The following is a 57,671-nucleotide window of genomic DNA, read 5'->3' as shown; positions in this document are numbered from 1 at the left end:
CTCGGCCCGGTCGACCCAGGCGCCCTGCCAGTAGTGCTGTTCGGCGGTCATGCGCTCCCCTTGAGCAGTTCGGCGGCGGCGATGGCGCAGCTGCGGTTCCGGCTGAGTCCGGCCCGCCCGTGCACGGTGAACCAGGGCGTGGGCAGTCCGCAGCCGCACTCCTCGGGCGCGTGCTGCGACACCAGGTCGCCCATCAGCACGGACTGCGCCGGGACGGAGGTGATGTACGGCGTGACGAACTGGGCGTAGCCGCGCTCCCCGTACGGCAGCGGGGCCAGCGTGCGGACGTCGCGCACCAGCATCCGGGACCAGGTGGGCACGTGCAGGTGGTGCCGGGCGCACTCGAGGTAGAGCACGGAGTGCTCGACGGCGCCGAAGCCGTCCCGGATCCGCTCGTCCGGGATGCCCAGCTGCTCGTGGATCCGCCGGTACAGCTCCGGCCGGGCGACCTGCCGGTCCGCGTGGCCCTTCCAGCCGCCGCCGAACAGCACCAGCGACTCCGGGTTCAACCGGACCGGGGGCAGGCCGAGTTCACGCATCCGGTCGAGGGTGAAGGAGAGGAACGCGGGGAAGCCCAGGATGCGCACCGGCGCGCCCTCCTCGGCGAACCGCAGCAGTGCGCGGACGCAGCCGAAGGGGTCGAACTCGTGGCCGCTGCCGGTGTTCTTCAGCGCGTACTCGGCCGAGCGCACCGGGGCGAAGTGGCACAGGTACTCGTCGGTGAAGGAGGTGCCGAGGTTGAGGCCGGGGTGCGGCTGGTAGTTGGAGAGCAGGTAGTTCACCGGCTCGTCCGAGCCGATCCAGCCGTTGGCGTCCAGGATGCGGGCGACCATGCGCTGCCCCGAGCGCAGCGTCCAGGTGTCGAAGAACATCTGCGACTTCTGCCCGGTGGTGCCCGAGGAGGTGACGTTCAGCTGCACCTCCTCGCGGGGTATCGAGAGCAGTTCGTGCGCCTTGAAGAAGTTGGCGTGGATGAACGGCAGTTGGTCCAGTTCGGTGATGGACTCCAGCGGCCGTCCGGCCCTGGGCGCCGACGCCGACAGCCGCTGGTGGAACGGGGAGCGGGCGTCGTGCCAGGCGTTGGACTCGTTCATCGCCCGGACGAAGAGGGCGTCGGCCTCCTCGCCCACGGTGTAGGGCTCGACGATGTCCAACAGCTGCTGGACGTGGGCCAGCGCGGCGGGATCGGGTACCTGGAGCGGCTCCAGGTACCTGGCCGCCAGCGGCGGCACGGGCGGCGCCGATCGGGCGGCCGTGGTGGTGTCGGTTGACTGGTTCACTGGAAAACCCCATGGGTGTCGAGGTACTGCTGCTTCCACAGCTCGATGTACTGCTCGGTGAAGGGCTGGAAGGCCGCGTCGATGGCCAGGCCGCGGAAGTCCAGCGGCTGCAGGGTGCGGGCCATCACCACGTGGTCGCGGAAGCCGTCGCCGTGCCTGCGCATCGCCGGGTACGCCGCCGCCGGGAGGAAGCCGTGGGCGAGCAGCAGCCGCAGATCGTCGTAGCGGTCCATCGGCAGCAGCGTCTCGATGTAGGAGGCGCCGTACTCGGCCAGCCGCTCGATCAGCGGCCCCAGGTCGTCGCCCACGGCGGTCAGGCCGGGGGAGGCGCCGATCAGCGTGCAGTAGCCGTCCGAGGCGTTCAGCTGGGCGTACACCTCGTGGGCCCCGTCCTGGGAGCTGAGCAGCACGTTCGGCGTGTGGAAGGGGTAGAAGCGCCGGTCCGGATCGGGTACCGCCTCGGCCATCCGGCGCAGCACGAACCGGGGTGCGTCGATGACCTCCACCTCGAGCCCGGCCGCCCCGCGCCTGCCGCGGACCTCGCCGAGCGGCTGGTCCACGATCTCCGGGAGCGGCAGGTCCGCGCCGCCCGGAGCGCCGTCCAGCGCGCCCTTCAGCGCCCGGACCAGGCCGCCCAGCGCGGCCGGCACCCGGGGGACGGGCAGCCGGCGCTCCAGGACGCCCTCGCGGTAACGGGCCACCAGCACCATCGTCTCGTGCCGGTCGGCCTTGCGCAGGTTGGGGAACATGCCCAGCGGATGGAAGCCGCTGCGCAGGCATATCCGTTGCGGCGCGGTGGAGTTGGTGCGGGCGGTGCTGTAGACCGAGTCGGCCGGGCGGTCCCCGCTGAGCATCAGGTCGCTGAGCTGCCGGACGGCCTGGTGGGCCAGTCCGGAGCCGCGTGCGTCCGGGTGGACGACCAGGCCCTGGAGCTTGCCCAGCCCCTCGGCCGGGTCCAGCGTGCCCAGGATGGAGCCCACGATCCGCCCGCTGCCGGGCTGCCGGGCGACGAGCCAGGTGGTGAGCGGGGACGTTATTTCGTGTGCCATCACTTCCGGGTCGGTGCCGAGCGGCAGCGCATAGCTGCGGCCGTACACCTGCCGGTAGAGCGTGAGCAGACCGTCCACGTCGTCGAGCTGGGCGGTGGTTAAAGCGAAAGGCACAGTACCTCCCCGAGGAGCTGGTGCGCCCTGGATCGCAGGGCGCACGGTGAGGCCGATTTCTCACGGTCACGCGGCGGAATCCCGGGTAGGGCGCCGCCTCACGGCGGTCCGCGCGTGGCAGCTGCCGTGCCGCAGTCGCCACGCCGGGGGACGGTGCCTCCGACGCGGCAGCGGGCAGGAAGAGAGAGGTCAACGGCTCAGCTGTGAGCCGCCGATGAGATCAGCGTAGCGCGTGGACGCCGAAGCTGATCATGCCTCACTTCGCTGACCAGCGTGGACATCCGGGCGATGCGACCAGGATCACAGTTCGGACGCGATCGGAGCGGGCCGACCGGTAAACGGGGTCTTTCCGGAACGCCTACGAAGGAAAGAATCCGGATGTGACGTCAGTGGACATGCCAATCGCGGGACGGTCGACTCCGCAGCCGCCGGTGCGGGGCGTGCCCCGGGGCCTTGGGGGCCGGAAATACGTGCAGGGTGCACGTGCTCGGGGCGGCCTCGGGGCCGTAATCCGGGATGCGCAGGCGCTCGCGCCCGATATGCCTGGTTTTCGATGGGTGCGTACCGCATTCGCCGGGGTTCCTTAAGCGGCAAATCGGTCATACAGGGCACTCTGCTGGTGATGGTGCTCACAGGCCCCGAGGCGTCCACGGCCGGGGGTAGTAGACCTCCCCGCAGGGGTGCCGCCGCCCGGTGCGGCCGTCGGCGCCCGGCGCCGCCCCGGTGCCGATCCGACGCCGGGGTGATCGGCATCGCCGCAGCTCAGGGCGGCATACCGGACAGATGCGATATTTCCGATTCCCGATGTTTTGCACCAGTGCGAGCCGGGTACGCGAGGCCGCCCGGCGTGGGCCGTGGTGGCTCGTCCTACGATCGGGGGTCGTATCAGGGGGTCTTGGAGTTCGTCCCGGGGCCCGCTAACAATGGCTGAGTCGAACGACGCCGCGGCGCTCCCGCCGCAGGTCATCCGCCCGGCACCCACCCCTCTGCGGTGGTGCCCCGTGTCCCGCCCCGCACCGTGCGGCCCTGTCTGCCGCACGGAACACCCCTGGGCGAGGGCACCGCCTACACCCTGAGGTCTGACTCTCCCATGAAGCTGCTCAACACCCGCCTGCGCACCTCCGCCGCGCTGCTCCTGTCCGCCGCCAGCATCGTCTCCATCGGCGCGGCCATCGCCCCCTCCACCGCCTCGGCCACCACCCCCCAGGCCATCGCCGCCCAGATCGTCCCCGCCTCCCAGCTGGCCTCCTTCGACCAGATCATCTCCCACGAGAGCGGCTGGAACGTCACCGCCACCAACGCCTCCTCCGGCGCCTACGGCCTGGGCCAGGCCCTGCCCGGCTCCAAGATGGCCTCCGCCGGCGCCGACTGGCAGACCAGCGCCACCACCCAGATCAAGTGGGCCCTGGGCTACATGGACAGCCGCTACGGCAGCCCCAACGCCGCCTGGTCCTTCTGGCAGGCCCACAACTGGTACTGAGCAACCCCCACTCACACCAGCACCACCCCGCACCACCCCACGGCGCGCCCGGTCACACGACCGCGGCGCGCCGCCGCACACCCGCACCACGGCTGCCGACAGACCCGGGCAATCGGGCCATCTCCGCCGAGCGGACCGGCTCCCACCTGCGGCGGAGCCCCGCAAAACATGGTGTCGCGGTGTCGGCGCGGTCGGTTACCCTACGGCTGCCGGACGCGCGAACCGCCGGGCCGGCCGTTGGAGGGGAACACGTGTCAAGCCTTTCGTTGGTGGCGCCTGCCGTGATCGCGGCCGCCGCCGTCGCCCGCTCGCTGGGGAAACGCAGTCCGAGCAGTACCGCCGCCCGGGGGCCGCGGCCGGTGCCGATCGACCCCGGCCACGGCGACCCGGAGCTGGTCGCGCTCCGCACGGCCGTGGCCGGGGCGGACTGGCCCGCCGTGGAGGCCGTGCTGAAGCCCTGCCGGGAGCGCGCCGACCACGCCCGGCTGACCTGGCTGATCAGCGGCGTCGAGGACATCGGCGGCGACTTCCTGCTGAACCTCCCCGAGCGGCTGCCGGACAACCCGCTCGCCCTCAGCGTCGCCGGGGCCCGGCATGTCGCCTGGGCCTGGGAGGCGCGCACCGGCGCCCGCGCCGCCCGGGTCACCCAGGAGCAGTTCCACACCTTCCACGAGCGGCTGCGGACCGCCGAGGAACACCTCTACGCCGCCGTCGAGCTGGACCCCGAATCGGCCTCGCCGTGGTGCTTCCTGACCACCGCCTCGCGCGGCCTGGAGCACGGCCACGCCGTCACCCGGCGGCGGTTCGACGCCGGGGTCCGCCGCGCCCCGCACCACACCGCGCTGCACGCGGCGATGCTGCAGCAGCTGTGCGCCAAGTGGGGCGGCTCGCACGAGCAGATGCACGGCTTCGCCCGGCAGGCGGTCGAACAGGCCCCGCCCGGCAGCACCCTCGGCGTGCTGACCGCGTACGCGCACATCGAGCACTGGTTCGAGCTGCCCAAGGCCGAGCGCCCCGGCTACCTGCGCGGCGGCAGCGTCGTCGCCGAGCTGAAGCAGGCCGCCGCCGTCTCGGTGCTGCACCCGGCGTACGCGCCCACCGAATCCCCGTACGGCGCGCTCAACGCCTTCGCCATGGTGTTCTGGCTCGCGGGCGAACGGGCCCTGGCCCGGGACCTGTTCCAGCGCATCGGCGACCACCCGACCCGCTTCCCGTGGGCCTACGTCGGCAGCCCCGGTCAGGTGTTCGCCACGGCGCGGCAGGAATGCAAGAAGAGGAAGTAGGAGCCACTCCCGTGACCACACCCCAGCCGGGCCACACGTTCCAGGTCGATCTGCGCGGCCTGGTCGACCTGCTGTCCCACCACCTCTACTCCTCGCCCCGGGTCTACCTGCGGGAGCTGATGCAGAACGCCGTGGACGCCATCACCGCGCGGCGGCTGCTCGACCCCGACGCCCCCGCGCGGATCACCATCCGCACCGGTGCGGGCGGCGGCATCGTCGTCGAGGACTCCGGCGTCGGGCTCACCGAGTCCGACGTGCACACCTTCCTCGCCACCATCGGGCGCTCCTCCAAGCGCAACGCGGACGGCGGGCTCGACCTGTCCGCCGCGCGCGCCGACTTCATCGGCCAGTTCGGCATCGGCCTGCTCGCCTGCTTCGTGGTCGCGGACGAGATCACCGTGGTGTCGCGCAGCGCCCGCGAACCGGGTGCGCCCGCCGTCGAGTGGCACGGCCGCAGCGACGGCACGTACAGCATCCGCACCCTGCCCGCCGGAACGGTCGCGCAACCCGGCACCACGGTGACGCTCACCCCACGCGCCGACGGCAGCGAGTGGCTGGAGCCGTCCCGGGTGGTGCAGCTGGCCCGTCACTTCGGCTCGCTGCTGCGCTACCGGGTCGAGGTCGTCGACCGGCACGGCGACACCATCCAGGTGAACGACACCCCGCCGGTGTGGGAGCGCCCGTACGGTTCGCCCTTCGCCCGCCGCGAGGCCCTGGCCGCGTACGGCAGGTCCGTCTTCGACTTCACCCCGCTGGACACCATCGACCTGGACATCCCCCTGGTCGGTCTCAAGGGCGTGGCCTTCGTGCTGCCGACGCCCGCGCACCCGACCAAGCGCTCCGGCAACCGCGTGCACCTCAAGGGCATGCTGCTGTCCGACCAGGCCACCGAACTCGTCCCGGACTGGGCCTTCTTCGTCTCCTGCGTGGTGGACACCACCGGCCTGCGCCCCACCGCCTCGCGCGAGGCGCTGTACGAGGACGAGACACTGGCCGCCGTCCGCGACGCCATCGGCGACCGGGTACGCCAGTGGCTGACCGGCCTGGCCGCCTCGGACCTGGCGCTGCTGCGGCGCTTCCTGGACGTGCACCACCTGGCCGTGAAGGCGCTGGCCCGCTACGACGACCAGCTGCTCGCGCTGCTGCTGCCGTGGCTGCCCTTCGAGACCACGGACGGCACCGTCAGCCTGGACGAGTTCACCCGCGCCCACCCGGTGGTGCTGGTCACCCGGACCGTCGAGGAGTTCCGCCAGGTCGCGCCGATCGCCGCCGCCGCCGGGCTGGGCGTGGTCAACGGCGGCTACGTGTACGACCGGGAGCTGGTGCACCAGCTGCCGCAGATCCGGCCCGGCATCAGCGTCGCCGACCTGGACCCGGAGACCGTCAGCGCGCACCTGGACAGTGTGGACCCGGCCGCCGAACTGGCCGCCGCCCCCTTCCTGGCGCGCGCCAGGGCGGTCGCCGACCGGTTCGACACCGACGTGGTGCTGCGCTCCTTCCAGCCGGTCGGCGTGCCCGCGATGCTGGTCGACAACCGGGAGGCCCGGCACGAGCGCCGACGCGCCGAACTCTCCTCCCAGGCAGACGAGTTGTGGGCGGGCATTCTCGGCTCGCTGAGCTCCTCCGCGCCCCGCGCGCAGCTGATCCTGAACCACCTCAACCCGCTCATCCGCAGGCTCGCGGAGCTGGCCGGGACCGCCGACCCGCACCTGTCGGAGACGGCCATCGAAGCGCTCTACGGCCAGGCGCTGCTGCTCTCCCGGCGACCGCTGCGGCCCACCGACCACGCACTGCTCAACCGCTCCTTCCTGGGCCTGCTCGACTTCGCAACCCAGGCCGCCGACACCGGACACGGGAAGGCCCAGCCATGACTGCACCCAGTACGAGGGACGAGTTCTTCCAGGCCCTGCGGGAGAACCGGGAGCGGCCCCGGGGGCGCGCCACCGTGGCGATCGCCGAGGAACTGGTCGAGGCCGCCGAGGCGTTCGGCGATCCCGAGGTCACCGTCTCGGCCCTGGTGGAGCTGATGCGCGGCTACCACGGCAGCGGCGAGGTGGTGAAGTACCCGGTCGCGTTCGCCCGGCTGCTGGGGCTGTGGGACGAGCACCCGAAGGCCTTCGACGAGTCCGAAGTGCACCGGCTGTTCTGGTACTTCAAGTGGGTCGGCTCCGGGCTGCTCTCCACCCCGGACGTGCCGCTGGCGTCGATCCGCGGCTGGATCGCCGAGATGCGCCGCCGCTACCGGGCGCAGGGCCACGACCTGCAGCCGGTCCACGCCCAGGAGTACGCCCTGGCCCGGCACCTGGGCGAGGGCGAGCAACTGGCGTACGAGCTGTGGGCCACCCGTGGCCGCACCCAGCTCAGCGACTGCGCCGCCTGCGAGGCCCGGACCCGCGCCGCCCACCACATCCGGCACGGGGACGACCGGCAGGCGCTGGCCGAGCTGCAGCCCACCTTCGACGGCCAGGTCGGCTGCGACGAGGAGCCGCACAACAGCCAGGCCCTGGCGCTGTTGCCGCTGCTGCGGCTCGGACGGCTGGACGAGGCGCGCGCCGCGCACCTCACCGGCTACCGCAAGGTGCGCGGCCAGGAGGCGGAACTCAGCTCGGTCGGCCGGCACCTGGAGTTCTGCGCGCTCACCGGCAACGAGGCCCGCGGCCTCGAACTGCTGGCGCAGAACCGGGGGTTGTTCGACTTCACCGCCGCGCCGTCCAGCCGGCTCGACTTCCTCACCGGAGTCCAGCTGCTGCTGGCGCGGCTGGTCGGGACCGGCCACGGCCACCTGCCGTGCGCCGGGCCGCTGGGAACGGCGTGGACGGTCGCCGCGCTGCACGACACCGTGGCCGGGCAGGCCGACGCGCTGGCGGCGCGCTTCGACGCCCGCAACGGCAACGGCACGGTCTCCGGACGCCGCCGGGAGCGGCTCGCCGTCCGACCGCTGCACGCCCAGCTCAACCTCGGTGTGCAGACCTCGGCCCTGGCCGACCGGCCGGCCGCCGTCCGCGCCGGGCAGTCGGCGCCGCCGGTCGCCGAGGCGCCGCAGGACTTCGCCGAACTCGTCGCCGAGGTGCGCCGCCTGGACCGGGACGGCGACCCCCGCGCACGTGCCCTGTGGGACGCGCTGCTGAAGCGGGCCGAGGCCGAGGACGTCGCCGTGGACGAGCTGCTCCGCGCCGAGATCGCGTCCGAACTGGCCCAGCGCGCCGCCAAGGCCGACGACTGGGACGCCTGCGCCGCGCGCCTGCGCGAGGCCGTGGACCACTACACCCGGGCCGGGCGGACCGCCCGCAGGATCGGGGCAGCGTCGAAACTCGCCTGGTGCGAGGCCACCCGGGACGACCTCCCGCCCGCCGCCGCGATCGCGGCGGTGGAGGCGGCCTGGCCGGTCCTGGAGGGCCTGTTGGCCGAGATCCAGGCCCTGATCGCGGCCGACTTCGCCACCGAGGAGGAGCGGACCGAGGCCCTGGTCCGGCGGCTCGTGGTGCGGCAGAGTCGGATTCTGACGGCGCGTCAGGCCCAGTTCCGGGCCGGGGGAGCGGATCGGCAGGCGCACTGGGTGAAGGTGTTCACCGCGGAGGCGCAGGCGTTGATCGCCGAGGGCCGCTGCACCGACCGGGCCGTCCAGGTCTCGCTGGCCCACGAGGTGCTGGCTGAGTTCCAGTCCGCCCACGGCGAACCCGTCGAGGGCGAGGCGTCCGCCCGCCGGGCCATCGAGATCTTCACCGAGCGGGGATGGGAGTGGCGGCTGCCGCGCGGCCGCCTGCTGCTCGCGCTGGCGCTCAGCACCCAGGGCCGCCACCCCGAGGCCCTGGCCGAGCTGGAGCAGGGCCTGGCCCAGGCCCCCTCGTACCTCGAGCCGGGCGAGCTGACACCGCTGCACCGGATGCTCGGCAGCACCGCCATGCGCGCGGAGCAGTACCCGACCGCGGTGCGGGCCTTCTCGGAGGCGGCGGCGCGGCTGGACCGCGAGGGCGAGCGGTTGCAGGCGCGGGAGACGCGCTGGCACCTGAGCCGGGTGCTGCTGGCACAGGGCTCGGTGGCGGACGCGGTGGCCGTGCTGGAGACCCTGCTCGACCCCACGCCGACGCCCGCGCCCACGCCCGCGCCGGCCGCCGTGGACGGCACCGGGGGCGCGACCTCCGACGGTCCCCAAGTGCCTTCCGCTGCCGAGCAGTTGACCGCCCAGATCCGGGTCGACCTGGCCAACGCCCTGCTGACGCTGGGGGAGCCGCGCGACGCCGCCCGGGAGTTCCTGCACCTGGCCGAGGCCGTCAGCCGCTGGCCCGAGAAGGGCGCGCTGACCTCCGCCGCCGCCGGGGCGGCCGGCGCGCTGGCCCAGGCGGGCAACTGGGAGGGCGCGCGGGCGGCGCTGGAGCGGGCGCTGGCCTCCAACGCGGAGGCGCCGTGCCTGCCCGACCTCACCGACACGCTGCGCACCCTCGCCCTGCAGGCCGTCGAGGCCCGGGGAGCCGAGGCGGCCGAGGAGGCGCTCGGCTACCTGGACCGCGCCGACCGGCTGCGCGAGGAGTTCCCGCAGGCGGCGCGCGAGCAGTTCGTCAGCGTGGACGTCGACGTGGCGCAGTGCTGCACCGCCCGGGGCCAGGTCCACGCCACCACCGGCCGCCCGGAGCAGGCGCTGGCCGCGTTCGAGCAGGCCATCGCCTGCTACGACGAGGGCGGCTACCCGGCGGTGCGGCCGCGCTTCGAGGCGGTCCGGATGGCGGCGCTGGTCGAGGGCCGGGGCCTGGACCGCGCCCCGGCGGCCCGGGAGCGGCTGGACAAGGCCGCCGCCGAGGCGGACGCCGCGGGCCTCGCCGACGCGGCGGCCACGCTGCGCCGGGTCCGCGACGGCCTCCGCTAGCCCCCGTCCGCCGCAGGAGAGCCCCCTGCGGCGGGCCGGGCGCTCCGGCGCCGGGCGGCCCCTCCCGGCCCGGGTCTGCCAGGATGGCTCCGGCCGAGCCGCAGTGTGGCGTCCGGACCTGCCTGACCTGGCGGTCTGCCCGGCCGGAGTCCCGGGCCCCCGGTGGGGCCGCCCGATTGATCACGATGGCCGAAAGCTACTATGGGGTCATCGCCTAGCTCGAAAGATGAACTTGTGACTGTCAATGACGACGTGTTCACGAACTGGATGCAGCGCGAGGAGATCGCGGAGTCGATGATCCCGATCATCGGGCGACTGCACCGGGAGAGGGACGTCACGGTCCTGCTGCACAGCCGTTCCCTGGTGAACAAGTCGGTGGTCAGCATCCTGAAGACCCACCGGTTCGCCCGCCAGATCGACGGCGAGGAGCTCTCGGTCACCGAGACGCTGCCGTTCCTGCAGGCTCTCACCGCGATCGACCTGGGCCCCTCCCAGATCGACATCGGCATGCTCGCCGCCACGTACAAGACCGACGACCGCGGACTGTCGGTGGCGGAGTTCACCGCCGAGGCCGTGTCCGGCGCCACCGGCCCGAACAAGCAGGAGCGCCGCGAGTCGCGCGATGTCGTCCTCTACGGTTTCGGCCGGATCGGACGGCTGCTCGCCCGCCTGCTCATCGAGAAGGCCGGCTCCGGCAACGGTCTGCGGCTGCGTGCCATCGTCGTCCGCAACAGCGGCAGCGAGGACCTGGTCAAGCGCGCCTCGCTGCTGCGGCGCGACTCGATCCACGGCCAGTTCCAGGGCACGATCACCGTTGACGAGGCGAACAGCAGGATCGTCGCCAACGGCCACGAGATCACCGTGATCTACTCCGACGACCCGACGTCGGTGGACTACACGGCGTACGGCATCAACGACGCCATCCTGATCGACAACACCGGCCGGTGGCGCGACCGCGAGGGCCTGTCCAAGCACCTGCGCCCCGGTATCGCCAAGGTGGTGCTGACCGCGCCGGGCAAGGGCGACGTCCCCAACATCGTGCACGGCGTCAACCACGACACGATCAAGCCGGACGAGCAGATCCTCTCCTGCGCCTCCTGCACGACCAACGCGATCGTGCCGCCGCTGAAGGCGATGGCGGAGGAGTACGGCGTCCTGCGCGGCCACGTGGAGACCGTCCACTCGTTCACCAACGACCAGAACCTGCTGGACAACTACCACAGCTCCGACCGGCGCGGCCGTTCGGCGCCGCTGAACATGGTCATCACCGAGACCGGCGCCGCCTCGGCCGTCGCCAAGGCGCTGCCGGAGCTGAAGGCGCCGATCACCGGCAGCTCGATCCGCGTGCCGGTGCCGGACGTCTCGATCGCCATCCTGAACCTGCAGCTGGCCCGCGAGACCAGCCGCGAGGAGGTCCTGGACTACCTCCGCAACGTGTCGCTGACCTCGCCGCTCAAGCGCCAGATCGACTTCATCAGCGCGCCGGACGCGGTCTCCAGCGACTTCATCGGCTCGCGCCACGCCTCCATCGTGGACGCCGGGGCGACCAAGGTCGACGGCGACAACGCCATCCTCTACCTCTGGTACGACAACGAGTTCGGCTACTCCTGCCAGGTGGTCCGGGTCGTGCAGCACGTCTCCGGGGTGGAGTACCCGACCTACCCGGCCCCGGCGGTCTGACCGGCACGGTTCGATCCGCACCAGGTGATCCGGGCGGCCCCCGCCGTCGCTCCCGACCGGAGGGAGCGGCGGCGGGGGTTCCGTCACTCCCGGCGGGCCAGCAGCCGGTAGGCGTTGGACAGCCCCGCCCGGCCGGCGAAGCGGGCGATCAGATGGTCGAGCAGGGTGGCCAGCAGCAGCACCGGCGCGGCGGCCAGGAACAGCGCCCCGCGCAGGGCCCGCCGCCAGCCGGCCGGCGGGCCGCCCGGCAGCCAGGGGGCGTCCTCGCGCGGCGCGACCGCGTCGAACAGCAGCCAGCAGGCGGCCAGCAGGTCGACCGGGTCGTGCGGGGAGCCGTGCTGCTCCAGCACCACGGTGAAGCCCAGCTCGCCCAGCCGCTCGCGCAGATTGGCGACCGGCACCAGGTTCAGGTGCTGCGGTTGCAGCCACGGCAGCCACCAGCGTCCCAGCAGCCGGGCGTAGCGGCACTGCGGGTCGGGCACGTCGATGAGCAGCAGCCCGCCGGGGCGCAGCGCCTGCCGGGCGGCGGTCAGCTCGCGCTGCGGCTCGGTGCTGTGCTCCAGGTAGTGGAACATGCTCACCACGTCGTACTGCCCTGCGAGTTCGGCCGCCCGGCCGGGCAGCGTGCCGCGGAAGCCGTGCACCAGGCGGCCGTGGCGCTGGGCCAGTTCCACGCCCTCGCTGAGGTCCAGGCCGTCGAAGGCGGTGTCCGGGAAGAGTTCGCGGGCGGTCTCGCAGAAGTGCCCGTGGCCGGTGCCGACGTCCAGCCAGCGGCCGGGGGCGGCGGCGTACGGCAGCACGGACCGGGCGCGGCTGCGGTACGTCCCGGTGCGGGTGCCGAAGAAGCCGCCGAGGCGCTGCTCGCCGAGGCCGTCGTAGAAGTCGCGGTAGTAGAAGTCCAGGCCGGGGCCGGAGAGCCGGGGGTTCTGGAAGATGTGGCCGCAGTCCTCGCAGGCGTCCAGGGCGAACCGTCCGGGCTTGTGCTGCAGCAGGTCGCTGGTGCGCAGCCGGGCCCCCAGCCGGGCGGAGCCGCACCAGGGCAGTCGCTGCGCCGGGGTTCGAAGAAGCGGTCGGTGCCGTCGGCCAGCTCGGCCGCGTAGTCGGGGCGCAGCGCGGCGATCCGGTCGCGGAGCGCCTCGGCCCGGCGGGCGGTGCGGGTGCGGCGCGGCTGGTCGTCCGGGCGGTGGGTGGGTGCGTCGGTGCCGGTGGTCATCGGCTCTCCCTCGCTGGGCTCGGATCGAGCAGGCGTTCGAGGTGGGTGGCTGCGGCGGCGGCCCCGCCGGCTGCCCGGAACGAGTCGCCGACGCGCCGCGCCGCGGCCCGGTAGGCGGGGTCGCCGAGCACCGCGTCCAGGGCCTCGCCGAGCCGGGCGGCGCTGGTCCGACCGAAGCGGACGCGGACCCCCGCACCCGCCACGGTCACCTGCCCGGCCACCACCGGCTGGTCGTCGCGGATCGGTGCCACCACGAGCGGCACGCCGTGCCACAGGGCCTCGCAGACGGTGTTGTGGCCCGCGTGGCAGACCACGGCCGCGCTGCGGGCCAGCAGCGGCAGCTGCGGCACGGACGGGGCGACCAGGACGTCCCGGTCGGGCGCGGGGCCGCCCAGCACCCCGCCCGGGTCGACCAGCACCGCCTGCACCCGGTCGGCGCGCTCCCGCACCGCCTCCTGGCAGGCCGTCAGAAAGGCTGCGCCCGCATCGGTGTTGGCCGTGCCCAGGCTCACCAGCACCAGCGCGCGGTCCGGGTCCAGCCACTCCCAGGGGAAGGAGGGGGCCGTGGGCCGCGCGGCCAGGGACGGGCCGACGAAGCGGATCGGACGGCGTCCGGCGGCTTCGGGGCTCCCGCCGCCGCCCGGGCGGGCCAGTTCCGGGGTGGTGAAGGCCAGGGTCAGCAGCGGGGAGAAGCGCGGATCGGCCGTGCCCTCCGGGGCGCCGATGCGCTTGCGCAGATCACCCAGGAGGCCGTCGATCCAGGCGTCCACCAGCGGCATGCCGTCCAGCGCGCCGCTGAACTCCGCCGAGGTGGTCGCCGAGGTGGCCCACGGCAGGCCCAGCCGCTCGGCGACCAGCGCCCCCGCGACCGCCTGCTGGTCTGCGACCACCAGATCGGGGCGGAAGCGCTCCACCGCCGCCGCCACGCCGGGCGCCATCGCCTCGGCCAGCGGCACCAGGAACTCCTCCCACAGGAACTTCAGCGCGGCCGGGCCGCGCAGCTCCGGCGGCCGGTGCAGCGGCTCGCCGGGCGCCTGCCCGGGGACGACCGCGCAGCGGAACACCTCGGCGTCCGCGCCCGCCAGCCCGCCGACCAGCTCCGGCAGCCCGGCCCAGGCCGTGGCATGCCCACGGGCGGCCAGCTCGGCCGCCACCCCCACCGCCGGGTTCACATGCCCGACCAGCGGCGGGACGACGAACAGGAACCGGCTCACCGGGCACCCCCGGCGACCCGCACGGCCCCGCCGCTCACCGGCAGCGGCCGGCGCAGCCCGGCGGCCGGACCGCGCAGCCCGGCGCCGTTCTCCAGCAGCCAGCACAGCGCCAGCTCGCGCACCACCTCCGGCGCCTCCACCAGGACGGAGTGCTCCTGCCCCGGGACGAGGGTGCTGCGGCACGCGGGCAGCAGCCCCTCCAGCCAGTCCGCCTGCTCGGCGAGGTCCGACTCGGTGCCGTAGACCGCCAGGACCGGGCAGTCGATCGCGCCGATCCCGGCCTCGGAGAGCACCCGGCTGGCCGGGAGGTCGCGCGCCAGCGAGGTCTCCGCCAGCAGCCTGCCGGCGGCCCGGGCCAGCCGCGCCTTGTGCGCCCCCTGCTGCTCCGCGACCCAGGCCAGGGACTCCTCCCGGGCCAGCTGCGCCTCGGTCCAGCCGAGCAGCCGCTCCATCTTGGCGGCCCAGGCCGGGGTGGCCGGTTCCGACTCGATGGCCAGGATGCTCAGCACCTGCTCCGGGCGGCGCTGCGCCAGACCGAACGCCACCGTGCCGCCGAAGGAGTTGCCCAGCAGGTGCACCGGGCCGGTGAGGTACAGCCGGTCCAGCAGGGCCTCCAGATCGTCCAGGAAGTGGTCGAGCCGGTAGCCGGTGGGCGGCCGTGCGGTGCGGCCGTGGCCCCGCTGGTCGTACATCACCACCTCCACCCCGGCCGCCGCCAGCACCGGCCCGAGGGTGAAGTAGTAGCTGGCCAGGCTGTCGGTCAGCAGGCCGTGCACCAGCACGGCGGTGGCGGCCGGGGGAGCGCCGTCCAGCGGGGCCAGCCGCTGGACGTGGCAGCGCAGCCCGTCGAGGTCGAGGAGGGCCACGGTCAGCTCCGATCGGCGGTCTGCAGCCGGTCCACGACATAGCCGACCAACCGGCCCACGGTCAGTTCGATGATCTCGTCCAGCTCCATGCCGGCGATGAACTCGGCGAAGTTGATCCGGTCGCCCCAGCGCTCCTGGAGCAGCCCGGCCAAGGTGACCAGGTCGATGCTCTCCAGCTCCAGATCCTGGGTGAAGCGGGACTCGGGGGTGACGTCGACGTCGCCCAGGCCGTACTCCTCCAGGACGGTGGCCAGCATGCCGGTGATCTCGGCGAGGACCTCCCTCTCGGCGGGGCTCGGCGTCTCGGCAGGCGGGAGCTGCTCCATGGTCGGCTCGCTGGTGGTCACGTGGCTCCAGTCCCTTCGGTGTGCTCGGTACTGTCGGTGTGCTCGGCGCTGTCGGTGTGCTCGGCGTGCTCGGTGTGGTGCGTGGTCCAGGCCACGACGAAGCCGTGGTCCGGCAGGTCCGGGGGGTTGCCGACCCGGGCGCAGTGCACCCGGTGGGTGCGCGGGCCGTCCGGGCCGTCGACCGTGACCTGCACCTGGTCGGCCTCGGCGGCGGTGACCCGGAAGGCGCGCGGCCGACCGCCGAGCCCGGTGCCCTCGGCCTTCGCCGCCGCCTCCTTGGCGGCCCAGAAGCGGGCGAACCAGACCGCCTCGGAGTCCGAGGCGGCGCTGCGGGCGGCGAGCAGCTCGCGCTCCGCCGGGCCCAGCGCCACCGCTGCCGTCTCGGCCGGACGGTCGACGGCCTCCTCGATGTCGATGCCGACCCCGGGCCCGCCGTCCGCGCGGGACGGCCGGACCAGCGCCACCGCCGCCCCGGCCCGGTGCGCCAGCGAGACGTCGAGCCGGGGCAGCGTCCGGCCGTGCCGCCCGCGCACCCAGGGCCTGCCGTCCGCATCGTTGAGCACCTCGATCTCGGCCGGGTAGACGGGCCCCTCGCCCTGCTCCCACAGCCACCGCCGCACGGCGTCCTTGACCGCGATCCGGCCCAGCAGCCACGCCCGGCGGCGGCGCGGCGGCTGCTGCTCGTAGCGGTCGCGCTCGGCCGAGCCCAGGTGGTTGCGCATGATCAGGTCGCGGGAGGCGAGGTCGGGCCAGCGTTCGTGCAGCAGCACCCAGCCGCCCGGCTGCGGGACGGAGAGGGTGTTGCGTTCGACGGCGCGCTCCACCGGCCGGGTCTCCGGACGGCTGTCGAAACGCCGGTCCTGCCAGCCGTGGATCTCCGCCCAGACCGCTTGGCCGCACCGCAGTTGGACATCCGCCTCGAGCACGGTGTCGGTGAGCCGGACGATACGGACATGGCAGTGGACGGCGCTGCCGGGCCGGGGCGGCGGGCCGAAGAAGCGGAGCTGCCGCATGCCGACCGGAAAGACCACGGTGCGTTCGGTATGGGTGGCCATGATCCAGTAGCCGAGCAGCTGGCCGACGTTGTCCAGCAGTGCCCCGGGCGCGGACGGCGCGGTGATCACCCCCCGGACGTGCGCCGCACCGATGGCGGTCAGCTCGGTCAGGCCCTGGAACGCCGGGCCGTGGAACATCCACCGCTGCTGGTAGAGGTCGGCGGCGGTGTGCTCCGGCACCCGCTCGGCGTCCCGGTCCACCGGCCAGGCCGAAGGCGGCTGTTGATGACGTTCCGTCAGTTCGACTGTGCCGGAGGCGAAGTCGCCGAATGAGGCGGCCAGGCGGCCGTCCGCCTCCGGCTGCAGGGTGAGCTGTACCTCCAGCGGCGTCGCGGCCGGAACCCAGCGCCCGAACCGCACGGCGCTCATGCCGGTGGCCGTACGGCCGGGCGCGAACTGCTCGGCGGCATCCAGCAGGTGCTGCACGATGGTGGTGGCCGGGACCACCGGCCAGCGGTCGCCGAGATCGGGCCAGCCCGGGCGCTGCTGGAAGAAGCAGTGGTCCAGCAGGTACGGCATGGCATCGACGGAGACCAGCAGCGGACGGGTGTGCGGCCCGGGCGCCGCGCGCGGTGCGGGCGCGGGCTGCGTTACGGCGTCGGGGGGTTGAGCCGGAAGCGGCCGACGCGCCCCCGACTTCCGCCCCGCGCCGATGAGTTCGGCCGCCGCCCGGCCCGTCTCGCGCAGCAGCGCGTCCAATTCGGCTGCCAACGGGGAGCTGTCGGCCAGCTCGGTCAGCTCGGTCGGCTCGGAGGTGCGCGCCGCTACTGTGTGACGTGGCCTCAGTTCCCTTTGCAGCGCGGCGACGGTCTCGGCGGGCAGGGACACCAGGGGGGAGCCCAGGTCCAGCTGCAGGGTGGCGTGCGAGCGCTCCTGCGACGGCTCGGCCCCGTGCTCGGTCCCGTGCTCAGTCCCGTGCTCCGGCGGGGCCGGTCGGGCGATGGGAACGCTGCCCGGCCCGGCGGGGAGCAGGGCGGCCCGGTCGGGTTCGGCGCCGTCCGCCCAGAGCGCCGCCGCCACCCGGCGCAGCTGCGCCAGGCCGTCGCGGTGCGGGGAGTTGGCCGCGACCGCCAGATGGTCCCGCCGCCCCAGCGTGTCACCGACCAGGGAGGCCAGCTGACCCGTGCCGACCTGGACGAACGCCCGGAAACCGGCCCGGTACAACTCCTCCACCAGTGGCCGGAACCGCACCGGCTCCAGCAGATGGCGGACGAACAGGGCCCGGATCTCGGCCTCGGCCTGCGGAAAGGGCGCCGCGGTCGTCCCCGACCAGACCGGCACCTGCGGCCGGTGCAGGTCGAAACGCTCGGCGGCCTGCCGGATCGGCGCCAGATAGGGCTCCAGCATGGGGGTGTGGAAGCCGGACTGGAACGGCAGCACCTGCCCCAGCACGCCGCGCGCGCGGAACCAGCGCACCAGCTCGGCGACCGGCTCTTGGGGGCCGCACACGATCGACTGCTGCGGCGCGTTGTCGTGCGACAGCACCACGTCCGCCATGCCGTCCACCGTGGCCAGGGCCTCGCCGACCCGCGCGGCGGAGACCCCGAGCGCGGCGAAGGCCAGACCGGGCACGCGCAGCGCGTCCGGATCGAAGGACTCCAGGAAGGTGTCCACGGAGGCGCCGGAGTACAGCCCGCCCGTGATCATGGCGGTCCACTCGCCGACGCTGTGCCCGGCGACGCCGTCGGGGCGCACGCCCATCCGGCGCAGCGCCGCGTCCAGCAGTCGGCCCACCGCCACCACGCCCGCGCCGTGCCGCCCGATGTCGCCCACCCGGGCGCCCGGCTCGGAGCCGGACGGAGCCGTGCCGGGGCGGGGCAGCCCGAAGTGGTCGGCGACGTCGTCCACCCGGGGGGTGAACTCGCCCTCCAGGCCCGGGAAGAGGAAGGCGATCCGGCCCTGTCCGGCACTGCGCTGGGCGGCGCCGAGCAGTGGCTCCGGTGCGAACCAGACGTCGTTGCGTCCGCGCCAGGCCCGGCCCCGGTCGACCGCGTGCCGGGCCAGCGCCAAGCGTTTCCCGGTCGGTTCGACGATCGCCAGCCGGCACCGGGGCGCGGAACCGGCGTGCTCCGGCAGCCCGGCGGCGCGTACGGCCGCGTCGTCGGCGGCCAACAGGGCGGCCAGTTGCCCGGGCCCGTCGGCGGCCAGCCGCAGCACGCGCTCGGGTTCGGCCACCACTGCGGCTGCCGTGGGCGTCCGCGCGGTCGGGAAGGCCGGGGAGGCCGCGCGGACGGGTGCCTGTTCGAGCACCACATGGGCGTTGATGCCGCCGAAGCCGAAGGCGTTCACCCCGGCCCGGCGCGGCGCGCCGTCGGACTCCCAGGGCTGCGCCGATCCGATGGTGCGGAAGCGGGTCGCGGCCAGCGCCGGGTGCGGATCGTCGCAGTGCAGCGTGGGCAGCAGGACGCCGTGGTGCACCGCGAGCGCCGCCTTGACCAGCCCGGCGACGCCTGCCGCGGGCATGGTGTGGCCGATCATCGACTTCACCGTGCCCAGCACCGCGCGCTCGCCGTGCCGGGCCCGGGCCGGACCGAACACCTCGGCCAGCGTGGCGAGTTCGGCGGCGTCACCGGCCGGGGTGGCGGTCCCGTGGGCCTCCAGCAGGCCCAGCGCGCCGGGCGCCGCCGGGTCGAGCCCGGCAGCCCGCCAGGCCGCCCGTACCGCCCTGCTCTGGCCGCCCGGATCGGGGCTGGCCAGGCCCGCCGCGCGGCCGTCCCCGGCCACGCCGGTGCCACGGATCACCGCGTAGACCCGGTCGCCGTCGCGTTCCGCGTCGTCCAGGCGCTTCAGCACCACCACGCCGGTGCCCTCGCCGATCAGGATGCCGTCGGCATCCCGGTGGAACGGGCGGATGCGCTGGCTCGGCGAGAGCGCCCGCAGTTGGGTGAACACGCTCCAGAAGGTCACGTCGTGGCAGTGGTGCACCCCGCCCGCCAGCACCAGGTCGCAGCGCCCGGTGGACAGTTCGCCGACCGCCTGGTCCACGGCGACCAGCGAGGAGGCACAGGCGGCGTCCACCGTGTAGGCCGGGCCGCGCAGATCGAGCCGGTTGGCCACCCGGGAGGCGGCCAGGTTGGGGACCAGCCCGATCGCCGCCTCGGGCAGCTCCGGGCCCAGCTGCTCGGCGAAGGCGGCACCGATGCGCCGGAGTTGACTGGACGTCAGATCCGGCATCAGTTCGCTGAGGGTGCGCAGCAACTGGTGTGCGCTGCGGACCCGTTGGTCCAGCCGGACCAGACCCGGCGTCAGGTAGCCGCCCCGGCCCAGGATCACGCCGATCCGGTCGCGGTCGGGCAGCCGGTCCGGGCCGCCCGCGTCCGCCAGGGCGGAGGCGGCGACCTGGAGCGCGATCAGCTGGTCGGGCTCGGTGCCCGGCACCGAACTCGGCATGATGCCGAAACGCGTCGGCTGCACCTGGGCCAGCCCGTCCACGAAACCGCCGCGACGGCAGTAGAGCCGGTCCGACGCGGCCGGTCCGGAGGCCGCCGCCGGGTCGTAGTAGCCCGCATCCCAACGGCCCTCGGGGACGTCCGTGATCGCGTCCACCCCGCCCACCAGATTGCGCCAGTAGGCCGCCAGGTCCGGCGCGCCGGGCAGCAGCACCGCCATGCCCACCACCGCCACCGGGCAGCGCCCGGCACCGGCGGCGGTGGCGGCAGGCGTATGCGGCTGCGGGGCGGGTGCCACCGGCGCCGTCACCAGCCCGAGGCCGTGTAGACCACGGACCGGGTGGCGTCGTCGCCCCAGGCCAGCTCGCGCAGCAGCGCCGCCGTGCCCGCCTCCGGATCGATCAGCCGGACGCCGCGCCTGGCGTACGCGCGGGCCAACTCCTCGGAGACCATGCCGTCGTGGCCGCCGCCCGGAGCCCACGGGCCCCAGTGCACGGTCAGCGCCCGGTGTCCGGTGCGCTCCGACCAGCGTGCGCCGATGTCGTCCAACGCGTCGTTGGCGGCGGCGTAGTCCGCCTGCCCGCGATTGCCCAGGGCGGCGGCGATGCTGCCGAACAGCACCGTGAAGCGCGGCCCGCCGGGCAGCTCCGCCAGCGCGTCCAGCAGGGTCCGGGCGCCCTCGGTCTTGGTGGCGAAGACCCGGCGGAAGGACTCCGGGTCCTTCTCCGCCAGCACCTTGTCCTCGATCACGCCCGCCGCGAACACCACGCCGTCCAACCGGCCGTGCTCGGCGTACACGCCCTTGACGGCCTGCCGCAGCGCCGCCGCGTCGGTGACGTCCACGGCCTGGTAGCGGGCGCGCGCGCCCAGCGCCGACAGCTCGTCCAGCGTGGCGGTGACCTCGCGCCCGGCCAGCAGCCGGGAGGCGGCGCGCTCGATCTCCGGCAGCGGCACGCCCTGCGCGGCCAGCGCCGCCCGCAGCCCGGCGCGGTCCCGGGCAGCCGCCGTCCGCGGGTCCTCCTCCGCCTCCGGCGGCGCGGTGCGGCCCAGCAGTTCGATACGGCACCGGGCGGCCGAGGCGAGAGCCGCGGCGACCCGCGCGGTGATCCCGCGCGCCCCGCCCACCAGCAGCACCACCGCATCCCGGTCCAGGCCCAACGCGGCGGCCTCGGCCGCGCCGTCCCCGGCCGGGCCCGCTCCGGTTCTGCCCAGGAGCCCCAGGTCGGACGGTTGCAGCGCCGGTGCCCGGCGCCCGGCCGGGCCGTGCAGCACCACCGGCTCGCGGTCCTCGCACAGCAGCTCGCCGAGCAGGGCGTCCGCGGTGTCGGCCGGGACCGCTGCCGGGTCGACCTCCACCAGCCGGGCGGCCACGTCGGGGTACTCCCGGGACAGCGTCCGGAACAGTCCGCGCAGCCCGTCCGCCCGGCCCGGTTCGACGGCCGTGGCCGGGCCCGGCTCGGCGGTCGGGGCGGTGCGGACGGCGAGCAGCCAGCGGGGTGCGCGGGCCAGGGCCGACTGCAGCACCGGAACGCAACCCGGCAGTACGGGCGCCCCGCGCCGGGCGAGGGCGTCCAGCAGGATCACCCCCTCCACCGGCTCGTCCGCAGCGAACTCGTGCCCGGCGTCCAGGGTGCGCACCTGCGCCCCGGCGGAGGCCAGCCGGGCGGCCAGGGCCTCGGCGACCCCGCCTCCGTCCGCGCCCAGCAGGGCGAAACGGGTGCCCGCGAGCGACTCCGGGGCGGCGGCGGGCCCCGCCAGCGGGACGTCGGCGAAGCGCAGCCGCACCGGCTCGTACCCCGCGACCGGCGTCGGCGGCTCCGGCTCGGCTCCCGGCGACCGTGACGGCTCGGGCTCCACTTCCGGTTCCGCCGCTGCTTCCGGCTCCGCTCCTGCTTCTGGCTCCGCTTCTGCTTCTGCGGGCGCGTCCAGCCGAGCGCAGAGCCAGGCGGTGATGGCGGCTGCGGTGCGGGCGGCGGCCAGCTCCTCGATCTCGTCGTCTCCCAGCGAGGCGAGGTCGGCCCCGGGGCCGGTGGCCAGGCGGCGGGCCAGCTGGCCGATGATCTCGGTGCGCTTGATGGAGTCGATGCTGAGGTCGGCTTCGAGGTCGAGATCGGGTTCGATCATGTCGGCGGGGTAGCCGGTGCGCTCGCCGATCACCTCCACCACCGTGCGCAGCACCTCGGCGGCTCCCATCACGGCAGGAGCGGCAGGAGCGGCAGGCGCCGCCGGGGCGACCGGCGTCGCCGCAACGGGGTCCGGCAGGGCGAGCGGCGCGGCCGTCGGCGCGTACACCGGTGCGGGCACGGCCACGGCCACGGGTGGCGCGGCCGGGAGCGCCGCCGGTGCGCCCGCGCCGCCGGGCGCGCCCAGGTAGCTGAGCATCACCTCCCGCTGGGCGGCGATCAACTCGCGGCTGCTGCGCAGGAATTCCGCAACCAGGGCCTCCCCGGCGGTCTGCCCGGGGCTGTGCGGCTGCGGTGTCTGTGCGGTCATCAGCATCTCCGGAACGGGTCGGGCCGGCGCGAGTGCACCGGGCAGCAGGTCTCCGGCGGCGGTGCGCACCAGCTGGCCGTCGACCGTCCAGCCGGGGCGGCGCGGGGCCCGGGCGTGGGCGGCGTCCACCGCGTCACGGCCACGGAACAGCCGCCCGGTCTGCACCGGCACCCCGGCGACGGCCAGCCGGGCCAGGGTGTCGAGGAATCCGGGCAGTCCGCCGCGCCGTCCCTCGACCGGTACGGCCAGGTGCGGCCGGTCCCCGAGCACCGCCGGGACCAGCCTGGTCAGCACGGAGCCCGGACCGGCCTCGACGAACACCCGGGCCCCGGCCGCGTACATGGACTCGATCTGTTCGGCGAAGCGCACCGGCGCGCCGATCTGCTCCGCCAGTTCGGCGCGCACCGCAGCCGGGTCGGCCGGGTAGGGGGCGGCGGTGCGGTTCGACCACACCGGGAACTCCGGTGCCCGGACGGCGCGGCCCGCCAACGCCTTGGCGAACCGCTCGCTGCCTCCGGAGACCAGCGGGCTGTGGAAGGCGCAGGCGACCTGCAACGGTTTCACCCCGAGGCCCGCCCGGCGCAGCAGGTCCGTGGCCGTGGCCAGCTCCTCGGTCGGGCCCGAGATCACCGTCTGCCGGGGCGCGTTGTGGTTGGCCGCCACCACGCGTCCGCTCAGCCCGGCCCCGGCGAGCAGGTGCTCGACCTGCTCGGCCCCGGCGGCGACGGCCGCCATCGTCCCGGCGTCCGCGCCCTCGCCGACCGCGTCCAGGATCGCCGCCGCCCGCTCGGCGCTGAGCGCCGGCAGGTCCTCGGCGGCGACGGCCCCGGCCGCGCACAGCGCCACCAGCTCGCCGTAGCTGTGGCCGCCCCCGAAGGCGGGACGCACCCCGGCCAGTCCGAGCAGTTCGTACGCCGCGAGACCGGTCATGCCCAGCACCGGCTGGGCGACCCGGGTGTCGGTCACGGCCGCCCGCTGCTGCTGCCTGCGCTCGGGGGTGAACGCCGCAGGCGGGTACAGCTCGTCCAGGTACTCCGGGCCCAGCAGCAACTGCCGTTGCAGCAGCGGGAAGGCGGTGAACAGCTCGGCGAACATGCCCGGACGCTGGCTGCCCTGTCCGGGGAAGAGGAACGCCACCTCACCGGCCCCCGGCAGCCCGCCCGGCTCTGCGCCGTCCGGCTCGGCCGGAGCCAGGTGCAGACCGGCCGCCGGATCGCCGTCTCCGGCCGCCGCGCGCCGCAGCAGCCCGCGCAACTCCTCCACCTCCGAGGCCACCACGGCGATCTGCACCGGGCCGTGGCCGCTCTCGGCCCGGCGGGAGGCGGCCAGCGCCAGGTCGCGCAGCCGCCACGGCGAGCCGTCGGCCTCGGCGAGCCGCAGCAGCTCCGCCACCCCGTGCAGCGCCCGCTGCCGGTCCGCGCCGCGGAAGGTGAACAGCTCGGCCGGCCACTGCTGGAGCCCGTGCACCGGCGCCGGTGCGTTGTAAGCCCGCATCACCACATGGAAGTTGGTGCCGCCGAAGCCGAACGCGCTGACTCCGGCCGTCCGTTCGGAGGGCGGTACGGCCCAGGGGCGGGCCTCGGTGTGGAAGGCGAACGGACTCTCGTCGGCCCGCCAGGCGGGGTTGGGCTGGGTGAGCTGAAGCGTGGGCGGTTTGACGCCGGTGTGCAGCGCCAGCGAGGTCTTGATCAGACCGGCCACCCCGGCCGCGCACTTGGCGTGGCCGATCTGCGACTTCACCGAGCCCAGCGCGCAACTCCCGGGCGCGGCCCCGGCCTCGGTGAACACCACGCTCAGCGTGGCCAGTTCGGTACGGTCGCCGACCACTGTGCCGGTGCCGTGCGCCTCCACCAGGCCCACCTCGGCCGGGCCGATGCCGGCGTTGCGGTAGGCGCGTTCCAGCGCGGCCCGCTGCCCCTCGGGGCGGGGTGCGGTCAGGCCCAGCGAACGCCCGTCGCTGGCGCTGCCGATGCCCTGCACCACCGCGTACACCCGGTCGCCGTCGCGCTCGGCGTCGGCCAGCCGCTTCAGCACCAGACAGCCCACGCCCTCGCCCAGCGCGATGCCGTCCGCCGACGCGTCGAACGGGCGGGACCGGCCGGTCGGCGAGAGCGCGTGCACCGAGGCGAACAGCAGGAAGTCGTTGATGCCGTTGTGCAGGTCCGCGCCGCCGCACAGGGCCATGTCGCTGCCGCCCGACACCAGCTCCCGGCAGGCCACGTCCAGCGCGGCCAGCGATGAGGCGCAGGCCGCGTCCACGGTGAAGTTGGAGCCGCCCAGATCCAGCCGGTTGGCGATGCGCCCGGAGATGACGTTGGCCAGCATCCCGGGGAAGGAGTCCTCGGTGAGGGTCGGCAGCTGCTCCGCGAGCCCCTCCGGCACCCGGCCCAGGTAGGACGGCAGCACCGCGCCCAGCACGCCCGCGTTGGACAGGTCGCTGCCAGCCTCCGCGCCGAACACCACGCTGGTCCGCGAGCGGTCGAACGGGCGGGCGCCGGTCGCGCCGCCGCCTCCGTCGTAGCCCGCGTCCACCAGGGCCCGGCGCGCCGCCTCCAGCGCCAGCAGTTGCACCGGTTCGATGCTGCCCAGGGCGGACGGCGGGATGCCGTAGCTGAGCGGATCGAACGGTATCCGCGGCAGGAAACCGCCCCACTTGGACGGCGTGGTGCCCGGTTCGCCGTCCTTCGCCCAGTACACCTCCGGATCCCAGCGCTCGGGCGGAACCTCGGTGACGGCGTCCACCCCGCCCACCACCTGCGCCCAGAACGCGGGCAGATCCGGGGCGCCGGGGAACATGCACGCCATGCCGATCACCGCGATGTCCAGCGGCGCGGGCTCCGGCTCCGCCCGGACAGCCGGTTCAATCCCCAGACGCTCCGTCAGTTCCGTGGACCTGGCGGACAGGAAGCGTTCGGCGCCGGTGCTGACGGCGTGGTGCAGCGCGGACAGCGTGGTGGTGGCCGAGCGCAGCACGGCCACCTGCCCGGCCATGAACATCCCCTGCTCCAGCTGGCCCTGCTCGTCCACCGGCACCAGCGCGCCGCCCGGCACCCGGTCGACACCCTTGCTGGCGATCCGCAGCCGGCCCACGTTCAGCCGCTCCAGCTGCTCCCACGCCTCCCGGTCGGGCACCCCCTCGGCCCGCAGCCGCTCCCGTTCCTCGGCGAAGTCGGTGGTGAAGCGGCTCGGCACGCAGCGGGTGGCATGGCCGGGCGCGGTCTGCAGCAGCTCGGTCCGCTGCGCCGCCAGCACCTGCCGCTGGAAGCCGGGCCGGACCGCTCCGCAGGCCACCGCCTCCTCGGTGAACAGGTACGCCGTGCCCATCAGCACGCCCGCCGCCACGCCGCGACCGGCCAGCGGCGCGGCCATGGCCGCCACCATCGCCGCCGAGCGCTCGTCGTGCACGCCGCCCGCGAACAGCACCTCGATCGGCGAGGCTGCGCCGGTGGCGTCCTGGAAGTCCTCCAGCACCGCCAACTGTGCTTCCCAGAGTGGAAAGCTGTGCCGGGGCCCGACATGGCCGCCGCACTCCGCGCCCTCGAACACGAACCTGCGCGCGCCGTCCTCCAGGAACTGCCGCAGCAGGCCCGGGGAGGGCACGTGCAGGAAGGTCCGGATGCCCGCCTCCTCCAGTGCCCGGGCCTGTGAGGGGCGCCCGCCCGCGATCACCGCGTGGCTGGGCCGGGCCGCCAGCACCTCCGCCAGCTGGGCGTTGCGCAGCTCCTCCTGGGCGAAGCCCAACACCCCGACACCCCAGGGGAGTTCGCCGACAGCGGCGGCGGTCTCGTTGAGCAGGGCGCGGGTCTGCTCCGGCCCGGACAGGGCCAGGGCGACGAAGGGCAGCGCGCCTGCGGCGGCCACGGCCGCCGCGAAGGCGGGCTGGTCGCTGACCCTGGTCATCGGGCCCTGCGCCACCGGCAGCCGGGTGCCCAGGGAGGCGCTGAGCGGCGATCCGGCGCCGAGGAGCGATCCGGCGCCGAGCGCCGAGGCGGTCCGCACCCCCTCCAGCACGGCCTCGCGCACGGCCTGCACGGCCCGCCCGGCCGTCCCCCAGTGCTCGGCGAACGCGCTTGCCAGGAAACCGTCCTGACCGACCATCAACTCTGATGCCGACTCGCTGTGCCCGCTCCGGCGGACGAGCACCCGGCGGCCGTCGACCACGCCGGTCTCGGAGCCGTCCATGCCGCGCACCGCGGCCGCCGCCTGTTCGGATGCGGCCGACTCGGCGAGCAGGGCGAGTTGGCTGTCCAGCACCACACCGGCCGCGCCGCCGACGACGGCGGCTGCGGCGGTGCGTAAGCCGATGCCGCCGCAGGCCCATACCGGCACCGTGACTCCCGGTGCCGACAGCAGTTGTTGGAGCAGTACGAAGCTGCTCAACTCACCGACTCTGCCGCCGCTTTCGGCGCCGCGCGCAATCAGGCCGTGGGCGCCGGCCCGGACCGCGCGCAGGGCCTGCTCCAGGTCGGTCACCTCGGCCAGGAGCCGGTGGTCGGCGTGCAGGGCGGCGGAAACCCGCTCCGGGGTGTCCGGGGCCAGCACCACCGTGTGCGGTCCGGCGCTGTCGTACAGGCGCAGGTCCTCGGGGGTGATCCGGCAGTCGGGGCCGATCCGGACGCCGAACGGCCCCGGGGCCGAGCGGCTGAGTCTGGACAGTTCCTCGCGGGACCGGCGGTCGCCGGTGCCGAGGTCCAGGACGCCGAGGGCGCCCGCGCGGCACAGGGCCGCGGCGAGCCCGGCGTCCGGCTCATGGAAGGGGGTGATCCCGAGGACGAGGTCGGTCTGCGGCGAAGCGGGCCTCATGGGCTCTCCGGGGGGCGTCACGGCGCAGGGAAGGGGGAAGGGATGGAGCTCGACTGACGGGGTGCCGTATGCGTGCTCTGCTGGTGCGGGTGCCGTTGAGTGACTCCCGAGTGACGCTACCCTTCGGTAGTGTACGAGGAGTTAGAGAAATATGACATGTGCATATCAAAGTTGACCAGAGGGCGTAACACGGCAAAAGCGGCGCGCCGCGGAGCCACCGTCTCCGGTGGGTCTCCGCAGCGCGCCGCCAAGCCTCCGTCAGTATCCGCCTGCTGACGATCCGTCAGGCAAACAGGGCCTTGCCCCACCAGTCGCCGGGGGCGCTGAGGCCGGGCGGCACGGCGAAGAGGGCGCTGCCGGTGTGCCGGATGTACTCGTTGAGGTTGTCCTGCTGGCCCAACCGGGTCTGGATCGGCACGAACTGCTTGCGCGGGTCCTTCTGGTACGCGATGAAGAACAGCCCGGCGTCGAGCAGCCCGGTGGTGGCGTTGATCCCGTCGGTGTACGAGTAGCCGCGGCGCAGGATCTTCTGGCCGTTGTTGGTCGCCGGTGCGGCCAGCCGTATGTGCGCGTTCAGCGGGATCACCGGGTTGCCCTGGTGGTCCTTGGCGGCCAGATCCGGGGTGTCGAACTCGTTCTTGCCGCCCAGCGGCGCGCCGCTGGTCTTGTAGCGGCCGAACACGTTCTCCTGGTCGGTGAGATAGTCGGTGTCCCAGGACTCGATGAGCATGCTGATGCGGCGCGCCACCAGGTAGCTGCCGCCCTTCATCCACTCCTGGTCGGTCTCTCCACCGACCCACACGTAGTCGTCCAGGTCGGACGCGTCCTGCGCCTTGATGTTGCGGGTGCCGTCCTTGAAGCCGAGCAGGTTGCGTTCGGTCTGCTGCTCGGTGGAGGTGGACGAGGTACGGCCGAAGCCGAGCTGGGACCACTTCATGACGGCGGTGCCGCGCGCCAGCCGGGCGAAGTTGCGGATCACGTGGAAGGCCACGGTCGGGTCGTCGGCGCACGCCTGCACGCACAGGTCGCCGCCGCTGCGGGTCGGGTCGAGCGAGCCGTCCCCCGGCAGCGTCGGCAGGTCCGCCAGCGCGGCGGGGCGGAACTTGGCCAGGCCGAAGCGCTGGTCGAAGAAGCTCGGCCCGAAGCCGACGGTCACCGTCAGGTTGGCCGCGCCCAGGCCGTCCGCCTCGCCGGTGTCGATCGGCGGCGCGGAGGGGGTGTTGTCCACCGGGCCGATCGGCAGGCCCTGGGTCATCTGCTCGGCGGCGGCGGCCCAGGTGCCGAGCAGCACCTGCACCGCCTGCGGGTCGGTGCTGGTGATGTCGAAGGCCGCGAAGGCGAGCCGGTCCTGCGCGGGCGTGGAGATGCCCGCCTGGTGCGCGCCGAAGAACGGCACCTGGCTGGTGGACCCCTGCGCGGACGCGGGGGAGGCGGTCGAGGGCCCGCCGGAGGACGACGAGGAGTCGGTGGCGTGCGCGATGCCGAAGCCGACGCCCCCCGCCGCCACCACGCCGGTGGCGGTGAGGGCACCGCCGAGCAGTCTCCGTCGGCTGGTCACAGGCTTCTCGCTCATCGGTTCACCCTCGCTCCGCCCGCACCCCGCCGCCCGAACCGTACGAGGACGGCCCGGGCGGGCGGTACGGCGGTGTTCTCCGTGTCTGGCATCGGTTTCTGACTGTGCTGCGGTTCCTGCTGTGGCGCGGTTTCCGGCGGTGCCACGGTGCTGCGGCGCCGGGCGGATCAGCTGTTGGCAACCTTACTGGCGACCTGGGACAGCGGCTCTTGCACGGCTTTCACCGCGGCGGCGAGCTTCTGCTTGTCGCTGTCGTTCAGCGACGTGTAGAGCTGGAAGCCGGAGGCGTTGGAGCCCGTGCGGTAGGTGTCCACCAGCGTGTCCAGCGCGCTGAAGGACGAGGAGATGGAGCCGGTCAGCGACGGGTCGATCTTCTGCAGGGCCGGCTGGAGCGCGGCGAACGCCTGCTCGGCGCCCTCGTCGTTGGCCTGGAAGTCCAGCAGGTCGATGTGCGAGTAGCGCTCCTCCTCGCCGGTGATCTTGCTGCTGGCCACCTCGTCCAGCAGCTCCTGGGCGCCGTTGGCCAGCTCGAAGGGCTTGTAGCTGAGGCCGGTGGTCAGCGTCTGGAGCTTCTTGACGTTGGCGACCAGGCCGTCGGCGTAACCGCTCAGGCCGGTCAGGCTCTTGGTCTGGAACAGGCCCATCTCGATGCGGTGGAAGCCCTCCCACTGCGCGGGGGGCACGTCGCCGGTGCGGGCGTCGATGTCGTTGTCGAGGTTGTCCGAGCCGACGGTGAAGGACTCGGCGACCGGCTCGATCTTCTCGTAGTACGGGCGGGCCTTCATGTACGCCTGCTGGGCGGCTGCCAGGTCGCCGCCCTGGATCGCCTTCTGCAGCGCCTCGCTGCTGCTCACCAGGTAGCCGACCTGGCCGGTGACGTAGGCCGCGTACTCCTTGGTGCCCTGGGTCAGCAGGCTGTCGACGCTGGCGTCGCCGCCGGCGGCCTTGCCGGTGACGGTCAGCGTGGTGTTCTCGTTCTGCGCGCCGGGGCAGTAGAGGGTGTAGCTGCCGGCGTCCACGTTGACCGCGAAGGTGCCGGAGAAGCCGGGCGGCAGGTTCTCCTTCTCGCCCACGATGCGCTGGCCGCTGAGGAGTTCGACCTCGCTGACGGCGGCGGCGTCCTTGTTGGTGATGGAGAAGGTGATGGCGCCCGCGGCGAAGGACTTCTGGTTCACCGCGCAGCCGTCGGCGGTGGATATGTCCACCACGGCCTTGTGTGCGTCGGCGGCCGGTGCGGCGGAGCCCGAGTTGGCGGCCGGGGACGCGGCGCCGGCGGACTTGTCGCTGGAGCTGCCACAGGCGGTGAGTCCGCCCGCGAGGGCGAGCACGGTGACGGTCGTGGCGGCAGCGGCCGTTCTGCGGCGGCGGCTTTCGGCGGAGAAGAAGGACAACTCAGGCTCCTGGCAGGGGAACTGGCATGACTGGCAAAGGCGACGAGGAACCCCGCGCCGGGCAAGGAAAACCTTAGCCCAACTAGGTAAGGAAAGCCTAACCTACCTGGGCGTCGGCAGTGGGGCCGGGGTCTGCGTGACCGCCGTCCCCCGCTGCCGCCGGTCCGCGGCGGCCGTCAGCCCGGCGGCGGCCAGCGCCACCACGGCCACGGCGACGGCCAGCCAGACGCCGGTGAGCAGGCTCGACCGGTCCGAGATCCGGGCCAGGTCGTGCCGGGCCGCCGACGCGGCGGCGGTCACGGTCGCGGCCGGGAACGCCTGACGGCCGGTCGCCACCGGGTCGTTCAGCGGCACCGCGCCGACCTGCGTGCCGACCAGCGTCGCCCGGACCGTCTCGGTCCAGCTCAGGTCGACGACGCGACCGGTGCCGGGCTCCACCCAGACCGTCAGCGCGTCGGTGTCGGCGTACTGGAGGCGCACCGAGTCGTCGGCCGGGGTCATGCCCTGCGGGACGACGCCCAGCGGCAGCCGTCCGCCGTTCAGCGCGGCGGCCTGCTCGAAGGTCATGGTGGTCGGACGCCCGGCCGCGCCCAGGCCGGGGCGGGAGCCGGTGTAGACGTCGACGGCCACCCCGTGCAGCTCCGTCCCGCCGGTGCGGCGCAGCGCCACCGGCACCGGCTGCTGCCCGCCCGCACCGACCGCCGGGGCGGCCGGGCTGGCCGGGGCGGTGCGGACGGTGGCGGTGTCCGCGTGCGGACCGGTCAGCACCGCGGTCAGCGGCCCGGCCGCGGTCACCGGGGTCTGGTCCGGGCTGCCCGGCAGGGTGATCGCCAGCACGGCCACGGCGGCCACGGCGGCGGCGGCCACGCCCGACCAGACCCGCACCATGGTGCGGCGGGAGACCGGACGGCTGGGCGGCCAGGCGACGTACAGCCCGACCGGGACCAGGTAGGCGAGCCAGCCGGCCACCTCGATCACCACCGGGTGCTGCTGGACGCCGAGCATCCCGGTCAGCAGCGCCGACTGCACCGAGCCGGGCTGCACCAGCCAGGTCAGGTCCACCGTGCCGCCCTGGCCGGCGTTCAGCCAGCCGGCCTCGTGCGCGGTGTGCAGCGCGTTGACCACCAGGCCGGCCGCGACCAGCACCAGCACCAGGCCGGTGGCCCGGAAGAACTTCGACAGGTTCAGCCGGACGCCGCCCCGGTAGATCGCCCAGCCGAGCACCACGGCCACCGCGATCCCGGCCAGCGCCCCGCCCGCGGCGTCCGCGGTGTTGCCGCTCTCGTTGAAGGCGGCCAGCAGGAAGACGACCGTCTCGAAGCCCTCGCGCAGCACGGCCAGGAAAGCCATCAGCACCATCGCGCGCGCGGCCCGGCTCCCGCCGTCACCGATCGCGGCGGCGGCCAGGCCCTCCAGCTCCTTCTTCAACTGCCGGGAGTGTCGCCGCATCCAGATGACCATGTAAGTCACCATGCCGACGGCGAGCACGCCGACCACGGTCTCCAGCCCCTCCTGCTGCTTCTGCGGCAGGTTGGAGGAGACCACCTTGAGGGCCACGCCGACGCCCAGGCACAGCAGCACCGCCGCCAGCACCCCGCCGTACACCCAGCGCAGCAGGTCACGGCGGCCCTGCTGTTTGAGGAAGGCGGCGATGATCCCGACGATCAGGGCGGCCTCCAGTCCCTCCCGCAGGCCGATCACAAACGTAGGCAGCATCTGACCGACCCGCTCCATCCACTAGGGAACACCGACTCTAAGGTAAGGCACACCTTAGCTTGCCGACCAGGCTCCCCCCGGTGCAGGCCGGTGCGTTGCGTCACGCACCGAGCGCACCGGCTGGACGCAACAGCGCCCGGTGCGGGTGACGGCCGCCGCCGTCGCCCGCACCGGGCCGTCAGGCCCGCCGGCCTCAGCTGCCGGCCAGCGTGCCCGCCAGGGAGCCGGTGGCCGCCAGGCCGCCGGCAGGTGCGTCCAGCGCGGCGACCTGGGCGGCGCTCAGCGCGCTGCCCCAGGTCTCGACGTCGCTGATCTGGCCGGGGAAGTAGTCGACCTGCAGCCCGGTGTACAGGTCGCGGCCGATGTCCAGATCCCCGCTGCTGCTCCAGGTCGGCAGGCCGCTCTGGCTGCCGACCAGGACGCCGTCGACGTAGACGGACGCGGTCCTGCTGGTCGCGTCGTACACACCGGTGAGGTGGTACCAGGTGTCGGCGGTGACCGTCGCGGTGCCGTCCGGGCCGTTGATGGTCGGGCTGGCCGAGTCGTTGTCGCTGATGGCGAAGGCCCAGTTGCCGCTGTTGTACTGGAGGTAGAAGGGGCTGTTCTCGGTCCCGAACTCGCTGAGCACGGTGTAGTTGGCGCCGGTGCTCGGGATCGAGGTCAGCTCGGCCCAGGCCGAGACGGTGAACGAGCCGCCGGTGTCCACCGCGTTGCCGTTGGTCTCGGCGTAGCCGCTGTCGCCGTCGAAGCCCAGGTCGGGGTGGCCGTCGCGGGTGCCCCAGGTGGCGCCGGCCTCGCTGACGTAGCCGCTCAGGCCGCCGGCCGAGTCGTCGATCGTCGAGCCGCTGCCCTCGTCGAGCAGCCACTGGTGGGTCGGCGCGGGGCCGCCCTGGCCGGCCGTACCGGCGTAGAACCACAGCTTGCTGCTCTTGTCGATGGCGTACAGCCCCGGGGTGCCGTCGCCGAGGACGTCGCCGGGGCTGGTCACCACCGGGTAGTCGGCCGGGTCCAGGCCGGTGGCGATCGGGGTGCCGCCGGAGGCCGGGGTGCCCAGGCTCTCGGGGTAGCCGCTGCTGTCGAAGGTGATGGGGTACTGGGTGATCGCGCCCGCGGAGTTCCGGGCCCACAGCACCGGCCGCCCGCCGACCAGGCCGGGGCCGAGCACGGTGACGCCGGACCAGCCGCTGGTGCCCAGCTTGACCGGGTCCTTGAGGAAGTTGGCCCCGGTCCGGCCCTGGTACAGCCACAGCGCGTCGCCCTCGACGGTCACGATGTCGTGGGTGCCGCTCACGTCGCGGCTGGAGCCGGTGTAGAGGTCGCCGACGGCGACGATCTGGGTGAGGTTCTTCCAGTCGGTGGCGTCGTAGCCGGTGCAGTCCGCGGTCGAGGTGGGGAAGCAGCTGGTGCCGCCGCTGTCCGAGGTGACCTCCGCCTTGGTCAGGTCGACCGCGCTGGACGGGTTCTGGAAGGCGCCGGCGCCGGTGTTCTTGTACAGGTAGAGGTTGCCGGTGGCGGTGTTGAAGGCCCAGATGTCGTCGCCGGGGCCGTTGCTGAACGAGCCGCCGTGGGTGACCAGGTACTTGCTCCACGGGGTGGTCCCGGCGTCCGGGGTGTCCGCCTGCGGGCTGAGCACGGTCGGGGCGGCGGCCGGGTCGGCGTCACCGGGGTGGAGCAGCAGCCCGCCGCTGGTCGCGCCGGTGGTGAGCAGGTCGGGGATGCCGTCGCCGGTCAGGTCGCCGAAGGTGACCTTGGCACCCGGGTACCAGGGCAGGTAGAAGGAGTACGGGGTGGCGGCGGAGCGGTTGCCTGCGGCGTCCGCGGCCTGGACCCAGACCGTGGTCGTGCCCCAGTCGGCGGGCTGCACGGTGAGCGCCGCCGCGCCGCCGGTGGCGGCCAGGAAGGTGCCCCCGTTGGTGGGGACGGGCGTGTCGACCGAGTAGTAGAAGCCGCTCACTCCGGGGCCGCCCGGGTCGGTGCTGCTGAGGTCGAGCACCCCGCTGTTGTTTCCGGCCTGCTGGAACCGCTTGCTGGTGCCGGTGCTGCTGCCGGACGGCGGGAAGTCGGTGGAGCTGACCACCGGATTGGTCGGCGGGGTCTGCACGGCGGTGAAGGTGCAGGCCGACGACGCCGCCGAGGTGTCGTACTGGTCGTCGGCGGTCACCGTCCAGGAGTACTGGTGCCCGCTGGTCAGCGCCGGGGTCTGCACCTGGACGGTGGCGCCGGAGGCGGCCCAGCCGCTGGACGTCAGCGTCGGCAGGGTCTGCCCGGCGGTGACGTCGACCAGGGTGAACACGCCCTGCAGCTGCGCGCTGGGGACGCTGCTGGTGAGCGTGGCGCTGAGGGTGGCGGCGTCGGTCCCGCCGGTGCCGGCCATCGGCAGGTAGCCGGTTGCGGAGCCGCCGCACGGCTGGTTCACGCCGCTGGAGGTGACCGGGGTGGGGCTGGCCGCGGTGGCGGTCGGGGTGTTGGGCTTGATGTCGTACGTGGTGGTGATGGTCGGGTTGCTGTTGAACCGGACCAGGGTGTCGGACGACGACTCGTTGCCGTACAGACCCCAGGTGAGGTTGGTGTTGTTGCCCGCGGCCAGCGCCTGCATCGCGCCGGTGATGTCCACGGTGTAGCTGTTGACGCCGCAGCCGCCGTCGGTGGCGACGGTGAAGTTGTCGATGTCGTTGATCTTGCCGGGCTGGTTGCTCCAGCTGGACGGGCTGGACATCAGGCCGGTCTGGTACAGCGAGATGGGCTCGGAGATGCCGCAGCCGCTCTGCGCGGAGTACACCTCGGAGAGGTTGACGACCGAGTGGGTGATCTGGTCGTCGGAGCCGATGCCGCCCAGGCTGTCCTGGTAGAAGGAGCGGTAGGCGCCCGGGCAGGAGGAGTTGGTCTCCACGTTGCCGACGCCCAGGCCCTCCTTGGCGGTGCTGCTGCTGTCGTAGTTGTTGTAGCTCGGGCAGCCGGCCTGGACCTCGGTGAAGTTGGCCTCCCCGCCGGTGGCGGTCGGCAGGCTCCAGGTCGGGTCGATGTACTCGGGAAGCTTCGGGGCGCCGTGGCCGAGGCGGGCGGCGGCGCTGTCCAGGGTGATGCCGGTGGCGGTGACCGTGGCCGGCAGCTTGGCGACGTCGGAGCGGCGGCCGGGACCGGCGACGCCGGCGGTGGCGGCGGGCGCGGTCTCGGGCGCGTCGGCGTCGGCGCGGCCGTCGGTGGCGGAGTCCCAGACGGCGGGGGCCGGGGAGGCGAGGACCACCGCGCCGGTACGGGAGTCGTAGGCGGTCAGGTTCCCGGCGGCGTCCTGCCGCAGGGCCAGCCCCTTGAGGCCGGTGGCGAAGGTGAGGGTGCCGGCGGCCCGGGCCGCGGCGGCGGTGCGGGCGGTGAAGACCTCGCCGAAGCCGCCGTCGGTCCGGGCGGTGACGGTCAGATCCAGGCCGGGGGAGATGTCGCGGTAGGTGGCGGTGTCGCCCGAGAGCACCGGGGCGGGCAGGGCGAACGGCAGGGTCAGCGCCAGGGTGTGCCCGGCGCCGTCGTCCAGCGACACCAGCGGGCCCCGGCCGCCGGGGGAGAGTTCGAGCGTGCCCTGCGCGGCGGTGGTGACGATGCGTCCGTCCGGGCCCTTCCGCAGGTCGGCGTCGAGCGCTGCCCAGCCGCCGCTCCGGGTCCTCATCCGGGCCGGACGGGTGGAGGTCACCGTGGTGAACGAGCCGTCGGCGTTGGCCCGGGTCACCGAGGTCGCGGTGGTCAGCGCGTCGACCGTGACCGGCCTGCCGGTGGCCCGGGCCCGGCTGCGGGCGGCGAGCTGCGCCCGCAGCCCGGCGCCGACGGCCGGAGCGGCGGCGGCCCCGGCGGCGGACGCGGGTACCGGCCCGGAGCCGGTGGCGGCGTGGGCGGCGGCGGTGCCGGTCAGTGCGAGCGCTGCGGCCAGCAGGGCGCTGACCGCGCCTGTGGCCCTGCGGGATCTGGACATGGTTCGTCCCCCCATCCTTGGTCGGGATCGGTGCGGAATTCCCGGACGCGGTGCGCGCCCACCGGCGATATTCACATGTTCCCGGCCGCCGGTGCGGGGCCTGGTCGGCAGACGGCCCGTCAGATTCCGAAAGCGGTCAAAGGCCGTTCCTGATCCGGTTAATGACCGCGAATTCACCCCGTTCGGGCCCCGATCCGCCGTGCTTTGCTGGGCATTCCCCGCGCGTGTGGTAACGCGCGCTATCTCGACGAGGAGAAAGTTCTGCGATGAGTCGAATATCCTCAGCGAACCACCGGAGACCCCGCCGCATTCTCGGCGCGGTCGCGGTGGTCGTCGCGGCGGCGATGGCGACGGCCGGGGTGGAGGCCACCGCCGCCACGCCCGCGTCGGCCGCCACCCACCACCAGAAGAACAAGGTCTGGTCCGGGCTGACCAAGCCGCAGCAGACCCCGTCGGTGCGCGGGGCGGCGGCGGTCAGGCCGGGCCTGACGCCCGCGCAGCAGCGGGTGCGGGCCGACGCGCCCCACCCGTACAAGGCGCCCGCCGTGGTGTGGCCGAGCGGATCGGCGACGCTGGTGCCTACCCCGGCGTCCGATGCCGCCCGTACCTCGGCCGTGGCCGGGGCCGGTTCGCTGCCGGTGTCGGTGGCCGCCGTGGCCCCGGGCGGATCTGCGGCCAAGCCCGCAGCCGAGCCCGCAGCCAAGTCCGCAGCGAAGTCCGTTGCGGCGAAGACGACTTCAGCAGCCGCGTCGGCCACGGCAGCGGTGCCGGTGGCGTCGGTGGCGGTGTCGGTGGCCCCGCATGCCGCCGCGACCGCCGCGGGCGTCAGCGGCGTGGTGTTCACGGTGGCCCGGGCCGACCGCGCGGCCGGTGCCGCGCCGGTCTCGGTCTCCCTGGACTACGCCGCGTTCGCCGCGGCCTACGGCGGCGGCTGGCAGGACCGGCTGAAGCTGGTGGAGCTGCCGGCCTGCGCGCTGACCACCCCGAAGGTGGCGGCGTGCCGGGCGCAGACGCCGGTGGCGTTCTCCCAGGACTCCGCCCGGCAGACGCTCACCGCCACCGTCCCGGTCGGCCCCGGCGGCGTGGCGGCCAAGGCCCAGGCAACCAGGGCCGGGGCAGCCAGGGCCGGGTCGGTCACGGCCGCGCCGATGGTGCTGGCGGCGACCTCCTCCGGCTCCGGCTCGGTGGGCAGCTACACCGCCACCGACCTCTCCCCGTCCGGGAGTTGGTCGGCCGGGGGCAACTCCGGTGACTTCACCTACTCCTACCCGGTCACGCTGCCCACGGCGGCGACCGGCGCCACTCCGGGCGTGACCCTGGCGTACGACTCCGGCACCGTGGACGCCAGGACCTCGGCGACCAACGCGCAGGCGTCCTGGATCGGCGACGGCTGGGACTACACGCCCGGCTTCGTCGAGCGCTCCTACCAGCCCTGCTCCCAGGACGGCATCAGCAACTCCAACGACCAGTGCTGGGGCGGGAACCAGGTCCAGCTGTCGCTGGGCTCGCATTCGGCCACGCTGGTGCTGGACTCCAGTGGCGTGTGGAAGTCGCAGACCGACGACGGCACGGTGGTCACCGAGCTGAGCAACCAGGGCAACGGCGCCTACGACGGCGAGGCGTGGAAGGTCGTCACCCCGGACGGCACCCAGTACTACTTCGGGACGGACTCCCTGCCGGGCACCGCCTCCGGCGCCTCCACCGACAGCGTGCTGACCGAGCCGGTCTACTGCCCCAAGAGCGGCGACGGGCCGATGGTGCCCGCCATGCCCTCGTGCAACTCCTCCGCGCAGGGCGCCAAGTCGGTTGCCACCGCCATGGGTTACCGGTGGAACCTGGCGTACGTGGTCGATCCGCACGGCAACCTGCAGACCTACGACTGGACGCCGGAGACCAACTACTACTCCATGGGCGGCGGCCAGAACCCCGGCAAGGGCGTCAACACGGTCTACAGCCGTGGCAGTTACCTGTCCTCCATCTCCTACGGATACCGGCTGGCCGATGCCGTCGGCGGCGCCGAGCCGGTGGACGTGGTGAATTTCGGGGTCGCCGAACGGTGCGTGACCTCGACAACGGTGTGCGCCCCGGGAAACCTGTCCGCGTCGACCGCCGCCAACTGGCCGGACGTTCCGTTCGACCTGGTCTGCACGCAGAACGGTACGTGCTCGAACAGCGCGCCGTCGTTCTTCTCCACCAAACGCCTCACCCAGATCTCCACGGAGGTCCTGGTCGGCGGGGTGTACAAGCCGGTGGACTCCTACGCGCTGACGCAGATGTTCCCCGCGCCGCAGGCCGGGGTGGTCACCAGCGGGGTGTCCTCGGCCAACCAGGGCGACGGCACGGTCGCGGTGATGTGGCTGTCCTCGATCCAGCGCACCGGCCAGGACGCGCTGGGCGGCGGCGCCGCCGCGTCCACGCCGCCGGTGACCTTCGTGGCGGACGAGATGCCCAACCGGGTGGACGGCCCGCTCGCCGACGGCACCACGCCACCGGCGCTGTACCGGCCCCGGATGGACTCCGTCACCACCGAGTCCGGCGCGCAGATCGTGGTCTCCTACGGCTACCAGCCGGGCCAGCAGTGCTCCCGGCTGCAGAACGCCATGCCGGCCGGGCCGGACTCCAACACCATGAACTGCTTCCCGGTGTACTGGACCGACTCCGGATCCACCTCGTCCAACCCTGACAACCTGGTCCTGGACTGGTTCAACAAGCCGGAGGTCACCGAGGTCACCACCAACGACCTAGTCGCCCCGGCGGCCTGGTCGCAGACGCAGACCACCCAGTACTCCTACGCGGGCATCGCCTGGCACCGGGACGACTCCCCGCTGACCCTGCCCGCCGACCGCACCTGGGACGACTTCCGCGGCTACCGCACGGTCACCACCACCACCGGGACGGCCTCGGCCGAGTCGGTGCCCACGCAGACCGTCACCACCTACCTGCAGGGCATGGACGGCGACTACAAGGCCGACGGAAGCCGGCGCTCGGTCACCGTCGCGGACACGGTGGGGGACCAGGTCACCGACTCCGACTGGCTGTCCGGCCAGCCGCTGGAGACCGACACCCTGCTGGGAGTGGGCGGCCCGGTGCAGTCCAAGACCGTCGACGGCCCCTGGACGTTCACCACCACCGCCACCGAGAACCAGGCCGAGTCCATGCCGCCGCTGCTCGCCCGGATGGGCGCGACCAGCGAATCCCGCAGCTACGAGCTGCTGCACGACGGGAGTTGGCGCAGGACCGAGACCGACACGGCCTACGACTCCTCCGGCCGGGTCACCACCGTGGACGCCAAGGGCGACGGCACCGCCGCCGACCCGGAGGTGTGCACCACCACCTCCTACGCCGCCGAGGCCGCCGCCGACCCCGATCCGAACCTGCTGCGCTACCCCGACGAGGTCAAGGCCGTCCAGGGCGCCTGCGGCACCGCGGCGACCGCCGCCGACACCGTCTCGGACACGCTGACCTTCTACGACTCGGCCCCGGGCGGCTCGCTGACCGGCCCGGGCAACGTGACCTCCACCTCGACCGTGGACTCCTACGACGCCTCGGGCGATCCGGTGTACGTCACCGGCGGCAGCAAGCAGTACGACGTCTACGGGCGGGTCACGCAGAGCACCGACCCCAAGGGCCATGTCACCTCGGTCGCCTACTCGGCGCCGGGCGCCTCCCCGGCGACGGTCACCACGACCGGCCCGATGACCACCCCGAGCCCGTGGACCAGCACGCAGACCATGGACCCGGCACGGGGCCTGCCGGTGGCCTCCACCGACGTCAACGGCGAGCTCACCACCGAGACCTACGACGGCCTCGGACGGCTCACCGCCGAGTGGTCGCCGCTGCACGCGCAGAGCGCCGGGGCGCCGGCGGACACCACCGTCGCCTACGCGGTCAACGGCGCCTCCGGGCCGTCCACGACCTCCACCTCCAAGCTGCGGGACGACGGGTCGTACGCCACCACCGTGGTGCTGTACGACGGCCAGATGCGGCAGATCCAGTCCCAGGCGCCGACTGCCGACGCCGAGGCCGGACGCCTGATCACCGACACCCACTACAACGCCCTCGGGCAGACGGTGAAGACCACCGGCGCCTACTACGACCGGACGGCCGGCCCGGCGACGACGGTGTTCGTCCCGGCCAACGACAGCGTGGTCCCGTCGGAGACCGAGACGCTCTTCGACGGCATGGGCCGCACCGTGAAGGTGCTGGCGGTGGCGTACGGGGTGAACCAGGACTCCACCACCACCGCCTACCCGGGCGCCGACCAGACCGACGTGACCCCGCCGACCGGGTCCAGGGCCACCAGCACGTTCACCGACGCCCAGGGCCGCACCACGGCCACCTGGTCGTACAACACTCCCGCGCCGACCGACAAGGCCGCCGACGCGATCGTCACCGGCTACACCTACACCCCGGCCGGCAAACTCGCCACCATGACCGACGCCGGCGGCAACCGCTGGGTGTACAGCTACGACCTGCACGGCCGGCAGACCAAGAGCGTCGACCCGGGCGCGGGCACCAGCACCACCGGCTACGACGCCGACGGCAACACGCTGACCACGACCGACGCCCGCGGCACCACCCTGACCTACGCCTACGACGCGTTGGACCGGAAGACCGCCGAGTACGACACCACCGGCGGTGCGCAGCCGGACAGCGGCGACGAACTCGCCGCCTGGACCTACGACTCGCTGGAGAAGGGGCAGCCGACCGCGCAGATCCGCTACACCGACGGCGCCGCCGACGCGGCCAGGACCTACACCACCGCCGTCACCGGCTACACCCCGCTGTACCAGGCCACGGGCAGCAAGGTGACCGTCCCGTCCGCCGAAGGGGCACTGGCCGGGACGTACGCGGCGAGCAGCCAGTACACCGCGCAGACCTCGGAGTTGACCAGCACCGGCTACGGCGCCGAGGGCGGGCTGCCCGCCGACCAGGTCAACTACACCTACACCCTGTCGGGGCTGCTGAACGGCTTCAACGGTGACGACGTCTACCTCAACGAGGTGTCCTACAGCCCCTTCGGGCAGGTCACCGGCACCAACTTCGGCGTCTGGGGCGACGAGTTGAACCGTGCCGAGGTCTACGACCAGTCCACCGGACGGCTGTTGACCGTCAGCGACCAGCTGCAGACCCTGGCCTCGCCGTTGCAGACCACCGACTACACCTACAACCAGGCCGGTTCGCTCACCTCCGAGTCCGCCGCGCAGTACGGGGTGGGCACCGCCGACACCCAGTGCTTCGGCTACGACCAGCAGGACCGGCTCACCTCCGCCTGGACCGACACCAACGGGGTGGCCTCCACCACCGGTTCGACCACCGCGCAGGTGCAGGGCATCGGCGGCTGCAACGACAGCGCGCCGGTGGCCGGCAAGGTCACCGGGGGTCCGGCGCCCTACTGGCAGACGTACTCCTACGACGCCCTGGGCGACCGGGTCGGCGAGACCCAGCACGACACCTCGGTGTCGTCCACGTCCGGCAACACCACCCAGACCCTGGGCTACCCCGGCTACAACCCGGCCACCGGCGGCAACACCACCGCCACCACGCCGGACGCGGTGCAGACCGCGACCGTCACCGGCCCCAACGGCACCGCCACCACCAGCTACGGCTACGACCCGGCCGGGAACACCACCAGCCGCACGGTGACGAAGACCGGGACCATCAACGCCCCGGCCTCGCAGACCATCGGCTACGACGCCGAGGGCCGTACCCAGACCGTCAAGAACACGGCCACCGGAGCCGTCAGCAGCTACACCTACGACGCCTCCGGCAACCTGCTGCTGCAGCACGACCCGGCGGCCCAACAGACCGTCCTCTACCTGCCGTTCGGCGAGCAGATCACGCTGGACACGGCGACCCAGGCGGTCAGCGGGCAGCGCTACTACTCCGCCAGCCCGGACGGCGTGCAGATCGTCCTGGCGTCCAGCGGCGCGACCGACTACGAACTGCCCAACACCCAGGGAACCGCGGAGACCACCGTCGACGCCACCACCTCGGCCTACGCGTTCCGCTACTTCGACCCCTACGGCCAGCCCCGCGGCGCAACCCCGGCCGCCTGGCCCGACCAGCACTCCTACCTCGGCCAGGCACAGGACCCGACCACCGGCCTGGACCTGCTCGGCGCCCGCGAGTACGACCCGGCCACCGGGCGGTTCCAGTCGGTCGACCCGGTCCTGGAGTCCGGCGACACCACCGAGATGAACGGCTACGCCTACGCGGGCGACAACCCGGTCGCCAACACCGACCCGACCGGGCTGACCTTCATCCGGCTGCCCGGCGGCGGTGACGACACCGACGACAACGGCGGCTGCGACGCCGCCTGCCAGGCCGGGGGCGGCGCGGCCGGCGGAGGCGCCGCGGGCGGAGGCGGAGGCACGGCCAACGGCTCCGAGGGCAGGCGGGCGGCGCCCCCGTCCGGGGCCAAGCCGCCGGTGCCGGTGCTGCCCAACGACGTGCCGCACTACGTGGTCGTCAACGGGCACGAGTGCGACACCGACATCTGCCAGGCGTACGCCCAGGCCTACGCCTACGCCATGACGGCGGCGGGCAACGCCATCAACGGCCCGATGACCTTCGACAACGCAGGCGCCAGTGAACTGGAGGCCATGGGCCTGCCCGACTACCAGCAGTCCAACCAGGGCGTCGGCGGGGTGATCAAACGGTTCACCAAGGACCTCAACCCGTGGAACCTGCTGGGCAACGGCAACGCCTTCGACTTCGGCGCCCAGTCGGGCGGCGGCATGAAGGAGGGGAGCTCCGGCGGCTCCTCCGGCCAGGGGCCCGCGCTGTCCTCGCTGGACGGACCGGACTACATCACCGTGGAGGCGGGCGCCGACATCGGCGTCGGCGTCTCGGTCGCCTGCACCATCACCCGGCAGGGGCACATGTTCATCAGCGACGGGCTCTCGGTCGGCGCGGGCGCGGACATCAGCGCCAGGGCCGGGAAGATCGGCGGCCACCGCGACCAGCTGCACCAGTCGGACATCGACAGCTTCGTCAGCGGCTGGTCGATCACCGTGTCCGGATCCGCCCTCGGTTCGGGCGCCATCGTCCTCGGCCAGCCCGGCCGACCGGACCAGCTCAACTCGTACAGCCAGGAGGGCGGTGTCGCCGCCGGCGCCGGTATCGCCATCGGCGGCTCCTACGCGTACGGCCCCTACACCACCCCGCTGGGATGGTGAGCCGGCTGACCGACCCGGTGCACTGACAGCCGTGGCCCCGTCGCGGATTGCGACGGGGCCACGGCCGTCACGGGGACGGGACGCCGAAGCACTGCTCCTCGGCCTCCTCGGCCGGTGCGGCGGGCCGCAGACAGACCCGCACCGGCGAGCCCTTGGCGGCGATCCAGACCATCGGCGTGTACACGAAGCCCTCCGCGCGGGCGGCGTTCGGCACCCGCGCGGTGCGGGTGGCGGAGCCGGGCACGCTGATCGACAGCACGTCCCCGGCCTGGGAGTTCCAGACCCGCGCCCACGCCGCCTGGCACTGCGGCTTGTAGCGGACCTCGATGCCCGCGCCGGTCCTGGTCTGGAAGTCGGCCAGGGTCTGCGGCTCCACGCCGCACAGCATCGTCTGCGGATCCGCCCCGTTGCAGCTGCGGCCGGTGCAGCCCACCCGGAAGACACTGGCCGAGGGGTTCGGCGCCGCCCGGCCGGAGCCCCCCGACCCGCGCCACTCGTACGCGGCCCCGGCCGTCAGCGTCGCCACCAGCAGCCCGCTCGCCAGGACGGCGGCCAGCGGCGAGCGCAGCCGCAGCCCCCGCCCGGACGTCGCGCCCGCCGCCGGGGCCGGTGGCCCGCTGTCGGTTGGAACCGGAGCCGGGGCCGGAGCGGAAGCAGGGACCGGAACAGGGGTCGGGCCCGGATCGGCCGCCGGGGCGGGCTTCCCGGCGGTCGCGGCGCGACCGCTCCACGCCGACTCGGCCCGCTCCCACAGCGCGCGCAGCCGCGGCTCCGGTTCGTCCGCGAGCGCGCACAGCGTGCTCACCGCCGACCACGGCGGCAGCGACTTGGCGTTCAGGTACCGCTCCCACGACGACCTGCTGTACGTGGACGCGGCAGCCAGCGCCGTCATGCTCAGCCCGGCGCGGGCCCGCAGCGTGCGAAGCTCGGCGGCCAGCCGCCGGCATTCGGGTCGAGGCTCCGTCATCCCCGCAGCGCCGCCCAGGTCATCGGGCCGATCTGGCCGTCGACGGACAGGTGTTGCACCTGCTGCTCGCGGATCACCGCCAACTCGGTCAGCGGTCCGAAGGAGCCGTCGATGCCGCCCGGCGATATGCCGGTCCGCTGCAGCAGGCACTGCAGCTCGGCCACCTCGGGCCCGCTCATCTCGACCTGCAGGTGGTCGCTGGTGGTGGCGCTGTTGCCCGCGTACCAGCGGCCGTCCCGCTTGCTGAACCGGCAGGTGTACGTGGCCGGGGAGGAGACCACCGCCCCGGTCGCCCGGACCGCGACCGGCGCTGCCGCCGCACTGGCCGTGTGCCCGGAGTGGACGGCGAGCAGCGCGATCGCCGCGCCGGCCACGGCGGACAGCGCGGCTATGGCGACGGTGCGCAGGCCCGGCGGCAGCGGGGCCCGGGCCTTGCCCTGCGGCGCGGGCCGGGGCGCGGGAAGGGCGGCCTCCGGCTGCTCCGATGCGACCGCGCCGCCCTCCGCCGCTGCCGCGTCCTGGTCGGGCCCGGCGGGTGGGCCGGGCTGCCAGACCTCGCGCGCGGCCTCGTGCAGCACCTGTAGCCGCACCTGGTCCGCTCCGGCGAGATCGGCCAGCGCCACGGCGGCCTCGAACGGCGGCAGCGTCTGTCCCCCGAGATAGCGCTCCCAGGACGTCGCGCTGTAACCGGTCTTGGCGGCGAGCCGGTCCAGGCTCAGCCCGCTGTCGTCCTTCATCCGGCGCAGCTGGGCGATCAGTTGGATGACCGCCGGATCGAGTCCTTCGGGAAGTGCCTTCCAGCGTGCCAATTTCACTCCAGGACGTTCGGGCCGATGACATCGGAACCTCTGGGAACGGCGTGTGTCGGCCAGATGCTACCGGCTGCCCCGTCCAGGCCGTACGGGGCTTTCCCGGCGTCCCGTCGTACCGTCATTCTCCTTGCCGTCCCCGCAGGTCAGGGCCTGTCCCGTCCCGCGATCTCAGCATTCGCGGGCGTCCTGTCGCGCCCGGCGGCACGCGCGCCGCAGGCTCTCCCCGTATCCGGCGCTCCGCCAGGGGACGCCGGGCCCCGGCGCCGCACCCGGGCCGGGCCGGAGTCGGACGCGTGACAGCAGGGGGAGATGTCGTGACGGTCATGGAACTGCGCTCGGCCACGGCCGGACCGACGGCGGGCGGGCGGCGGCCGCCCCGGCCGGAGCCCCGCCGGGCCGGTGCCGGGCTGCGGTTCGGCGTCCTCGGTCCGCTGGAGGTGCGCACCGGCGGCCGGGAGCTGCCGCTGGGCTCGCCCAAGCAGCGGCTGGTACTGGCGCTGCTGCTGTGCGAGCCGGGGGCGGTGGTTCCGGTGGCCCGGCTGCTGGACGCGCTGTGGCCGGGGGAGCAGCCGCGCAACGCCCGCAAGACCGTCCAGGTCTATGTGTCCGGCCTGCGCCGCATTCTGGAGGCGGCGGGCGGGGAGGCGCGGATCGCGTTCCGGTTCTCCGGCTACCGGATCGCGCTGTGCCCGGCGGAGCTGGACTCCGAGCGCTTCGACCAGCTGGTCCGGGAGGGCGACCGCTGCCTGCAGGGCGGTGAGCCGGAGCAGGGCACGGCGGTCCTCAGGCAGGCGCTGGCGTTGTGGCGGGGCCCGGTGCTGCGCGAGTTCGAGCAGGTGGAGGCGGTGCGCCGGGCCGCCGCCCGGCTGACCGAGCGGCGGCTGTCGGTCTCCGAGCGCTGGGCCGAGGCGGAGCTGGCGCTGCGCGGCCCGTCGGCCGTCCTGGACGCCCTGGCCGAGTTGGCCTGGGAGCACCCGCTGCGCGAGCGGCTGCGCGCGCTGCAGATCTCGGCGTTCCGCCAGGCCGGGCAGGTGGCCGAGGCGTTGGCCGTGTACGACGAGGTGCGGCAGGGCCTGGCCCGGGACTTCGGCCTGGCCCCCGGCCCGGCGGTCCGGCAGGCCCACCGGGAGCTGCTGGAGCAGGGGCCGGTACGCGGCCCCGGCCCGCGCTGGGCGCCCCCGGCGCCGCGCTCCCGGCCCCGACTGCCGCCGGAGCCCGAGGACTTCACCGGCCGGGCCGGGGCCGCCGAGTGGCTGGGCGCGCAGCTGACCGGGCCCGCCCCGGCGGGCGCGGTGGTGCTGCACGGTCAGGTCGGCGTCGGCAAGACGGCGCTCGCCCTGCACGCGGGGCACCGGCTGCGGGCGGGGTTCCCCGACGGCTGCGTGCTGCTGCGGCTGCGCGGCGGCAACGGCGCGCCGCGCCCGCTGGCCTCGGTGCTGGCGGAGCTGTGGCAGATCGCGGGCCTGCCGGGCACGGCCCCGGCGGACGACGAGACGGCGGCCGCGGTCTGGCAGGACCGCGCGGCCTCGCTGCGGCTGCTGCTGGTCCTGGACGACGCCCGGGACGAGACGGTGGTCCGGCGGCTCGTCCCGCACGACGGCCCGGGCCGGGCGCTGATCACCTCCCGCTCGCGGCTCTCCGCGTTGGGCCGCGCCAGCCGGTTCGAGCTGCCGCCGCTGCCGCCCGAGCAGGCGCTGCGGCTGTTCGAGCGGGTGCTCGGCCCGGAGCGGACGGCCCGTGATCCGCGCGCTGCCGAGCACATCGTCCGGCTCACCGGCCTGCTGCCGCTGGGGGTGCGGGTGGCGGCCGACCGGCTGGCGGCGCTGCCGCACCTGTCGCTGGCCGACTTCGCCTCGCGGCTGGGCGGCGGCCCTCGGCTGGACCTGCTGCGGGTCGGCGACGTCTCGGTGCGGGAGCGGCTGGACGCCGCGCTCGCGGACCTGCCGCAGGACGTCCGGGCGCTGCTGCCGGGCGTCGGCTCGCTGCCGCCGGGGCCGTTCACCCAGCCCGAGGCCGAGGCGGCGACCGGGGCTGCGGGCGACGCGGTGTGCGCACTGCTGGAGGCCCTGATCGAGAACGGCGTGGTCAGCGCCCCGGACCGGGAGCAGCCGCAGGGCCTGGCCCGGTTCGCGCTGCCGCCGCTGATGCACCTGCGGCTGCGCGAGCCCGCAGCGCTTTCCCAGGGGTTTTGAAATCTTCTTCCAGGCAGTGCGCCTGGATATGGGATGCGTTGTGCCCTATGGGCGCCGCCGGTGTTTCCTGAGCAGGGCCGTTCGAATTTTTGCCCCTTTAATCGCGGGGTGCCCGGGGCCCTGCGGGCCGCTCCGGGACCGGCCGTACCCGGGCAGGACGGACGCGCTGGTGGCAACGTTGCTGCTCAACGTGGTCCACAATCCGCCCAAACTGCGCTAAACGAGTTTGAGTTCCGTGCACACTAAAGTGTGCCTGTGATAGAAACAATGGGGGAAAGGGTGTCGAGCAGCGGGGTGGAACGGTAGTGGGGGAGCGGCTCGCTTTCAGGATTCTGGGACCATTGGCCGTCTTGGTGGGAGGGCGTAAAGTCAATATCGGGGGACCGCGCCAGCGCACGATCCTCGCACTGCTGCTGCTCAGCCCCGGACGCATCGTCTCGGTGGACACGCTGGTCGACGAGGTCTGGCAGGGACGGCCGCCCGCCACCGCCCGTACCCAGGTCGCCATCTGCATCGCCGCGCTGCGCAAGCAGCTGAAGGCGGAGGGGTTCGCCGAGGAGATCATCGCCACCGCGCACCCCGGCTACCTGCTGAACGCCGAGGGCCACGACGTGGACGCCACGGACTTCACCCGGCAGATCGCCGCCGCCGAGCGGGCCGTCACCGAGGCCCGCACGGCCGAGGCCGCGCAGGCGTACCGGCGGGCGCTGGCGCTGTGGAGCGGCCCGGCGCTGGCCGGGGTGAGCGGCCGGCTGGTCGAGGACGAGGCCCAGCGGCTGGAGGAGCTGCGGCTCAACGCCTGCGACGACTCCTTCGCCGTCCAGCTGGAGTTGGGCAACCATCAGGAGCTGATCCCCGAACTGGCCGCGATGGTCCGCGAGCACCCGCTGCGCGAACGGCTGCGGCACCACCTGATGACCGCTCAGTACCGGGCCGGGCGCCGGGCGGAGGCGATGGAGACCTTCCGCAGCGCGCGCCGCCAGCTGATCGACGAACTCGGCCTGGAGCCCGGGCCGGAGCTGCAGGAGCTGCACCGGGCGATCCTGCGGGACGACCCCTCGCTGCTCACCGTCGCGGACAGCGAGTCCCAGCCGACGGCCCTGGTGGTGCCCTCCGAACTGCCGCCCGACGTCCCCGGGTTCACCGGCCGTGACAGCGAACTGGCAGCACTGGACGCGCTGCTGATCCCGCATCAGACCGGCGAGGGGCCCGCGGTCGGGCTGGTCACCGGGGTGGCCGGCGTGGGCAAGACCGGGCTCGCGGTCTGCTGGGCGCACCGCAACTCGGAGCAGTTCCCCGACGGCCGCCTCTTCGCCGACCTGCGCGGCTACGACGAGCACCACGAGGCGACCGCCGCCGGCGAGGTGCTCAGCCGGTTCCTGCGCTCGCTCGGGGTGCCCAGCGAGAACATCCCGGCCGAGCTGGAGAGCCGGATCGCCCTCTACCGCAGCGTCCTGGCCGATCGCCGGGTGCTGATCGTGCTGGACAACGTCCACGCCTTCGCCCAGATCAGACCGCTGCTGCCGGGCAGCGAGGGCTGCTGCGTGCTGGTCACCAGCCGGGACCAGCTGGAGCAGCTGGTCACCTGGCCGCCGCAGGCGCGGGTGCTCCTGGGGCTGCTGCCGCAGGCGCACGCCCTGGAGCTGCTGGGGCGGATCGTCGGCGAGGCGCGGATCGCCGCCGCCCGGCCCGACGCGCTGCGCCTGGTCGAGCTGTGCGACCGGCTGCCGCTGGCGCTGCGGATCGCCGCCGCCCGGCTGGCGTCCAAGCCGCACTGGATGGTGCGGCACCTGGTGGCACGGCTCGACGACGAGCAGCGGCGGCTGGACGAGCTGAGCCAGGGCGAGTCGCAGATAAGGGCGAGCCTGGCGCTGAGCTACCGCTACCTGCCTGCGGACGCCTCCCGGCTGTACCGCAGGCTCGGGCTGCTGCCGGTGCCGGACTTCACCGACTGGGCCGCCGCGGCGCTGCTGGACGTCCCGCTGCTGGACGCCGAGGCGCTGATCGAGCACCTGGTGGACGCCCAGTTCCTGGAGGTGGTGGGCCTGGACGCGACCGGGCGGCTGCGCTACCGCTTCCAGAACCTGCTCCGGCTCTACGCCCGCGAGCGGGCCGAGCAGCAGGAGCCGGAGGCGGACCGGCGGGAGTCGCTGGAGCGCTTCTACCGCACCAGCCTCACCCTGGCCGAGCTGGCCCACCAGCGCGAGTACGGCGGGGACTACTCGGTGATCCACGGCGCCACCCCGCGCCGCGCACTGGACCGGGCGCTGGTGGACGACCTGCTGCAGGCGCCGCTGGAGTGGTTCGAGTCCGAGCGGCTGTCGCTGCTGGCCGTGGTCGAGGGCGCCGCCGACGCCGGCCTGGACGACCTGGCCTGGGACCTGGCCATGTGCATGGTGCCGCTGTTCGAGACCCGCAACTACGTGGACGACTGGCGGGAGAGCTGCCGCACCGCGCTGACCGCCGCCGAGGCCGCGGGCAACCCGCGCGGCCAGGGCGCCATGCTGCACGGCCTGGGCGCGGTCGCCCTGCGGCTGCGCCGACTGGAGGAGGCGCAGGGCTACATCTCCCGCGCGCTGGAACTCTTCCAGGCCGCCGGGGAGGAGCACGGCCGGGCGCTGGCGCTGCGCAACCTGGCCATCGCCGACCGGATGCGCGGCCACCTGGGCCGGGCCCGGAGCAGCCTGGAGGAGGCCCGGGCCACCTTCCACACGGTCGGCGACCACTCCTCGGAGGCGCACGTCCTGAACAACCTGGCCCAGATCGAACTCGACCTGGGCCACCCGGACGAGGCCATGGCCTTCGCCCGCGAGGCGGTCGGCCTGTCCGAGACCATCGGTGTGGGCGGGGCCCGGGGCGTGGCCATGGGCCTGCACCGGCTGGCCCGCGCGTACCTGGCCAAGGGCTGGCTGGACGCGGCGCAGGAGGCGTTCTTGCGGGTGGTGCGGATCGTCAAGGAGAAGTCCGACACGGTCGGGCTGGCCTACGCCCTGCTCGGGCTGGGCGAGGCGCGGATGGAGGCCGGCGCGCTGGACGAGGCCGAGGGCACCCTGGTCGACGCCCTGGACATCGCGGTGCAGATCGACAGCCCGCTGGTGGAGGGGCAGATCAGGCTGGCCCTCGGCGAGGTCTGCGCCAAGCAGGGGTGCCGGGCGCAGGCCGCCGGATACCTGACGGCGGCGCAGGAGACCTTCGCCCGGATCGGCGCGCCGAGCTGGCAGGCCCGGGTGGACAGCGTCATCGCCACGCTCGGACTGGTCGAATCCGACACTACGGAATTCCTCCAGCAATGACGGAGGAAATCCCCGTATGGGCGGGCGGCCGCGGCGCGTACCGTCGTGAGCCTGGGAGCGACAGGCTCACGGCCACGGCGCGTGTCGGGTAGGGGAGGACAACAGTGGATGCCTCGGGCGGTGCCATCATCGCAAGCGCGGTGATGCTGAGCAGTACCACGCTTGCCGTCGCGGGCATGTTCTGGGCGTCCATGGGGCACAGCCGCGAGAGGCGCGACCTGGAACGGCGGGTCTCGGAGATCCAGCTGGAGGTGCGCGGCGAACTGGCCGAGGTGAACGCGCGGGTGGTGGCCATCCAGCGGCTGCTCGAGGACGCGGTGGACTGAGCGCCGCGGGCGGGCGCACGGATACGGCGGCGGGGCACCTGGCCCCGCCGCCGTACTGTCGTCCGTACCGCCGTCGCGCGCGCCGCGCCGCCGTCACCTCGTCACGGCGGCGCCGCCCCCGGTCAGACGTCCCGCCGCCGCAGCAGCACCCCGGCCGCCAGCATCAGGCCCACGCCCCACGCCGCGCACACCGCCAGCCCCTGCCACGGTGACAGCAGCTGGCCCGAGGAGTGGTGCGTGAACAGCACCACCTGCCCGGCGTTGGTCGGCAGGTAGGCCGCGACGTGCCGGCCCACCGTGCCCGGCAGGCTGTCGGCCAGCGGCGAGAGCACCAGCACGAAGGCGATCACCCCGGTCACCGCAGCGGCGGTGTGCCGGATCAGCGCGCCCAGGCCCATGGCGACCACGCTCATCGCCGCCAGGAACAGCCCGCCGCCGGCGACCGCCCGCAGCACGCCCGGATCCCGCAGCGAGACCGGGACGTCGTGGCGCAGCAGGTACGCCCCGGCGGCGAACGAGCCGAAGGAGGCCAGTTCGCCCGCCACCAGCGTCAGCAGCCCGAACGCGCCCGCCTTGGCGGCCAGCACCGGCCACCGCCTCGGCACCGCCAGCAGGCTGGCCCGGATGGTGCCGCTGGAGTACTCGCTGGTGACCACCAGCACCCCCAGCGCGCAGGCCACCAGCTCGGCCAGGCCCATGCCGCCGAAGATGGTGCCCACCGGGTCGCGCACCACGGAGGCGTGGGCCGCCGCGTCGGCGGTGGCCCAGCCGTTGGCGGTGACCGCGGAGATCAGCACCGAGACGCCGACCGCCAGCAGCAGCATCAGCACCAGCGTCCACACCGTGGAGCGCACCGAGCGGATTTTGATCCACTCGGCGCGCAGCAGCGAACCGAACCCGGCCGGGCGGTTCGCGGCAGGCAGGGGGGAGGTCAGTACGGTGGTGGTCATGCCGCGCTCCTGGAGGGGGTGTGCGTGTCGGTGTACTCGACGCTGTCACGCGTCAGATGCATGAACGCCTCCTCCAACGAGGCGCGCTGCGTGGTGAGTTCGTGGATGGCGATGCGCTGGGAGGCGGCGAGTGCGGCGATCCGGGCGGTGTCCAGGCCGGTGACCGTGAGCAGGCTGCCGCCGTCGCCCACGGCCTCGGCCCCGGCCGAGTCGAGCAGCCGGGCCAGCCGGTCCGGCTCGGTGGTCCGCACCAGCACGGCGGACTGCGAGTTGCGTTCGATGAACTCCGCCGTGGGGCAGTCCGCGAGGAGCCGGCCCCGGCCGATCACCACCAGGTGGTCGGCGGTGACCGCCATCTCGTTCATCATGTGGCTGGACACGAAGACCGTGCGGCCCTCGTCCGCGAGGGACTTCATCAGGTTGCGGATCCACAGCACCCCCTCCGGGTCGAGGCCGTTGACCGGCTCGTCCAGCATCAGGATCTGCGGGTCGCCGAGCAGGACGGCGGCGATGCCGAGGCGTTGGCCCATGCCCAGCGAGAAGCCCCCGGCCCGCCTGCGGCCCGCGTCGCCCAGCCCGACCTGCTCCAGCACCCGGTCCACCCGGGAGAGCGGCAGGCCCTGGGTGGCGGCCAGGTAGCGCAGGTGGTTGCGGGCTGTGCGGCCCTTGTGCACGGCCTTGGCCTCCAGCAGCGCGCCGACCGTGCGCAGCGGGTTGACCAGCTGCGCGTAGCCCCGGCCGCCGATGGTGGCGCGGCCGTGGTCCGGCCGGTCCAGGCCGAGGATCAGCCGCATGGTGGTGGACTTGCCCGCGCCGTTGGGCCCGAGGAAGCCGGTGACCTTGCCGGGCCGGAGAGTGAAGCTGAGGTTGTCGACGGCAAGGCGGCCGCCGTAGCGCTTGCTGAGTTCGCTGACCTCGACCAGCGGTGTTGGTACGGACACGTTCTGACTCCTCGTCATGTGTACTGCGGTGATTCGTGCCCGGCCAGCCGCCGGGACAGGTCGCCGACCAGGGCGGCGGCGTGCGGGATCAGGTAGAAGTGGTCGCCGGGGTAGCCGAGGACGTCGAAGCCCCCGCCGGCCGCGTCCACCCAGGCCGCCACGTCGGCGGCCGGGACGTCCGGGTCGACCTCGCCGTGGTAGGCGACGACGTCCAGCGGCAGCGGGCGCAGCCGCGCCTCGTCGGCGTACGCGTCCAGCAGCCGGTAGTCCGAGCGGATCGCCGGGAGCACCAGCTCCAGCAGCTCCGGCTCGTCCAGTGCCTGCGCCAGCGGCCCGCCCCGGCGGCGGACGTCGGCCACCAGCGCGGCGTCGCCCCGGTCGGCGATGTGCTTGCGGCGCAGCCGGTGCGGCGCGGCCCGGCCGGAGACGGCCAGCAGCCGGGGCAGCGGCCCGCCGGTGTCAGCCAGCCGGTGCGCGGTCTCGTACGCCACCGAGGCGCCCATGCTGTGGCCGAAGAAGCCGGTGGGCAGCCCCGGCAGCGCCGCCAGGGCCTCGGCGACCGGCCCGGCCAGCTCGGCCATCCGGTCGGCGCAGGGCTCGGCGATCCGGTCCTCCCGGCCCGGATAGCGCACCGCCACCAGCTCGGTGAGCGGATCGGCCCACTGCGGCCAGTCGCGGAAGAAGCCGGCCGTGCCACCGGCGTGCGGGAAGCACACCAGCCGGGCCCGGGGCCGCGCCACCGGGCGCAGCGCCCGCAGCCAGCGTCCGTGGTTCGAAGCGTTGACGGTCACACGTCTCAACTCCTTCGCTGGAACTGACGGACCGACAGCGGAGCCAGCACGGCGGTCATGCCGATGATCCAGACCAGCGCGGTCGCCGTGGACGCGCCCGCAGGCCCGCCCAGCAGCAGCGCCCGGGCCGAATCCACCACCGAGGTCATCGGATTGTGCACGACGATCAGCTCCAGCCAGTGCGGCATGGTGCCGGGCGGCACGAAGATGGAACTGCCGAACTGCAGCGGGACCATCGCCAGCATGCTGACGCTCTGCACGGTCTCCACGCTGCGCGCGGTCAACCCGATCAGGGCGTGCAGCCAGGACAGCGCGGTGCCGAACAGCAGCACGATGCCGAGCGCCGCGGCCACCTTCAACGGGCCGGTGTGCACCCGGAAACCCATCAGCAGGGTGAACGCGAAGACCAGCACCAGCCCCAGCAGCATCCGCACCGTGTCGGCCAGGATGCGGCCCGCCAGCACCGCGACCCGGGCCATCGGCAGCGAACGGAACCGGTCCATCACCCCGTTGCCGAAGTCCAGATTGAGCCCGACCCCGGAGGCGCGAGAGGTGATGGTGGTGGTCAGCGCCAGGATGCCGGGCATCAGGAACTGCCGGTAGGCGCCGCTGCTGCCGGAGATCGCTCCGCCGAAGACATAGGTGAAGATCAGCGCGAAGACCACCGGCATCAGCGCGGCGTCCAGGATCTGACCCGGACTGGACCGCACCTTCAGCAGGTTGCGCCGGGTGATGGCCAGCGAGTGGCGCAGGGCTTCGCGCGGGCCGGCCATCCCGGTCGGCGGCGCTCCGGCGGTGATGGTCATGCTGCGCTCCTCGTCGTGGTCGTGCTCTCGGTGGGCGCCGCGGCGACGTCGGTCAGCGCCAGGAAGACCTCGTCCAGGCTCGGCACCTCGGTGTCGATCCGGTTCAGGGCGATCCCGGACGCCCCGAGCGCCCCCACGGCGGCGGTGAGCCGGTCGCTCTCGCGCCCGGCGGGCAGGGTCACCCGCACGTCGTCGCGTTCGTCCTCGGCCGGGCGCTCGCCCGGGGAGGGCCGCAGCCCCGCCCGGCCCAGCGCGCCGACCACCGCGCCCAGGTCGTCCGGACGCTGCGGGGCCACCCGCAGCGTCTGGCCGCCGATGCGCTCGCGCAGCTCCAGCGTGGTGCCGGCGGCGATCACCCGGCCCTGGTCGATGACGGTGATCTCATCGGCGAGCGCCTCGGCCTCCTCCATGTACTGCGTGGTCAGCAGGACGGTGGTGCCCTCGTCGGCCAGGCTGCGCACCTCGTGCCACAGGGCCTTGCGGCTGGACGGGTCGAGACCGGTGGTCGGCTCGTCCAGGAAGAGCATCCGGGGCCGGCCGATGAGGCTGGCGGCCAGGTCCAGCCGGCGGCGCATGCCGCCGGAGTAGCCGCGCGCCACGCGGCCCCCGGCCTCGGTCAGCCGGAACCGCTCCAGCAGCCGGTCGGCGCAGGAGCGCGCGTCGGGCCGGGACAGGTTCAGCAACCGGCCGATGAGGTAGAGGTTCTCCCAGCCGGAGATGTCCTCGTCCACCGAGGCGTACTGGCCGGTCAGGCCGATCAGCGAGCGCACCTGGCGGCTCTGCCGGACCACGTCGAAGCCGTGGACCAGGGCCGTGCCCCGGTCCGGGCGGACCAGTGTGGCCAGCATTCTGACGATGGTGGTCTTGCCGGCCCCGTTGGGGCCGAGCAGTCCGTGCACGGTGCCGGCCGGGACCTCCAGGCTGACGCCCCGCACGGCCGGGGTGCCCCCGAAGCTCTTGGCCAGATCGTCGATCCGTATCGCAGGGGTCATGGGTCCTCTCCAAGGTCCGCGGACGGGCGGTAGTCGAGGACGGTAGGAGGCCCGAGTATCGATGGCTTATCGATCGCGGATAACGCGGCGAAACAGCGGGTCCGTAGCTTCCCCAGTCAGGTCGAGTGAGCTGAGGGAGCTGACCCATGGCAGGAGTTGCGGTTCGGGGTCCGGAGCGGGCACCGGTGCGGGCGGCGGAGGCGGGACGCCCCGTCCTGCTGGACCGGCTGGCCCGGCACGCCCGGCGGACGCCGGAGCAACCGGCGCTGGAGGGCGCCGGACGCGTATGGAGCTACGCCCAAGTGGTGCGCGAGAGCGAGCGGGTGGCGGACTGGCTCCGCGCCCAGGGCGCGGGCCCGGGCGAGGTGGTGGCCGTGCACGCCCGCCGCGTCCCGGAGTTGGCGGTGGCGCTGCTGGCCGTGGCGGGCACCGGCGCGGCCTTCAGCGTGCTCGACGCGGCCCACCCGACGCAGCGGCTGCGCGAGTACGCCGAGCAACTGCACCCCCGCGCCTGGCTGGACTGCGACCCGCAGGGCCTCCCGGCCGACCTGGCCCAGGCCCCGGTACTGGACCTGCGGCAGCAGCAGCCCGCCGACACCGGCGCCGCCGCCAGTACTGGTACCCGCGCCGATTCGCCTGCGCCGTCCGGCGGTTGCGCGCCGTCGTCGGCCGCCTATGTGGCGTTCACCTCGGGCACCACCGGACGGCCCCGGGCCGTGGTCGGCGGCTGGGAGCCGGTCGAGCACTTCCTCGGCTGGTACGCCCGGGAGTTCGGGCTGGACAGCGCGGACCGCTTCGCGGCGCTCTCCGGGCTGGGCCACGACCCACTGCTGCGCGACCTGCTGACCCCGCTGTGGGTCGGCGGCACCGCCTGCTTCCCGGACGCGGAGCCGCGCGAGGCCCGGCGGGTCGGCGCCTGGCTGGCCCGGGCCCGGGTCACCGTCGCCCACCTCACCCCCAGCCTGGGCGACGCCCTCGCCGAGAACGCCCCCGAAGGCGGCTGGCCCGCCCTGCGGTTGGCCGGTTTCGGCGGCGAGGCCCTGGGCCGGCACACCGTCGACGCCTGGGCCGGGGCGGCCCCGTCCGCACAGCTGCTCAACCTCTACGGCGCCACCGAAACCCCGCAAGCGGTATCGGCGTTGACGATACGTCAGTCCGACGTGCGTTCGGACTCCGGTTCGTTGCCGCTCGGGCCCGGCATTGATGGCGTCGAGCTGCTGCTCCGCGCCGCCGACGGAACCGACACCCCGGCCGTCTCGGCAGCCGCCGGGCATCAGGGCGAACTCCTGGTGCGCACGCGGCGGTTGGCCCGCTATGCCGATCCCGAGGGCGGTCTCGGCGGTTTCGCCGAGGAGGGCTGCTACCGCACCGGCGACCTGGTCCGGGCCCGGGGCGACGGCACCCTGGACTACCTCGGCCGGGCCGACCAGCAACTCAAGATCCGTGGCCACCGGGTGGAGCCCGCCGAGGTCGAGGCCGCCCTGCTGGCCTGCCCCGGCGTCGCCGCCGCAGCCGTGCTCGGCACCGGCGACGGAAACCTGACCGGCTACCTCGTCCCGGCCCCGGGAGCCCGGCCCGACCCGGACGCGGCCCGCCGCGAGCTGACCCTGCGGCTGCCCGAACATGCCGTCCCGGCACGGGTGCTGGTCATCGACGCGCTGCCGCTGACTCCCAACGGCAAGCTCGACCGCGCCGCCCTGCCCCGGCCCGGCGCCGCCCCGGCAGCCGGTCTCGGACGTGCCCCGCGCACCCCGCGCGAGGAGGCCCTGTGCGGACTGTTCGCCGAGGTCCTCGGCCTGCCCCGGGTCGGGCCGGACGACGACTTCTTCGCCCTCGGCGGCCACTCGCTGCGCGCCAACCGCCTGGTCAACCGCGTCCGCCGGATGCTCGGCGTCGGCCTGGACGTCATGGAGGTCTTCCACGCCCCCACCCCCGCCGCCCTCGCCGCCCGGCTCGACCGCGACGAGCCCCGCCCCGAGCTGCCCCAACTGGCACCCGTGGCAAGACCGGAGCGGCTTCCGCTGTCCGCCGCCCAGCGCCGGCTCTGGTTCCTCCAGCAGCTCGACCGCACCGACACCTCCTACAACATCGCCCTCACCCTGCGCCTGGACGGCCCGTTGGACCGCGCCGCCCTGCACGCGGCCCTTGGCGACCTGGTCGAGCGCCACGAAGTGCTGCGCACCTGCTACCGCCACGACCAGACCGAGCCGTACCAGCTGGTGCTGCCCGCCGAACAGGCCCGCCCCGAACTGCCGCTGACCCGGACCGATCCGACCCATCTGGACGCCGAACTCACCCGCGCCTCCCGGCACAGCTTCGACCTGCGCACCCACATCCCTTTCAGGGCCCACCTGTTCGCGCTCGGCGAGGAACAGCACGTCCTGCTCCTGCTGCTGCACCACATCGCCGCGGACGGCGCCTCGCTCGCGCCGCTGGGCCGCGACCTGTCCACCGCCTACGCCACCCGCCAGTCGGGCCGCACCCCCGGCTGGCAGCCGCTGCCCGTCCAGTACGCCGACTACACGCTGTGGCAGCAGCAGCTCACCGACGCCGCCGACACCAGCGCCGAACTCGACTACTGGCAGCAGCGGTTGACCGGCCTGCCGGACGTCCTGGAACTGCCCACCGACCGGCCGCGCCCGGCCGTGGCCGGAC

The 57,671-nt window shown here is 74.0% G+C and carries 30 protein-coding genes (2 of these 30 only partly in view); 10 read left to right on the top strand and 20 right to left on the bottom strand.

The genetic code is table 11. The features are described from left to right. The 3 genes in view from GXW83_RS35125 to GXW83_RS22175 are tightly spaced (each overlapping or abutting the next) and all read right to left on the bottom strand, a layout consistent with a single transcriptional unit that may run on beyond the window. Positions 1-51: the start of an acyl-CoA reductase gene (locus GXW83_RS35125; protein ID WP_182444803.1), read on the bottom strand. 2,469 nt of this gene lie to the left of the window's left edge; the window shows 51 of its 2,520 coding nt (coding positions 1-51); its start codon is at positions 49-51; the stop codon falls past the left edge of the window. Then, complete coding sequence (locus GXW83_RS22180) at positions 48-1,280, bottom strand: acyl-protein synthase (RefSeq protein ID WP_370466751.1); 1,233 nt, start codon at positions 1,278-1,280, stop codon at positions 48-50. Before GXW83_RS22180 ends, GXW83_RS35125 begins: the two co-directional genes overlap by 4 nt. Then, positions 1,277-2,443 (bottom strand): GNAT family N-acetyltransferase, encoded by a 1,167-nt coding sequence (locus tag GXW83_RS22175; RefSeq protein ID WP_182444801.1) that lies wholly within the window; start codon positions 2,441-2,443, stop codon positions 1,277-1,279. The genes GXW83_RS22180 and GXW83_RS22175 overlap by 4 nt, the downstream gene beginning before the upstream one ends. A gap of 1,090 nt (positions 2,444-3,533) precedes the next feature. On the opposite strand from GXW83_RS22175, the gene GXW83_RS22170 reads away from it, so the two are divergent. The 5 genes from GXW83_RS22170 (at position 3,534) to GXW83_RS22150 (ending at position 11,747) form a co-directional block, all read left to right on the top strand. Continuing rightward, the gene (locus GXW83_RS22170) at positions 3,534-3,923 is read left to right on the top strand and encodes a transglycosylase SLT domain-containing protein (protein WP_182443339.1); all 390 of its coding nucleotides are present in this window, start codon (positions 3,534-3,536) and stop codon (positions 3,921-3,923) included. Between the two features lie 269 nt (positions 3,924-4,192). Further along, positions 4,193-5,206, top strand: coding sequence for a hypothetical protein (locus tag GXW83_RS22165; protein ID WP_182444800.1), 1,014 nt, complete (start codon positions 4,193-4,195; stop codon positions 5,204-5,206). An 11-nt stretch (positions 5,207-5,217) separates the two neighbouring features. Next, complete coding sequence (locus GXW83_RS22160; RefSeq protein ID WP_225447171.1) at positions 5,218-7,077, top strand: HSP90 family protein; 1,860 nt, start codon at positions 5,218-5,220, stop codon at positions 7,075-7,077. After that, positions 7,074-10,067, top strand: coding sequence for a hypothetical protein (locus tag GXW83_RS22155; RefSeq protein ID WP_182444797.1), 2,994 nt, complete (start codon positions 7,074-7,076; stop codon positions 10,065-10,067). The genes GXW83_RS22160 and GXW83_RS22155 overlap by 4 nt, the downstream gene beginning before the upstream one ends. Positions 10,068-10,301: 234 nt before the next feature. After that, on the top strand, positions 10,302-11,747 hold the full coding sequence (locus GXW83_RS22150) for a glyceraldehyde-3-phosphate dehydrogenase (RefSeq protein WP_182444795.1): 1,446 nt from the start codon (positions 10,302-10,304) through the stop codon (positions 11,745-11,747). An 83-nt stretch (positions 11,748-11,830) separates the two neighbouring features. Here GXW83_RS22150 and GXW83_RS22145 read toward each other — a convergent pair whose 3' ends face one another. The 10 genes from GXW83_RS22145 to GXW83_RS22100 all read right to left on the bottom strand — a co-directional run bounded on the left by GXW83_RS22145 (position 11,831) and on the right by GXW83_RS22100 (position 35,765). After that, positions 11,831-12,547: a class I SAM-dependent methyltransferase gene (locus tag GXW83_RS22145; protein ID WP_370466750.1), complete on the bottom strand. Its 717-nt coding sequence runs from the start codon at positions 12,545-12,547 to the stop codon at positions 11,831-11,833. Between the two features lie 409 nt (positions 12,548-12,956). Further along, complete coding sequence (locus tag GXW83_RS22140; RefSeq protein ID WP_182444794.1) at positions 12,957-14,174, bottom strand: glycosyltransferase; 1,218 nt, start codon at positions 14,172-14,174, stop codon at positions 12,957-12,959. Further along, positions 14,171-15,040 carry an alpha/beta fold hydrolase gene (locus tag GXW83_RS22135; protein WP_182444793.1) on the bottom strand — a complete coding sequence of 290 codons (870 nt, stop codon included), beginning with the start codon at positions 15,038-15,040 and terminating at the stop codon, positions 14,171-14,173. The genes GXW83_RS22140 and GXW83_RS22135 overlap by 4 nt, the downstream gene beginning before the upstream one ends. Before the next feature lie 2 nt (positions 15,041-15,042). Beyond that, the gene (locus tag GXW83_RS22130; RefSeq protein ID WP_182447500.1) at positions 15,043-15,366 is read right to left on the bottom strand and encodes a phosphopantetheine-binding protein; all 324 of its coding nucleotides are present in this window, start codon (positions 15,364-15,366) and stop codon (positions 15,043-15,045) included. 17 nt (positions 15,367-15,383) lie between these two features. Next, entirely contained in the window at positions 15,384-20,051 is a 4,668-nt protein-coding gene (locus GXW83_RS22125; protein ID WP_182447499.1) for a type I polyketide synthase, read from the bottom strand. An 86-nt stretch (positions 20,052-20,137) separates the two neighbouring features. Then, the gene (locus GXW83_RS22120) at positions 20,138-27,127 is read right to left on the bottom strand and encodes a type I polyketide synthase (protein WP_182444791.1); all 6,990 of its coding nucleotides are present in this window, start codon (positions 27,125-27,127) and stop codon (positions 20,138-20,140) included. A 283-nt stretch (positions 27,128-27,410) separates the two neighbouring features. Continuing rightward, the gene (efeB, locus tag GXW83_RS22115) at positions 27,411-28,700 is read right to left on the bottom strand and encodes an iron uptake transporter deferrochelatase/peroxidase subunit (RefSeq protein WP_182444790.1); all 1,290 of its coding nucleotides are present in this window, start codon (positions 28,698-28,700) and stop codon (positions 27,411-27,413) included. 167 nt (positions 28,701-28,867) lie between these two features. Then, positions 28,868-30,091 (bottom strand): iron uptake system protein EfeO, encoded by a 1,224-nt coding sequence (gene efeO, locus GXW83_RS22110; protein ID WP_182444789.1) that lies wholly within the window; start codon positions 30,089-30,091, stop codon positions 28,868-28,870. Between the two features lie 102 nt (positions 30,092-30,193). Continuing rightward, positions 30,194-31,807, bottom strand: coding sequence for an iron uptake transporter permease EfeU (efeU, locus tag GXW83_RS22105; protein WP_182444788.1), 1,614 nt, complete (start codon positions 31,805-31,807; stop codon positions 30,194-30,196). Between the two features lie 193 nt (positions 31,808-32,000). After that, positions 32,001-35,765 carry a LamG-like jellyroll fold domain-containing protein gene (locus tag GXW83_RS22100; RefSeq protein WP_182444787.1) on the bottom strand — a complete coding sequence of 1,255 codons (3,765 nt, stop codon included), beginning with the start codon at positions 35,763-35,765 and terminating at the stop codon, positions 32,001-32,003. A gap of 266 nt (positions 35,766-36,031) precedes the next feature. Between GXW83_RS22100 and GXW83_RS22095 the strand changes: the two genes are divergently transcribed. Next, positions 36,032-42,946 carry an RHS repeat domain-containing protein gene (locus tag GXW83_RS22095; protein ID WP_182444785.1) on the top strand — a complete coding sequence of 2,305 codons (6,915 nt, stop codon included), beginning with the start codon at positions 36,032-36,034 and terminating at the stop codon, positions 42,944-42,946. Positions 42,947-43,013: 67 nt separating this feature from the next. On the opposite strand, the gene GXW83_RS22090 is transcribed toward GXW83_RS22095, so the two are convergent. Beyond that, positions 43,014-43,913: an XRE family transcriptional regulator gene (locus tag GXW83_RS22090; RefSeq protein ID WP_182444783.1), complete on the bottom strand. Its 900-nt coding sequence runs from the start codon at positions 43,911-43,913 to the stop codon at positions 43,014-43,016. Further along, on the bottom strand, positions 43,910-44,728 hold the full coding sequence (locus GXW83_RS22085) for a peptidoglycan-binding protein (protein WP_225447169.1): 819 nt from the start codon (positions 44,726-44,728) through the stop codon (positions 43,910-43,912). Before GXW83_RS22085 ends, GXW83_RS22090 begins: the two co-directional genes overlap by 4 nt. 320 nt (positions 44,729-45,048) lie before the next feature. On the opposite strand from GXW83_RS22085, the gene GXW83_RS22080 reads away from it, so the two are divergent. The 3 genes from GXW83_RS22080 (at position 45,049) to GXW83_RS22070 (ending at position 50,536) form a co-directional block, all read left to right on the top strand. Continuing rightward, positions 45,049-46,917, top strand: a complete 1,869-nt coding sequence (locus tag GXW83_RS22080; RefSeq protein ID WP_225447529.1) for a BTAD domain-containing putative transcriptional regulator — start codon at positions 45,049-45,051, stop codon at positions 46,915-46,917. A gap of 353 nt (positions 46,918-47,270) precedes the next feature. Then, positions 47,271-50,210, top strand: a complete 2,940-nt coding sequence (locus GXW83_RS22075) for a BTAD domain-containing putative transcriptional regulator (RefSeq protein WP_225447168.1) — start codon at positions 47,271-47,273, stop codon at positions 50,208-50,210. Positions 50,211-50,353: 143 nt separating this feature from the next. Next, the gene (locus tag GXW83_RS22070; RefSeq protein ID WP_182444778.1) at positions 50,354-50,536 is read left to right on the top strand and encodes a hypothetical protein; all 183 of its coding nucleotides are present in this window, start codon (positions 50,354-50,356) and stop codon (positions 50,534-50,536) included. Between the two features lie 122 nt (positions 50,537-50,658). Here GXW83_RS22070 and GXW83_RS22065 read toward each other — a convergent pair whose 3' ends face one another. From GXW83_RS22065 to GXW83_RS22045, 5 genes are read right to left on the bottom strand one after another with little or no spacing between them, the layout of a single operon-like run. Next, entirely contained in the window at positions 50,659-51,486 is an 828-nt protein-coding gene (locus GXW83_RS22065; protein ID WP_182444776.1) for an ABC transporter permease, read from the bottom strand. Further along, a complete protein-coding gene (locus GXW83_RS22060) occupies positions 51,483-52,409 on the bottom strand; it encodes an ATP-binding cassette domain-containing protein (RefSeq protein ID WP_182447497.1) in 927 nt (308 codons plus the stop codon). Before GXW83_RS22060 ends, GXW83_RS22065 begins: the two co-directional genes overlap by 4 nt. 32 nt (positions 52,410-52,441) lie before the next feature. Further along, on the bottom strand, positions 52,442-53,218 hold the full coding sequence (locus tag GXW83_RS22055; protein WP_225447167.1) for a thioesterase II family protein: 777 nt from the start codon (positions 53,216-53,218) through the stop codon (positions 52,442-52,444). Positions 53,219-53,223: 5 nt separating this feature from the next. Next, positions 53,224-54,024: an ABC transporter permease gene (locus tag GXW83_RS22050; RefSeq protein WP_182444772.1), complete on the bottom strand. Its 801-nt coding sequence runs from the start codon at positions 54,022-54,024 to the stop codon at positions 53,224-53,226. After that, positions 54,021-55,016, bottom strand: coding sequence for an ATP-binding cassette domain-containing protein (locus GXW83_RS22045; protein WP_182444771.1), 996 nt, complete (start codon positions 55,014-55,016; stop codon positions 54,021-54,023). The genes GXW83_RS22050 and GXW83_RS22045 overlap by 4 nt, the downstream gene beginning before the upstream one ends. A gap of 146 nt (positions 55,017-55,162) precedes the next feature. On the opposite strand from GXW83_RS22045, the gene GXW83_RS22040 reads away from it, so the two are divergent. Beyond that, positions 55,163-57,671 carry the beginning of a non-ribosomal peptide synthetase gene (locus GXW83_RS22040; RefSeq protein WP_182444769.1) on the top strand. 5,711 nt of this gene lie beyond the right edge of the window, so 2,509 of the gene's 8,220 nt are visible here — the first part of the coding sequence; its start codon is at positions 55,163-55,165; the stop codon falls past the right edge of the window.

Source organism: Streptacidiphilus sp. PB12-B1b (genome assembly GCF_014084125.1).
Lineage (GTDB): Bacteria > Actinomycetota > Actinomycetes > Streptomycetales > Streptomycetaceae > Streptacidiphilus.
The sequence above is the reverse complement of the archived record's forward strand: the minus strand, read 5'-3'. Positions and strand labels throughout refer to the sequence as shown.

What these genes read in the sequence shown, in the direction of transcription:
- GXW83_RS22130 (WP_182447500.1), bottom strand. Translation starts at nt 15,366, where the DNA reads ATGGAGCAGCTCCCGCCTGCCGAGACGCCGAGCCCCGCCGAGAGGGAG.
- GXW83_RS22095 (WP_182444785.1), top strand. Translation starts at nt 36,032, where the DNA reads ATGAGTCGAATATCCTCAGCGAACCACCGGAGACCCCGCCGCATTCTC.
- GXW83_RS22090 (WP_182444783.1), bottom strand. Translation starts at nt 43,913, where the DNA reads ATGACGGAGCCTCGACCCGAATGCCGGCGGCTGGCCGCCGAGCTTCGC.
- GXW83_RS22080 (WP_225447529.1), top strand. Translation starts at nt 45,049, where the DNA reads ATGGAACTGCGCTCGGCCACGGCCGGACCGACGGCGGGCGGGCGGCGG.
- GXW83_RS22050 (WP_182444772.1), bottom strand. Translation starts at nt 54,024, where the DNA reads ATGACCATCACCGCCGGAGCGCCGCCGACCGGGATGGCCGGCCCGCGC.
- GXW83_RS22070 (WP_182444778.1), top strand. Translation starts at nt 50,354, where the DNA reads ATGCTGAGCAGTACCACGCTTGCCGTCGCGGGCATGTTCTGGGCGTCC.
- GXW83_RS22100 (WP_182444787.1), bottom strand. Translation starts at nt 35,765, where the DNA reads ATGTCCAGATCCCGCAGGGCCACAGGCGCGGTCAGCGCCCTGCTGGCC.
- efeU (WP_182444788.1), bottom strand. Translation starts at nt 31,807, where the DNA reads ATGCTGCCTACGTTTGTGATCGGCCTGCGGGAGGGACTGGAGGCCGCC.
- GXW83_RS22125 (WP_182447499.1), bottom strand. Translation starts at nt 20,051, where the DNA reads ATGGCGGTGCTGCTGCCCGGCGCGCCGGACCTGGCGGCCTACTGGCGC.
- GXW83_RS22065 (WP_182444776.1), bottom strand. Translation starts at nt 51,486, where the DNA reads ATGACCACCACCGTACTGACCTCCCCCCTGCCTGCCGCGAACCGCCCG.
- GXW83_RS22045 (WP_182444771.1), bottom strand. Translation starts at nt 55,016, where the DNA reads ATGACCCCTGCGATACGGATCGACGATCTGGCCAAGAGCTTCGGGGGC.
- GXW83_RS22120 (WP_182444791.1), bottom strand. Translation starts at nt 27,127, where the DNA reads ATGAGGCCCGCTTCGCCGCAGACCGACCTCGTCCTCGGGATCACCCCC.
- GXW83_RS22170 (WP_182443339.1), top strand. Translation starts at nt 3,534, where the DNA reads ATGAAGCTGCTCAACACCCGCCTGCGCACCTCCGCCGCGCTGCTCCTG.
- efeB (WP_182444790.1), bottom strand. Translation starts at nt 28,700, where the DNA reads ATGAGCGAGAAGCCTGTGACCAGCCGACGGAGACTGCTCGGCGGTGCC.
- GXW83_RS22155 (WP_182444797.1), top strand. Translation starts at nt 7,074, where the DNA reads ATGACTGCACCCAGTACGAGGGACGAGTTCTTCCAGGCCCTGCGGGAG.